Origin of the sequence: Vibrio sp. 1-Bac 57 (assembly GCF_037546855.1) — a bacterium.
In the GTDB taxonomy this organism is placed as follows: domain Bacteria; phylum Pseudomonadota; class Gammaproteobacteria; order Enterobacterales; family Psychromonadaceae; genus Psychromonas.
The window spans coordinates 1-55,865 of record NZ_JALAAC010000028.1 but is presented as its reverse complement, the minus strand read 5'-3'; the positions used below and the strand labels follow the sequence as shown (position 1 = coordinate 55,865).

43 protein-coding genes are annotated in these 55,865 nt (G+C 38.2%); 11 read left to right on the top strand and 32 right to left on the bottom strand.

Translation table 11 applies throughout. The features are described from left to right. Positions 1-704: 704 nt before the first annotated feature. The 11 genes from rpoC to MT391_RS15755 all read right to left on the bottom strand — a co-directional run bounded on the left by rpoC (position 705) and on the right by MT391_RS15755 (position 14,520). Positions 705-4,925, bottom strand: a complete 4,221-nt coding sequence (rpoC, locus tag MT391_RS15805) for a DNA-directed RNA polymerase subunit beta' (RefSeq protein ID WP_499440723.1) — start codon at positions 4,923-4,925, stop codon at positions 705-707. 76 nt (positions 4,926-5,001) lie between these two features. Further along, complete coding sequence (gene rpoB / locus MT391_RS15800; protein WP_166372388.1) at positions 5,002-9,036, bottom strand: DNA-directed RNA polymerase subunit beta; 4,035 nt, start codon at positions 9,034-9,036, stop codon at positions 5,002-5,004. 320 nt (positions 9,037-9,356) lie between these two features. Further along, positions 9,357-9,722 carry a 50S ribosomal protein L7/L12 gene (gene rplL / locus MT391_RS15795; protein ID WP_028869210.1) on the bottom strand — a complete coding sequence of 122 codons (366 nt, stop codon included), beginning with the start codon at positions 9,720-9,722 and terminating at the stop codon, positions 9,357-9,359. Between the two features lie 43 nt (positions 9,723-9,765). Next, a complete protein-coding gene (gene rplJ, locus MT391_RS15790; protein WP_028869211.1) occupies positions 9,766-10,269 on the bottom strand; it encodes a 50S ribosomal protein L10 in 504 nt (167 codons plus the stop codon). A gap of 266 nt (positions 10,270-10,535) precedes the next feature. Beyond that, entirely contained in the window at positions 10,536-11,240 is a 705-nt protein-coding gene (gene rplA, locus MT391_RS15785) for a 50S ribosomal protein L1 (protein ID WP_499498931.1), read from the bottom strand. Between the two features lie 4 nt (positions 11,241-11,244). Beyond that, entirely contained in the window at positions 11,245-11,673 is a 429-nt protein-coding gene (rplK, locus tag MT391_RS15780; RefSeq protein ID WP_028869213.1) for a 50S ribosomal protein L11, read from the bottom strand. Between the two features lie 297 nt (positions 11,674-11,970). Beyond that, positions 11,971-12,519, bottom strand: coding sequence for a transcription termination/antitermination protein NusG (gene nusG / locus MT391_RS15775; protein WP_028869214.1), 549 nt, complete (start codon positions 12,517-12,519; stop codon positions 11,971-11,973). A 9-nt stretch (positions 12,520-12,528) separates the two neighbouring features. Then, positions 12,529-12,909, bottom strand: coding sequence for a preprotein translocase subunit SecE (gene secE, locus MT391_RS15770; RefSeq protein ID WP_028869215.1), 381 nt, complete (start codon positions 12,907-12,909; stop codon positions 12,529-12,531). A 388-nt stretch (positions 12,910-13,297) separates the two neighbouring features. Continuing rightward, a complete protein-coding gene (locus MT391_RS15765; RefSeq protein ID WP_499498929.1) occupies positions 13,298-13,765 on the bottom strand; it encodes a DUF6691 family protein in 468 nt (155 codons plus the stop codon). Then, a complete protein-coding gene (locus MT391_RS15760) occupies positions 13,766-14,188 on the bottom strand; it encodes a YeeE/YedE family protein (RefSeq protein ID WP_499498927.1) in 423 nt (140 codons plus the stop codon). A 38-nt stretch (positions 14,189-14,226) separates the two neighbouring features. Then, entirely contained in the window at positions 14,227-14,520 is a 294-nt protein-coding gene (locus MT391_RS15755) for an ArsR/SmtB family transcription factor (RefSeq protein WP_166372392.1), read from the bottom strand. A gap of 231 nt (positions 14,521-14,751) precedes the next feature. Here MT391_RS15755 and MT391_RS15750 point away from each other — a divergent pair, with 231 nt between their 5' ends. Further along, positions 14,752-16,455, top strand: coding sequence for an FAD-dependent oxidoreductase (locus MT391_RS15750; protein WP_499498925.1), 1,704 nt, complete (start codon positions 14,752-14,754; stop codon positions 16,453-16,455). Between the two features lie 153 nt (positions 16,456-16,608). Here the strand turns inward: MT391_RS15750 and MT391_RS15745 are convergent, their stop codons facing one another. The 12 genes from MT391_RS15745 to rfbB all read right to left on the bottom strand — a co-directional run bounded on the left by MT391_RS15745 (position 16,609) and on the right by rfbB (position 31,382). Further along, positions 16,609-18,510: a polysaccharide biosynthesis protein gene (locus tag MT391_RS15745; RefSeq protein WP_499498932.1), complete on the bottom strand. Its 1,902-nt coding sequence runs from the start codon at positions 18,508-18,510 to the stop codon at positions 16,609-16,611. Between the two features lie 90 nt (positions 18,511-18,600). Continuing rightward, positions 18,601-19,161 (bottom strand): sugar transferase, encoded by a 561-nt coding sequence (locus MT391_RS15740; protein WP_499498924.1) that lies wholly within the window; start codon positions 19,159-19,161, stop codon positions 18,601-18,603. Positions 19,162-19,169: 8 nt separating this feature from the next. Beyond that, positions 19,170-20,120, bottom strand: coding sequence for a UDP-glucose 4-epimerase family protein (locus tag MT391_RS15735; protein WP_499498922.1), 951 nt, complete (start codon positions 20,118-20,120; stop codon positions 19,170-19,172). A gap of 157 nt (positions 20,121-20,277) precedes the next feature. Then, positions 20,278-21,432 (bottom strand): glycosyltransferase family 4 protein, encoded by a 1,155-nt coding sequence (locus tag MT391_RS15730; protein ID WP_499498920.1) that lies wholly within the window; start codon positions 21,430-21,432, stop codon positions 20,278-20,280. Continuing rightward, positions 21,422-22,315, bottom strand: a complete 894-nt coding sequence (locus tag MT391_RS15725; RefSeq protein WP_499498918.1) for a glycosyltransferase family 2 protein — start codon at positions 22,313-22,315, stop codon at positions 21,422-21,424. The genes MT391_RS15730 and MT391_RS15725 overlap by 11 nt, the downstream gene beginning before the upstream one ends. Before the next feature lie 227 nt (positions 22,316-22,542). Continuing rightward, entirely contained in the window at positions 22,543-25,626 is a 3,084-nt protein-coding gene (locus tag MT391_RS15720; protein ID WP_499498916.1) for a glycosyltransferase, read from the bottom strand. A gap of 114 nt (positions 25,627-25,740) precedes the next feature. Beyond that, positions 25,741-27,051 carry an ABC transporter ATP-binding protein gene (locus MT391_RS15715; RefSeq protein ID WP_499498914.1) on the bottom strand — a complete coding sequence of 437 codons (1,311 nt, stop codon included), beginning with the start codon at positions 27,049-27,051 and terminating at the stop codon, positions 25,741-25,743. 10 nt (positions 27,052-27,061) lie between these two features. Next, positions 27,062-27,808: an ABC transporter permease gene (locus tag MT391_RS15710; protein ID WP_499498913.1), complete on the bottom strand. Its 747-nt coding sequence runs from the start codon at positions 27,806-27,808 to the stop codon at positions 27,062-27,064. A 155-nt stretch (positions 27,809-27,963) separates the two neighbouring features. Continuing rightward, the gene (gene rfbC / locus MT391_RS15705; protein ID WP_499498912.1) at positions 27,964-28,515 is read right to left on the bottom strand and encodes a dTDP-4-dehydrorhamnose 3,5-epimerase; all 552 of its coding nucleotides are present in this window, start codon (positions 28,513-28,515) and stop codon (positions 27,964-27,966) included. 18 nt (positions 28,516-28,533) lie between these two features. Further along, the gene (gene rfbD, locus MT391_RS15700; protein ID WP_499498910.1) at positions 28,534-29,409 is read right to left on the bottom strand and encodes a dTDP-4-dehydrorhamnose reductase; all 876 of its coding nucleotides are present in this window, start codon (positions 29,407-29,409) and stop codon (positions 28,534-28,536) included. Positions 29,410-29,421: 12 nt separating this feature from the next. Next, the gene (rfbA, locus tag MT391_RS15695) at positions 29,422-30,291 is read right to left on the bottom strand and encodes a glucose-1-phosphate thymidylyltransferase RfbA (protein WP_499498908.1); all 870 of its coding nucleotides are present in this window, start codon (positions 30,289-30,291) and stop codon (positions 29,422-29,424) included. A gap of 17 nt (positions 30,292-30,308) precedes the next feature. Continuing rightward, positions 30,309-31,382, bottom strand: coding sequence for a dTDP-glucose 4,6-dehydratase (gene rfbB / locus MT391_RS15690; protein WP_499498906.1), 1,074 nt, complete (start codon positions 31,380-31,382; stop codon positions 30,309-30,311). Between the two features lie 372 nt (positions 31,383-31,754). Here rfbB and MT391_RS15685 point away from each other — a divergent pair, with 372 nt between their 5' ends. Then, positions 31,755-32,606 (top strand): class I SAM-dependent methyltransferase, encoded by an 852-nt coding sequence (locus MT391_RS15685; RefSeq protein ID WP_499498904.1) that lies wholly within the window; start codon positions 31,755-31,757, stop codon positions 32,604-32,606. 336 nt (positions 32,607-32,942) lie between these two features. Continuing rightward, positions 32,943-33,209 carry a hypothetical protein gene (locus MT391_RS15680; protein ID WP_499498902.1) on the top strand — a complete coding sequence of 89 codons (267 nt, stop codon included), beginning with the start codon at positions 32,943-32,945 and terminating at the stop codon, positions 33,207-33,209. A 120-nt stretch (positions 33,210-33,329) separates the two neighbouring features. Here MT391_RS15680 and MT391_RS15675 read toward each other — a convergent pair whose 3' ends face one another. The 4 genes from MT391_RS15675 to nirB form a co-directional block, all read right to left on the bottom strand. Next, positions 33,330-35,084: a bifunctional protein-serine/threonine kinase/phosphatase gene (locus MT391_RS15675; RefSeq protein WP_499498901.1), complete on the bottom strand. Its 1,755-nt coding sequence runs from the start codon at positions 35,082-35,084 to the stop codon at positions 33,330-33,332. A gap of 88 nt (positions 35,085-35,172) precedes the next feature. After that, a complete protein-coding gene (locus MT391_RS15670; RefSeq protein ID WP_166372423.1) occupies positions 35,173-36,645 on the bottom strand; it encodes a NarK family nitrate/nitrite MFS transporter in 1,473 nt (490 codons plus the stop codon). 80 nt (positions 36,646-36,725) lie between these two features. Next, the gene (gene nirD, locus MT391_RS15665) at positions 36,726-37,076 is read right to left on the bottom strand and encodes a nitrite reductase small subunit NirD (protein ID WP_166372424.1); all 351 of its coding nucleotides are present in this window, start codon (positions 37,074-37,076) and stop codon (positions 36,726-36,728) included. A 13-nt stretch (positions 37,077-37,089) separates the two neighbouring features. Then, the gene (nirB, locus tag MT391_RS15660; RefSeq protein ID WP_499498899.1) at positions 37,090-39,615 is read right to left on the bottom strand and encodes a nitrite reductase large subunit NirB; all 2,526 of its coding nucleotides are present in this window, start codon (positions 39,613-39,615) and stop codon (positions 37,090-37,092) included. Between the two features lie 440 nt (positions 39,616-40,055). Here nirB and MT391_RS15655 point away from each other — a divergent pair, with 440 nt between their 5' ends. Next, positions 40,056-42,791 (top strand): nitrate reductase, encoded by a 2,736-nt coding sequence (locus MT391_RS15655; RefSeq protein ID WP_499498897.1) that lies wholly within the window; start codon positions 40,056-40,058, stop codon positions 42,789-42,791. 648 nt (positions 42,792-43,439) lie between these two features. Here the strand turns inward: MT391_RS15655 and MT391_RS15650 are convergent. After that, positions 43,440-44,261 carry a 2-keto-4-pentenoate hydratase gene (locus MT391_RS15650; protein ID WP_499498895.1) on the bottom strand — a complete coding sequence of 274 codons (822 nt, stop codon included), beginning with the start codon at positions 44,259-44,261 and terminating at the stop codon, positions 43,440-43,442. 409 nt (positions 44,262-44,670) lie between these two features. On the opposite strand from MT391_RS15650, the gene MT391_RS15645 reads away from it, so the two are divergent. The 3 genes from MT391_RS15645 to MT391_RS15635 are packed head-to-tail and all read left to right on the top strand — an operon-like array spanning position 44,671 to position 47,803. Beyond that, the gene (locus tag MT391_RS15645; protein ID WP_499498894.1) at positions 44,671-45,378 is read left to right on the top strand and encodes an ABC transporter ATP-binding protein; all 708 of its coding nucleotides are present in this window, start codon (positions 44,671-44,673) and stop codon (positions 45,376-45,378) included. Continuing rightward, positions 45,378-47,132 carry an ABC transporter permease gene (locus tag MT391_RS15640; protein WP_499498892.1) on the top strand — a complete coding sequence of 585 codons (1,755 nt, stop codon included), beginning with the start codon at positions 45,378-45,380 and terminating at the stop codon, positions 47,130-47,132. Before MT391_RS15645 ends, MT391_RS15640 begins: the two co-directional genes overlap by 1 nt. Positions 47,133-47,140: 8 nt before the next feature. Next, positions 47,141-47,803 carry a DUF3299 domain-containing protein gene (locus tag MT391_RS15635; protein WP_499498890.1) on the top strand — a complete coding sequence of 221 codons (663 nt, stop codon included), beginning with the start codon at positions 47,141-47,143 and terminating at the stop codon, positions 47,801-47,803. A gap of 139 nt (positions 47,804-47,942) precedes the next feature. Here MT391_RS15635 and MT391_RS15630 read toward each other — a convergent pair whose 3' ends face one another. Next, complete coding sequence (locus MT391_RS15630; protein WP_499498888.1) at positions 47,943-48,380, bottom strand: hypothetical protein; 438 nt, start codon at positions 48,378-48,380, stop codon at positions 47,943-47,945. 477 nt (positions 48,381-48,857) lie between these two features. Here MT391_RS15630 and MT391_RS15625 point away from each other — a divergent pair, with 477 nt between their 5' ends. The 4 genes from MT391_RS15625 to MT391_RS15610 are packed head-to-tail and all read left to right on the top strand — an operon-like array spanning position 48,858 to position 51,139. Beyond that, positions 48,858-49,472 (top strand): flavin reductase family protein, encoded by a 615-nt coding sequence (locus tag MT391_RS15625; RefSeq protein WP_499498887.1) that lies wholly within the window; start codon positions 48,858-48,860, stop codon positions 49,470-49,472. Positions 49,473-49,474: 2 nt separating this feature from the next. Further along, complete coding sequence (locus tag MT391_RS15620) at positions 49,475-49,945, top strand: DUF3429 domain-containing protein (RefSeq protein ID WP_499498885.1); 471 nt, start codon at positions 49,475-49,477, stop codon at positions 49,943-49,945. Between the two features lie 47 nt (positions 49,946-49,992). Next, positions 49,993-50,427: a thiol-disulfide oxidoreductase DCC family protein gene (locus MT391_RS15615; protein ID WP_166372433.1), complete on the top strand. Its 435-nt coding sequence runs from the start codon at positions 49,993-49,995 to the stop codon at positions 50,425-50,427. After that, positions 50,393-51,139 carry an SDR family NAD(P)-dependent oxidoreductase gene (locus tag MT391_RS15610; protein ID WP_499498884.1) on the top strand — a complete coding sequence of 249 codons (747 nt, stop codon included), beginning with the start codon at positions 50,393-50,395 and terminating at the stop codon, positions 51,137-51,139. The genes MT391_RS15615 and MT391_RS15610 overlap by 35 nt, the downstream gene beginning before the upstream one ends. A 134-nt stretch (positions 51,140-51,273) precedes the next feature. Here the strand turns inward: MT391_RS15610 and MT391_RS15605 are convergent, their stop codons facing one another. The 3 genes from MT391_RS15605 to MT391_RS15595 all read right to left on the bottom strand — a co-directional run bounded on the left by MT391_RS15605 (position 51,274) and on the right by MT391_RS15595 (position 54,889). Beyond that, the gene (locus MT391_RS15605) at positions 51,274-51,669 is read right to left on the bottom strand and encodes a DUF2391 family protein (protein ID WP_028868395.1); all 396 of its coding nucleotides are present in this window, start codon (positions 51,667-51,669) and stop codon (positions 51,274-51,276) included. A 175-nt stretch (positions 51,670-51,844) separates the two neighbouring features. Beyond that, positions 51,845-52,990: a DUF3541 domain-containing protein gene (locus MT391_RS15600; protein WP_499498882.1), complete on the bottom strand. Its 1,146-nt coding sequence runs from the start codon at positions 52,988-52,990 to the stop codon at positions 51,845-51,847. A 240-nt stretch (positions 52,991-53,230) separates the two neighbouring features. Next, positions 53,231-54,889, bottom strand: a complete 1,659-nt coding sequence (locus MT391_RS15595) for a putative transporter (protein ID WP_166372437.1) — start codon at positions 54,887-54,889, stop codon at positions 53,231-53,233. Positions 54,890-55,865 lie beyond the last annotated feature (976 nt).

The window sequence follows — 55,865 nt, the reverse complement described above, 5'->3', positions numbered from 1 at the left end:
GCTTAAAGTCCAACCTATGATCTGTCATTAAGTGTTTTTGACTTAACCTTCTTTACCCTTCTTACCTTAGTGGTAAATCGCTTTTGACTTAAAACACCAAAATAACCACGAAGCGCTGCGCTACACGAAGAGTACGAAGGAAAAACGATAAGTTAGTCAAAAAAATCCACATTTATTATCTGTCATTAAGTGTTTTTGACTTAACCTTCTTTACCCTTCTTACCTTAGTGGCAAATCGCTTTTGACTTAAAACACCCAAATAACCACGAAGCGCTGCGCTACATGAAGAGCACGAAGGAAAAACGATAAGTTAGTCAAACAAATCCACACTTCTTATCTGTCATTAAGGGTTTTTGAACTAACCTTCTTTACCCTTCTTACCTTAGTGGTAAATAGCTTTTGAGTTAAAACACCAAAATAATCACGAAGCGCTGCGCTGCATGAAGAGCACGAAGGAAAAACGATAAGTTAGTCAAAAAAATCCACATTTATTATCTGTCATTAAGTGTTTTTGACTTAACCTTCTTTACTCTTCGTGCCTTCGTGGTAAATAGCTTTTGACTTAAAACACCAAAATAATCACGAAGCGCTGTGCTACACGAAGAGCACGAAGAAAAGCTATAATCAGCTCAAATTTTAGATATAAAAAAAGGTGCCGAAGCACCTTTTTTTCTAAAGCAAAATTAATTGCTTATATTTGCTACTTATTCACCAAAATCAACGGCGTTTAGTAAGTCAGCTAAGTTTTGCTCAGCTGCTTCAACATCGATAATTGGCTCAGCACTAACAGGTTCAAGCTCTTTCGCTTTAGCTGCGGCACGAGTACGGTGATGTGCAAAACCAGTACCAGCTGGAATCAAGCGACCTACGATTACATTCTCTTTCAAGCCATGTAATTGGTCACATTTACCTGCAACAGCTGCTTCCGTAAGAACACGCGTTGTTTCTTGGAAAGATGCCGCTGAAATAAATGATTCAGTTGCTAGTGATGCTTTAGTAATACCGAGTAACTGGTACTCAAACTTAGCTAAGTTTTTGCCTTCAGCTTCTAAGCGACGGTTTTCAATGATAACGCGTACAACTTCAGCTTGCTCACCCACTAAGAATGGCGTATCGCCAGCATCAGTGATGATACATTTACGTAGCATTTGGTTAACGATAACTTCGATATGCTTATCATTAATTTTTACACCTTGTAAACGGTATACTTCTTGTACTTCGTTAGTGATGTAGTTAGCCACTGGGCTAATACCACGTAGACGAAGGATGTCATGAGGAGACTCAGGACCGTCAGAAATAACCTCACCTTTTTCAATCTTCTCACCTTCGAAGATGTTTAGGTGACGCCATTTAGGGATCATCTCTTCGTAAACATCACCATTTGCTTGAGTGATCACTAGGCGACGCTTACCTTTGGTTTCTTTACCAAATGCTAACGTACCAGATACTTCAGCAAGAATAGCGGCATCTTTAGGTGTACGAGCTTCAAATAAGTCAGCTACGCGAGGTAGACCACCCGTGATATCACGAGTTTTTGAACTTTCTTGAGGGATACGAGCAACCGCATCACCAACTCGTACTTGAGCACCATCTTCAAGGCTAACGATTGCTTTGGCAGGAAGTGCATATTGCGCAGCAACTTCAGTACCAGGAATGAATAAATCATTACCTTTAGCATCAACTAATTTAGCCATTGGACGCATTTCTTTACCTGCACTTGGACGCTGTGCAGGGTCAATAATAACAATACTTGATAAACCAGTTAGTTCATCAGTTTGTTTATTAATAGTAATGCCTTCAATAAAGTCTAAGAACTCAACCGTACCTTCCACTTCCGTAATAATTGGATGTGTATGCGGGTCCCAGTTAGCAATGATTTCGCCAGCAGTGATTACTGCACCATCTTGCTTCTCAAGAACAGCACCATAAGGTAGACGGTGATTCTCTTTAGTACGGCCTAATTCATCAATAACGGTTAGCTCAGTTGAACGAGACGTTACAACTACTTTGCCATCAGAGTTAATTACAAACTTAGCGTTATGTAATTTAACTTTACCGGTATTTTTAACTTGGATATTGTTTTCTGATGCAGAACGCGATGCTGCACCACCGATGTGGAACGTACGCATCGTTAACTGTGTACCAGGTTCACCGATAGACTGAGCGGCCATAACACCAACTGCTTCGCCTTGACCAACCATGTGTCCACGAGCCAAATCACGACCGTAACATTGTGCACAAGCACCAAAGTCAGTATTACAAGTAATAACAGAGCGAACCCATACTTGGTCAACCGATGCTTCTTCGATTAAGTCACAGTATTTTTCATCAAGTAATACGTTACGTGCGATTAATACTTCGTTATCTGTACCTGGTTTAATGATGTCACGAGCAACAACACGACCTAGTACACGTTCACGAAGTGGTTCAACAACGTCGCCACCTTGAATTAACGGAGTAACTAACAGACCTTCAGTACTACCACAATCTTCTTCAGTAATAACTAAATCTTGAGCAATATCAACAAGACGACGAGTTAGGTAACCCGAGTTTGCTGTTTTAAGTGCGGTATCGGCTAGACCTTTACGTGCACCATGCGTCGAGATAAAGTACTGAAGTACGTTTAGACCTTCACGGAAGTTAGCTACGATAGGTGTTTCGATGATTGAACCATCCGGTTTAGCCATCAGACCACGCATACCCGCTAGCTGACGAATCTGAGCGGCACTACCACGTGCGCCCGAGTCGGCCATCATGTAAACGCTGTTAAACGAATCTTGCTGAACTTCTTCACCTTTCGCTGTTAAGACTGTGTCTTTAGAAAGGTTTTCCATCATCGCTTTAGCCACTTGCTCATTCGCACTTGCCCAAATATCGATAACTTTATTGTAACGCTCACCCGCAGTAACAAGACCAGCTTGGAATTGCTCTTGGATTTCTAGTACTTCAGCTTCAGCTTCTTCAACTAAGCGTTTCTTAGCATCAGGAATAACCATATCGTCGATACCAACAGAAGCACCTGACAATGTTGCGTACTCAAAACCTGTGTACATCAATTGGTCAGCAAAAATAACAGTGTCTTTAATACCTAGTAAACGGTAACAAGCATTTAGCACGTTAGAGATTGCTTTTTTGCCCATGTTCAAATCAACATGCTCGAATGGTAAACCTTCAGGCATGATTAAAGATAAGATGGCACGACCAATCGTCGTTTCAACTAAACCAGTTGTTGATGTACGAGATTTATCTTCTGCAATGTGTACCTGTGTCATACGAACTTTAACAATTGCTTGCAAGTCTACAACACCAGCACGGTATGCTTTTTCAGCTTCTTTTGCATTTTTGAAGTACATGCCTTCGCCACGCGCATTAATGCGAGTACGAGTCATGTAATACAAACCTAATACAACGTCTTGTGAAGGTACGATAATCGGCTCACCATTTGCAGGTGATAAGATATTATTCGTAGACATCATTAACGTACGAGCTTCAAGCTGTGCTTCAATTGTTAACGGTACGTGTACCGCCATTTGGTCACCATCGAAGTCGGCGTTGTATGCCGCACAAACTAATGGGTGTAATTGAATCGCTTTACCTTCGATTAATACAGGTTCAAATGCTTGGATACCTAGTCTGTGAAGTGTTGGTGCACGGTTAAGTAGCACTGGATGTTCACGGATAACACCTTCTAGGATATCCCAAACTTCACCACCTTCACGGTCAACTAATTTCTTAGCTGCTTTGATAGTAGTAGCAAGACCTAATGCTTCTAACTTACCGTAAACGAATGGTTTGAATAGCTCTAATGCCATCTTCTTCGGAAGACCACATTGATGTAAACGTAGAGTTGGACCCACTGTAATTACAGAACGACCAGAGTAATCAACACGTTTACCTAGTAAGTTTTGACGGAAACGACCTTGCTTACCTTTGATCATATCTGCAAGCGATTTTAGAGGACGTTTGTTCGAACCAGTAATAGCTCGGCCACGACGACCATTATCTAATAACGCATCAACAGACTCTTGTAACATACGTTTTTCGTTACGTACGATGATATCTGGCGCAGCTAGTTCTAAAAGACGTTTTAGACGGTTATTACGGTTAATAACACGACGGTATAAGTCATTTAGATCAGACGTTGCAAAACGTCCGCCGTCTAGTGGTACTAGAGGACGTAAATCAGGTGGTAGTACTGGAAGTACTGTTAAGATCATCCACTCTGGTTTGTTTGAAGACTGGTGGAAAGATTCTACCAATTTCAGACGTTTAGTTAATTTCTTACGGCGAGTTTCAGAATTAGTTGTTTCTAACTCTTCACGCATGCCTTTGATCTCGTGTTCTAGATCTAGGTCTTTAAGCAGTGCAAAAACGGCTTCAGCGCCCATCATTGCATCAAACTCATCGCCCCATTGCTCTAGGTTGTCCAAGTACTCTTCTTCAAGAAGAATTTGACCACGTTCAAGATCAGTCATACCTGGTTCAACAACCACGAATGATTCAAAATATAGGATACGTTCGATATCACGTAACGTCATATCAAGCATTAAGCCGATACGAGACGGAAGTGATTTAAGGAACCAAATGTGTGCAACAGGTGATGCTAATTCGATGTGTCCCATACGGTCACGACGAACTTTAGCTTGAGTTACCTCAACACCACATTTTTCACAAATAACACCACGATGTTTTAGGCGCTTGTACTTACCACATAAACATTCGTAATCTTTGATTGGACCAAAGATACGTGCACAGAACAGACCTTCACGTTCAGGTTTGAATGTACGGTAGTTAATGGTTTCAGGTTTTTTAACTTCACCAAAAGACCATGAACGGATCATTTCTGGTGATGCTAAACCGATTTTAATACCATCGAATTCTTTGGTTTTATTTTGTTGCTTTAAAAACTTGAGTAAGTCTTTCACGCTACTCTCCCATAGGAGTTAAAACTAGGCGTCTCAAAAAAAACGAGACGCCACATATTTTCAACTAAAACGAATTTTAGTTAGATTCATCTAGCTCGATATTGATGCTTAATGAACGGATCTCTTTCAACAATACGTTGAATGATTCAGGCATGCCTGGTTCCATTCTATGGTCACCGTCTACGATGTTTTTATACATCTTAGTACGACCGTTAACATCATCAGATTTAACTGTCAGCATCTCTTGTAGAGTGTAAGCAGCACCGTAAGCTTCAAGTGCCCATACTTCCATCTCACCAAAACGCTGGCCACCGAACTGAGCTTTACCACCAAGTGGTTGCTGAGTAACCAAGCTGTAAGAACCTGTTGAACGTGCATGCATTTTGTCATCAACTAAGTGATTCAGTTTTAACATGTACATGTAACCAACGGTTACTGGACGTTCAAATGGGATACCCGTACGGCCATCAGTTAATTGTAACTGACCAGACTCAGGTAAATCAGCCATGCGTAACAATTCACGGATTTCACTTTCGTGTGCGCCATCAAATGCTGGAGTCGCAACTGGTAAACCTTTGTATAGGTTTTTAGCAAGACGTAATACAGCTTCATCATCAAAGTCATTTAAGTCAACATGACACGGTGCATCACCGAATGAGTAAAGTTTTTGTACATATTCACGTACTTTGCTGATTTCAACGTCACGCTGATCTTTGATCATACGCTCTAGTTTCTCACCAACACCTTTACACGCTAGACCTAGATGTGTTTCAAGAATCTGACCGATGTTCATTCGAGATGGTACACCCAATGGGTTAAGTACGATATCAACTGGAACACCAAACTCATCGTGAGGCATATCTTCTACAGGTACGATGTTTGAAATAACACCTTTGTTACCGTGACGGCCGGCCATTTTATCACCTGGTTGTAGGCGACGACGTACCGCTAAGTAAACTTTAACAATTTTTTGTACACCCGGTGCTAAATCATCACCTTGTGTGATTTTACGACGTTTAATATCAAACTCTTTATCGTAGTTTGCTTTAATTTCGTCGTGTTGTGCATTGATTTGATCTAAAAGCGTTTGCTTCTCATCATCAGAAAGCACGATATCAAACCACTGAGCCTTAGGCATTTGTAGTAGACGCGCTTCTTCTTGACCAGCAGAAACTAATAGGTTTAATGCTTTTTCGTAAATAGAGCCTTCTAAAAGTTTAAACTTCTCAGTTAAATCTTTCTTCGCCGCTTTTAACTGCATTTCTTCAATTTCTAGTGCACGTTTGTCTTTCTCAACGCCGTCACGAGTAAAGACTTGTACGTCAATTACTGTTGCGTAAGTTGAGTTAGCTACGCGTAGAGAGCTGTCTTTAACATCAGACGCTTTTTCACCGAAGATTGCTCGTAATAGTTTTTCTTCTGGCGTAAGTTGAGTTTCACCTTTTGGTGTTACTTTACCTACTAAGATATCACCTGGTTTAACTTCAGCACCTACATAAACAATACCAGACTCATCTAGTTTGCTTAGTGCAGATTCACCAACGTTAGGGATATCGGCCGTGATCTCTTCAGTACCCAATTTAGTTTCACGTGCAATACATGAGAACTCTTGGATATGGATCGTAGTAAAACGATCTTCTTGAGATACACGCTCAGAAATAAGGATTGAATCCTCAAAGTTGTAACCATTCCAAGGCATGAAGGCAATCTTCATGTTTTGACCAAGTGCTAAATCACCCATATCAGTCGATGGACCATCGGCTAATACGTCACCGCGAACAATTGGCTCGCCAGGTTTACACGTTGGTTTTTGGTTAATACAAGTATTCTGATTCGAACGCGTGTATTTAGTTAAGTTGTAGATGTCGATACCGGCTTCACCAGCAACTAATTCATCATCAGCAACTTTAACTACGATACGAGATGCATCAACGTAATCAATTGTTCCGCCACGTTTTGCAATAATGGTTACACCAGAATCGATCGCTAGACGACGTTCAATACCTGTACCTACTAATGGCTTATCAGCACGTAGTGTTGGTACAGCTTGACGTTGCATGTTTGCACCCATTAAGGCACGGTTAGCATCATCATGTTCTAAGAACGGGATAAGTGACGCAGCAACAGAAATGATCTGTTGTGGTGACACATCCATGTAATCGATGTCGTTTGGTCCCATGAAGGTAGTTTCACCTTTATGACGACACTGGATCATATCTTCGTTAAGCATGCCATTTTCATCAAGACCGGCAGATGCCTGTGCGATAACAAATGTACCTTCTTCGATAGCTGATAAATATTCAACTTGATCAGAAGGTTTACCATCGATAACTTTACGGTAAGGTGTTTCTAAGAAACCGTAACTGTTAGTACGAGAGAAAGTAGCTAACGAGTTGATAAGACCGATGTTTGGTCCCTCAGGTGTTTCGATAGGACATAAACGACCGTAATGCGTTACGTGTACGTCACGTACTTCAAAGCCAGCACGTTCACGTGTTAAACCACCAGGGCCTAATGCAGAGATACGACGTTTGTGTGTTACTTCTGATAACGGGTTATTTTGATCCATAAACTGAGACAGTTGTGATGAACCAAAGAACTCTTTAACAGCAGCTGAGATAGGTTTTGCATTGATCAGATCTTGCGGCATAGTCGCATCAAGATCGCCTAATGATAGACGTTCTTTAACAGCACGTTCAACACGTACTAAACCAACACGGAATTGGTTTTCAGCCATTTCACCTACACAACGAATACGACGGTTACCAAGGTGATCGATATCATCAACTTCGCCATTACCGTTACGGATATCGATCAGTGTTTTCATTACACTTAAGATATCTTCGTTAGATAGAATGCCTGGACCTACATCGCCTTCAATATTAACGCGACGATTGAACTTCATACGACCTACTTTAGATAAGTCATAACGTTCTTCAGCAAAGAATAAGTTTTGGAATAAACCTTCTGCAGCATCTTTTGTTGGTGGCTCACCAGGACGCATCATACGGTAAACTTCTACTAACGCTTCTAAACGGTTAGTTGAAGAGTCAACGCGTAATGTATCCGAAATAAATGAACCACAATCTAATTCATTAGTGTAAATTGCTTCGAATTTTTTAATACCAGACTGTGCTAGCTCTGCTAATAATTCAAGCGTAAAGATATCATTTGCGTTAACAATGATTTCACCAGTTTCGCTGCTGATGTAATCTTTCGCTGACACTTTACCTTCTAGATGTTCGAATGGCACTTCAATGTGTTGTACGCCGTCTTTTTCAAGTTGACGAATATGACGAGCAGTAATACGTTTGCCCGATTCAACATAAGTTGTACCTTTACTCACGATGTCAAAGTTAAACTGCTCACCACGTAAACGGTCTGCAATTAATGCCATCGTAATAACACCATCTTTAACAACAAACTGAGTTGTATCAAAGAAGATGTCTAGGATTTGTTCTGTCGTGTACTCAAGTGCACGTAACATGATAGTCGCTGGTAATTTACGACGACGGTCAATACGAACAAATAAGTTGTCTTTCGGGTCAAACTCAAAATCTAACCAAGAACCACGGTAAGGGATAACACGTGCGTTATATAACACTTTACCCGAACTGTGTGTTTTGCCTTTATCATGATCAAAGAAAACACCAGGTGAACGATGTAATTGAGAAACAATAACACGCTCAGTACCATTGATTACAAAGGTACCATTTTCTGTCATGAGTGGCATTTCACCCATGTAAACTTCTTGTTCACGGATATCTTTAACCGTGCCTGCTGGCGCGTCACGATCATAAATAACAAGACGTAATTTTACACGTAAAGAGGCAGAGTATGTAACTCCGCGGATTTGGCATTCTTTTACATCGAATACAGGTTCACCTAAGCGGTAGCTTACGTATTGTAGCTCCGAAGTGCCTGAGTAACTCGCGATAGGAAAGATGCTGTTAAAAGCAGCTTGTAAACCTACTTCGCCAGTCGGATCGACTTCAATGTATCGTTTGAATGAATCTAGTTGAATCTCCAACAAGTATGGTTTTTCCATTACTTGTGGGCGTTTCCCGAAATCCTTACGAATACGTTTTTTCTCAGTATAAGAGTAACCCATGTGGTTCCTTTGCTCGCTGATTAAATTGGTCATAGTTGTCTTACTTGGTTTGAATCTTGTTGCATGACAACGGCGGCACATTATTTTGGTGTTAATGATGTTTTAAATGTCTATATTGCTTCTGTTTGAGCCTGTTTTTAAGGCGCAGCTTATATCGCTGACTTTATCGTTCGAAACAATATTGCAATAACATCACCTTAAGCGTCCGATGACCGTAAAAAATAATGATAAATCACGGTATCCTATAGCGCAAAAAGGCCGGTGATTAAATAATCACCAGCCAGTGCCATTTTCATGGCTAATAAGTTAGAAAATCTAACTTATTTAAGTTCAGCAGTTGCACCGATTTCAGCAAGCTCTTTCTGGAAAGCTTCAGCTTCGTCTTTCGAGATGCCTTCTTTCAATACAGCAGGGCAAGATTCAACAGCGTCTTTCGCTTCTTTCAGGCCTAGACCTGTGATAGCACGAACAGCTTTGATTGCTTTAACTTTGTTCTCACCGAAAGCAGTAAGTACAAGGTTGAATTCAGTTTGCTCAGCAGCAGCTTCGCCTGCAGCAGCAGGACCTGCAGCAACAGCAGCAGCAGATACACCGAATTTTTCTTCCATTGCTTCGATTAGTTCAACAACTTCCATTACAGATAGTTCTGCAACAGCATCAATGATTTGGTCTTTAGTAAGAGACATGAGTCAATTCCTATATATAGATTATAAAATGGTATTACAGCAATTACGCTGCAGATTCTTCTTTCTGGTCGCGAATTGCAGCCAGAGTACGTACAAGTTTGCCCGCTGCAGCTTCTTTCATAGTAGCCATCAGTTTCGCAATTGCTTCGTCGTAAGTTGGTAATGTCGCTAAACGGTCGATTTGATCGGCTTCAATAAATTCGCCTTCAAATGCTAGCCCTTTAATTTCAAACTTTTCATTAGCTTTAGCAAAGTCTTTTAAAAGACGTGCTGCTGCACCTGGATGTTCGTTTGAAAAAGCAAGGATAGTAGGACCTGTAAACGTATCTGCCAGACATGCATAGTCAGTACCTTCAACTGCACGACGTGCTAATGTATTACGAATTACTCGTAAAAATACACCGTTTGCACGTGCTTTTGCACGAAGTTCAGTCATTGCACCTACTGTTACGCCACGTGAATCAGCGACAACAGCAGACAGAGCGCCTTTAGCAGCTTCGTTGACTTCAGCAACAATAGCTTGTTTGTCTTCGAGTCTTAATGCCATTTGGTTTTACTCCTGGATTCCACTAGGTTTTACCCTAGATAAACACCCTCACCTAATGGTGAGGCACTATTTTGGTTTCGGATCCAGTAGAATAATCTTTCTGGGGTCCGGTACCGTCTACGCAGGAAATTAAGTCAAATCAGAGATTTAACACCTGCGGTCTAAGAAGAGACCTAAGGCCCTCCAAAGTAAGGTCGCATATTATACAAACAATATGCCACCTTGTATAGTGACTTGATGATTAATCATCAAATCACTACAAAAAATTACGCTACTACTGTTTCTAGAGTTGCTTGGTCAACTTTAAGACCTGCACCCATAGTTGTAGATAGAGAAACTTTCTTAATGAATTGACCTTTAGCACCTGATGGTTTGCCTTTTTTAAGCGCAATAATCAAAGCTTCTAGGTTTTCTTTAATCTGTTCAGCAGTGAACGTTGCTTTACCGATTGTAGAATGGATAATACCATTCTTGTCGTTACGGTAACGAACCTGACCAGCTTTAGCATTTTTAACTGCATCAGCAACGTTAGGTGTAACAGTACCAACTTTCGGGTTAGGCATTAGGCCACGTGGACCTAAGATTTGACCTAATTGACCAACAACACGCATAGCGTCTGGTGATGCAATTACTACGTCAAAATCCATTTCGCCAGCTTTAACTTTAGCAGCAAGATCGTCCATACCAACGATATCCGCACCAGCAGCTAGAGCAGCTTCTGCGTTAGCGCCTTGTGTGAATACAGCAACACGAACTTCACGACCAGTACCGTGTGGTAATACAGTTGCGCCACGTACGTTTTGATCACTACGACGAGGATCAACACCTAGGTTAACTGCAACATCAATGCTTTCGCTGAATTTAGCTGTAGCGAACTTTTGTAAAAGTGCTACTGCTTCATTGATTTCGTATTCTTTAGTTCCGTCAACTTCTGCACGGATAGCTGTCATGCGTTTAGATAATTTAGCCATTGTATTAACCCTCTACTTCCAGACCCATAGAACGAGCAGAACCCGCAATACAACGTACCATCGCTTCAAGATCGGCACCCGTTAAATCAACTTCTTTCGCTTTAGCGATTTCTTCAAGTTGAGCAACTGTTACTTTACCTACTTTATTTTTGTTAGGTACAGCAGAACCAGATTTGATGCCAGCAGCTTTCTTAAGTAAGTAAGATGCAGGTGGAGTCTTAGTTTCGAACGTAAAAGAACGGTCAGCATATACTGTAATTACTACAGGAACTGGCGCGCCTTTTTCTTGAGCTTCTGTTTTTGCATTGAATGCTTTACAGAATTCCATGATGTTAACACCGTGTTGACCAAGTGCTGGACCAACTGGTGGTGACGGGTTTGCCATACCAGCTGAAACTTGCAGCTTGATATATGCGGTTACTTTCTTAGCCATGATATATTACCTTTTTTTGGGTATAACGCTGAAAAAACTCAGCTTCCCGATGAATACATAAGTGACTGCATTATTGCAGCCTACTCGATCCTATTGAATTTGCCGTGTTAACTAAAGTTCTCACCACAAATAAAATGGGCGGCGAATTATAACTGTAAGCTACCTCATTTCACAAGATCTTTTGGTGTTTTTTTAACCTAATAACAATTACAGATGATTAAAAAAACAAAAAGCCAATAAGAATGACCTTATTGGCTTAGATAAGCATTAACAAATAACTGATTTGTTATAAATTAATTAGCTTTTTTCAACTTGAGAAAATTCAAGTTCAACTGGTGTTGCACGACCAAAGATAGAAACCGATACTTTTAAGCGGCTCTTATCGTAGTCAACTTCTTCAACTGTACCTGAGAAGTCAGCAAATGGACCATCACTAACACGAACCACTTCACCTGCTTCAAACAAAGTACGTGGACGAGGAGTATCGTGAGACTCTTGTAAACGGTTAAGAATATTATCCACTTCTTTTTGAGAGATAGGAGCAGGACGTTCTGCTGTACCACCAATAAAGCCCATTACACGGTCAATGCTTTTTACTAAATGCCAGCTGTCGTCGTTCATCGCCATTTCAACTAAAACGTAACCAGGGAAGAACTTACGTTCACTTTTACGTTTTTGTCCAGCACGCATTTCAACAACTTCTTCCGTTGGGACTAAGATTTGTCCAAAGTGCTCTTCCATTTCATTTAAACGGATGTGCTCAACTAATGTTTTTTGTACACGTCCTTCATACCCAGAAAAGGCTTGGACTACATACCATCTCTTTTTTTGAACTTCTTCAGTCATAATAAACCCTTAAATAGAGGTAGTGATAAACGCGATGAGGCGAACGAAAATGCCATCAAGACCCCACAATATCAAACCAACAATGGTTGATACCGCTAAGATGATTAATGTAGTTTGTACTGTTTCTTGGCGCGTTGGCCAAACAACTTTACGCACTTCAAGGCGCGCATCTTTAGCAAAACCAATAAACGTTTTGCCTTTTTCAGTAAATGCAGCAGAAAGAACGGCTAAAGCAGCTAATAATAAAAGTACTGCTACACGTAATACAACATGCGTTTCTTCGCCATATAAATAATTACCAACAATGATTGCTGCTAATAATAAAACGGTGATCGTCCATTTAACCCCATCGAATGAGCTTTTGCTGTTTTCAGAATTTACTGTTGTCATAACGCTTTTTATCCACTGTTAAAATTAATAATACCGACCCTAGCATCAGTTGCTAAGAGGTAAAACAACCACCTATTTAAAGCGATTGTTTAGTAGGTGAAAGACTGCTTTTATATTAAGCATAAGTCGCCACCTAAAAATAAAGCACGTAAGTATAAGGATTTTTCTGTCTTTTGTAACCTGATTATATATAAAAATAACAATTCTTATTGATAAAAGACAATCAAGCTACTTTTCTATTGCACTATCACCTAACCGTTACCTCTATCAAACAAAGAATTGAGGTAGTTTATCTTATCATTTGAATCTACGTTTTATATTAAGAAGCTTATGAAGAAACATGATTAAGAAACATTAACCTCAAACCTTGCACTTAGCATGGCTGTTATTAATGCCCACGCTTAGCAGTAAACAACGAACAGACTCTACCCGCTAAATATTGATTAGCAAGCATCATCCCTATAAGCATAAAAACAATAAACACCAATATAACAGGATTCATTGAACTCAGGCTAGATACTGCAGGCCCAGGACAAAACCCAGCGAGCCCCCAGCCAATGCCAAATAAGCTAGCACCAAGAATTAAAGGCGCATCTACTTTTTTCTTATGGCTTAATTGTAAAGGTTCACCACTGACAGCTGTTTGACGTTTTTTAATGACACCATGATAAATAGGCGTGAACACTAATAGCGCGCCACCCATCACAAATGCCAGGCTAGGATCCCATGCGCCCGTTACATTTAAAAAAGCGGTCACTTTATTAGGGTCAACCATTTCAGAAATCACCATGCCAGCGCCAAATAACAAACCAGCTACTGCTGCAACTGCAATACGAAATAAAGATGAATAATGCATTTATATGGCTCCGAATAATTGACGAAAATAAACAACCACTATTGCACTAAGCATAAACACGACAGTAGCAACAATAGAGCGTATCGAAAAACGTCCCATACCAACAATTCCATGACCACTAGTACAACCATTACCTAGACGAGTGCCAACACCTACGAGTAGACCCGCTAACGCTATCAGCAGGTAACTATCAGTGCTTACAAGCGGTAAATTGATATCGAAGGGAGCGATAAAAACAGCACTCAAAATCATCGTAATAATAAAAGCAGCACGCCAAGCTGTATCCCCTTTTTTAGGTTGTATCAAACCATTTACAATGCCACTAATACCAGCGACTTTACCACTAAATAACATCAGAATGGCGGCAGATAAACCTAACAACATTCCACCCAATAATGCATGCCAAGGTATTGAAAACGTCATATAACTCTCTCAATTAAGTTGATTAAAACCCGCTTTACTTAAACACAAAAAATCCCATGCAAGCTAATGATTAACGCTTTAATACGAGGATCTGATAAGGAATAAAATACCTGCTGCGACTCTTTACGCACTTCAACTAAACCATTTTTGCGTAATACCGATAATTGTTGTGAAAATGCCGACTGACTTAATTCAGAACCAGCTTGTAATTGAGAGACCCCAACCTCCCCTTCTATTAATTGGCACAACACCATGAGGCGCTCTTGGTGAGCCATTGTTTTTAACAACTCAGCGACTTCACCTGCACGTAACTTCATTTCATCGAGTTCCATGAATTTCACCTTCTATAATTTATTTATTATGCAAAGAATACTGACAGCATTGACATTAGTCAATTCTTATTTAGATCTAACTAAATTAGTTAAAGTTAAATTAGACAAAGCTAATTTAATGAATTATAGTTTTTGCAAATTCAAGCACGGCGAGTGCTTAATAATTAAAGATTAACAATCAAAAAAATCCCACTATCAAATTAATAATGAGCAATACGGAGTAAATTGGATATGACAAAAATTGTAATTATCGGTGGCGTTGCCGGAGGCGCATCAGCAGCAGCACGCGCAAGACGTTTAAGTGAAGATGCAGAAATTATTATGCTTGAGCGAGGTCCATTTATTTCCTTTGCGAATTGTGGATTACCGTACCATGTAGGTGGAGATATCGAAGATCGTAATCAATTATTACTACAAACTCCTGAAAGTTTTTTGGCACGCTTTAACGTTGATGTACGACCATTGTCAGAAGTTATTCGCATTAATCGCAACGAAAAAACAATCACTATTAAAAATGTCAATGATGGTAGTAAATATACTGAAAGCTATGACTTTTTAGTATTAAGTCCAGGGGCCGCTCCGATCGTACCTAATATACCGGGGATTGATAATCCATTAACGCACTCTCTGCGTAATATTCCGGATATGGATAACATCATCAATACCATTAAATACAATAAACCTAAGCACGCGACAGTGGTAGGTGGTGGTTTTATTGGATTAGAGATGATGGAAGCTTTTCATCAATTAGGGATTAAAACCACTCTATTGGAATTAGCAGACCAAGTGATGACACCAGTAGATAAAGAGATGGCAGGATTTGCTCATCAAGTGATCCGAGACCATGGTATCGACTTACGTCTAGGGGTTGCATTACAGGGTATTGAATATATTAAAAATGATCATATCGCCAATCAAGACATTGGTGAAAGTATCGACAACCAACATTTACAAGGCGAGTTAAACCTCAGTTTAAGTAATGGCGAACAACTCATCACGGACATATTGATTATGGCCATTGGTGTACGGCCTGAAACCAGTTTAGCTAAAGAGGCTGGATTGGATATCGGTTTATTAGGTGGTATTAAAACCAATTTGCAATTACAAACCAGTGATCCTGTTATTTATGCCGTTGGCGATGCCATTGAAGAACAAGACTTTGTAACCGGTAAACCTACAATCATCCCTTTAGCGGGCCCTGCAAACCGTCAAGGACGCATGGCTGCTGATAATATGTTTGGCCGCAATCAAGATTATCAAGGCACTCAGGGTACAGCCATTTGCAAAATATTTGACTTAGCAATCGCTTCAACTGGTCAAAATGAAAAACAACTTAAACAAAAAGGCATCAACTACGAGAAAGTCTTTGTGCACACAGCAAGCCATGCTAGCTACTATCCAGGTGCGGAAATAGTCTCATTTAAAATGTTATTTGATCCACAAACAGGAAAAATTCTAGGTGCCCAAGCCGCAGGTAAAGATGGCATCGACAAACGAATCGACATTATGGCCGTCGCGCAACGAGCAGGCATGACAGTAGAGCAACTACAACACCTAGAACTCACTTACGCACCACCATTTGGTAGTGCTAAAGATGTTATCAACCAAGCAGCCTTTGTAGCGTATAACCTTATGCTTGGAGATACTAAAGCAATACATTTTGACGAAGTTGATCACTTAACTGACCAACAAGTGTTATTGGATGTGCGTACTGCAGGTGAACTAGAAGTTTTAGGACAAATTGGGGAGGCTATCAATATTCCAGTCGACGAACTACGTCAACGACTACATGAATTACCAAAAGACAAAGAGATCATCATCTATTGTCAGGTTGGCTTACGTGGCAATGTTGCTTATCGTCAGTTAGTGAATAACGGCTTCAAAGCACGCAACTTAATCGGCGGTTACCGCACTTATAAATTTGCCAAAGCTTAGTAAATTTAACTTATTTCGTATTACCACAATATGATGTGGTAATACGATTTATAACTTTTCTACTGTAGCAGAGCCACTTTTAAAATAACCAAAATGGAAAGAAGGTAATATGCGTCATATTTAAGCTCTAACAATGACGACTAGAAAATAGGATTAAGAAGATAACTCTGCAACTTTATTCTGAGCATTCCAGACCAAATCACCAATGCCATCAGTTGGGTTAAAACCAGCCGGAACAGCCAATAAAATATCTCTAATTTTCTGATGATCAAAGTCATGACAAGCACTATCGAGCTCTTCTAAAATAACTTTATACTCACTATAGGGCAAAAAGCTCTCATGAGCACACATAATACGTTCATGCTCAGTTTTACCAACATCATCACCAATTAATAACTCTTCAAACAACTTCTCTCCTGGTCGTAATCCAGTATAACGGATTTCGATATCACCATAAGGGTTTGATTCAGACTTTACTTCTAACCCAGATAATTTGATAAGGTTAGATGCTAAATCAACTATTTTAACTGGCTCCCCCATATCTAAAACAAATACATCACCACCTTTACCTAGCGCCCCTGCTTGAATAACTAACTGAGCAGCCTCTGGAATAGTCATAAAATAACGAATGATATCTGGATGAGTTACAGTGACATAATTCCCCTCAGCAATTTGTCGTTTAAATAATGGAATAACGGAGCCAGATGAACCTAATACATTACCAAACCGGACCATACAAAAACGAGTGTTATTATTTTCAGCGGCTAAAGATTGTAATACCAACTCAGCCATACGCTTAGTTGTCCCCATCACGTTAGTAGGGCGAACCGCTTTATCAGTTGAAATCAAAACAAATGATTCAACCTCTGCTTCAATAGCGGCTAACGCGGTATAATAAGTACCAAAAACATTATTACGAACTCCCTCTACTACATTAAACTCAACCAATGGCACATGCTTATAAGCGGCAGCATGATACAAAGTTTGCACTTGAAAGCTTTTTAGCACCGTTTTCAAACGGTTTAAACGTTGCACCGACCCCAGTAAGGGAATAATTTTTATATTTAAACCTTTCTCTATAACTAGCTCAGATAATTCTTTATCTATTTTGTATAATGCAAATTCGGATAATTCAAATAATATAAGAGAGCTTGGTTTTTGTTGAACGATTTGTCGGCATAGTTCAGAACCAATAGAGCCACCCGCACCAGTCACCATAACAATTTTGTTTTGAATATTTGCTTCGAGCAGTTGAGGTATAGCTGGTACCGGCTCTCTGCCTAGTAAGTCTTCGATCGGGACATCACGTAACTGATCAATAGTTGCGGCTCCAGAGACTAAATCAGAAAATTTTGGAATTGACTTTATCTCGACAGGGAGATCTACAAGCGAGTCAATAATATTTTTACGTTGAGTCCTTGTTGCACTTGGTATCGCTAATAGAATTATAGAGGCCCGTTTTTTAGTAATTAAAGAATGTAAATTGTTACGGTTGGAAACGGTTAAACCATTAACGACAGTCTTAAATAAACGCTTTTCATCATCAATAAAAGCTACAGGGTGATATTCATGACCTTGACGTAACAAATTAACTAGCTGGCGCCCGGAGTCCCCAGCACCATAAACAATGATACGAACTTTTTCTTTGCTCATCGCCTGTGAAACAATAATACGTACACATAACCGAGCACCACCACAAAGTAAAATCAGATAAGTAGCATAAATAATTGGGACTGAACGAGGTATAAAAATATCGAAAAAGTATCCCAATACAATAAGCAATATTGCGGAAGCAAAACAACTAATCACGATGGTTAATAAAGCATGTACACTCAAATAACGCAAAATAGCACGATATAATCCAACTCTTGCAAAAATAAAAAGTGTCCATAAAGCAAGAGAAGCTACAAGTAACCAATGATCAACAAAATCAACGTTACCTAGGCGGGTCAAGAAAGCGCCAAAAAAAGCAACGGTGACAAAAAGTGTATCAATAAAAAGGCTAAAAACACGCTTGTAAAACCGAGAGGTTGATAAGATAGAGTTAATGATGATTTGATACCTCTAAAAAGAAAAGGGAAAAACCTTATGATTGGGCATAAAAGTAGAAAACATAGTTAAATTAATATTAGCGCGATGGGATTGCTATTGAACTCGATCACCAGAGCCACTTCCTGTTACCGTCATTATGATATATTTAAAGTAAGCTTGGATGGTTAATTCCTGAATCATTTTTTGATCTGTTTTCGCAAGTAATTTAGGCGTAGACATATCAATAGCATTAACCTGAGCAAGACCTGTGATACCAGGTAGCACATCATAAACGTGTAGGCGCTCACGCTCTGCGATCAGTTCTTTCTGATTAAATAAATTAGGACGCGGGCCAACAAAACTCATTTCACCTTTTAATACATTAATCAATTGCGGCAACTCATCAATTTTAGTTTTGCGTAAAAGAGATCCTAACTTAGTAATTGATGAATTGCTTGCAAGATGACTCGCAACAGATTCTGTTCCAACAGACATGGTACGAAATTTAATAAGTTTAAACGCTCGCTTATTTTTGCCAACTCTTTCTTGAATGAAAATCGGTGAGCCAGTATCAAAGTAACCAATAATGGCAATAATAATTAAAATTGGAGATGTAATACATAAACCAAAAAAAGCCATTACAAAATCAAAAATACAAATAATAAAATTGTTCATTAAAATAATTACTTACTGTTATTTTCAAGAAAAGTATCTGCTGTTTTTTTCATGCACTCAGCAGCGCTGTAAGGAGGTTGCCAGTTTAACAGTTCTTTCGTTTTAGATATATCAACTTGTAACGATCCACACAAACGTAGTGATATAGCAGGCTTGCCTATAAGCTTTGCTACCAATGCAAAAAATAAACTTGGTACTGGTAATAATCGATTAGAGACTTCCAGTGCTGCAGCCATATTACTTAACAGTTCTGAAGTTGAAATATCCTCATCATCTGAGACTAAAAATATTTGATTTGCCGCATTGGGGTGTTTTATACAAGTTATTATCAAATCAACTAAGTTGTCCACAGAGACAAGACTACGTTTATTACTCTTAATACCGCCCAATGGTAAAGGCAGACCTTTGTTCATCCATTTCATCATAGAAGCAAAATTTGCTTTAACCCCTGGCCCGTAAACCAATGGCGGACGAATAATCACCACTTCCATTCCCGTTTGTTCCGCTATCTTACGTAAGCCAACTTCTGCTTCATATTTACTTAACCCATAAGGATCGGTAGGGATAAAATCATCATCCGGTTTGAATGGAAAACCTAGTGCGGTAGATTCACCATTGACCTTAATACTACTAATAAATATAAAACGTTTTACGCCTGCATTTGCAGCTTGTTGGGCAAGATTTAGCGTGCCATTAGTATTAACAGCACGAAATGCATCTAAAGGATTACTATCAGTATCATTCATTACATGCACTCGTGCAGCACAATGGATAACAACGTCAACACCATTAAGTTCATTTTCGATATTAAAATCAACGGAAAAATCGATATTGAGTAAATTACTGTCAGCATTGAACCGTGCCGTTTGCAATAGAAAAAATGACTTGGTTTCTTGGAGACATTTATATAACGCGGATCCAACGAAACCATTTGCCCCTGTAATAATAATTTTTTTCACTATAAGCCTGCATATTCAAACATGATCACACTATGATTACATATAGAGATATTGTTACACATTATCAACTACATCTAATTTTTATATATGTTACTTTAAATAGGAGTCACTGTTCAGGTTAAATTTAGATTGAAAGAAATTTAGCTGTTTGCATAATCTATTTAGCTTTTGATTTGTTTACTAATAATTCATTATAAATTTCCAAAGTCCGTTGAATTACTATTTTTTGGCAAAATTTTTCTTCAACTAATTGACGACCCTGTAGACCAAATCCAATTCTAGTTTGTTTATCCAACAATAGCATCTCTAGCGCTGCAGCCAGCGCCTTTACGTCGCGAGGAGGAACAAGAATCCCAGACTTGTTATTTAAAACAATCTCTCGGCAACCATTAACATCGGTTGTCACAATAGCTCGGCCAATAGCAGCAGCCTCAATTAATACTCTCGGCACTCCTTCCCCATAGGTTGTCGGCAAACAAACAATATTAGCGAGACCAATAAGCTTTGGCATATCCTTTACTTCCCCAAGCCAATTAATATCCCCCTGACTATTCCATTTCTCAATCTGTAACTCGGAAATAGCCGCGCTACTCTGGTTATCTAATATTCCAGCGACCTGAAGCTCGAACTTCACACCTTTGTTACGCAAAATTGCGGCTGCAGCAACTAAATCCGCCAATCCTTTATCCCATAACATTCTGGCAGCGAAAAGGATTATTGGATAAACGTTTTCTTCCTCTTCCTGATAAGAATATTCTGTTAAATCAACTCCCGCTCCAGCAATAACCGTGAGTCTAGATTTTTCGGCAATACGCATACAAGAAAAAAGCTCTCTATCATCTTCATTCTCAAATAAAATATGCGAATTTGAATTTACAGCCACCTTTCTATAAAGGCGGCTAATAATTTTTTTGGCTGCTTTAGCTTTCATTTTTTTACTTGAAAACGTCAAACCTAACCCAGTGACACTCATCACTTGGCAGATTTTTCGTTTACAACAAATTAGTCCGGAGTATACATTCGGTTTAACTGTAATAGAGTGCACTATATCAGGCTGTATTTTATCTATTAGTTTAGCAATATGCTGCTTAGTCTTAAAATTATTTACCGGATTAATACTTTTTCGATCAAGAAAAATCGGCTTCAAAGAAAAACCTAACGTTCTTAGCTCTGTACGGATAGCAGGATTACTAAAGTGAGCCGCGACAATAACATCAAATCCAGATTCTTTTGCTGCAATAGCACGAGGAAGCCAATGCAATTTAAAATACCAATCGACATTGATTATAAAAAGTAATTTTTTATTCTTCATACTTTCCCATTTTACCTATTAAGCCGTGACAAACTCCTTTAAATATCATTTTAACTTGGGCAACAGGTTCACGACTAAACAGACTAAAAATAAATGCCTGCATGGATGACTTGAATAAAACATGTATTTTCCACGTTGTAGGCACATAGTTACGACGCAAAAGAAAGTAAAAATTACGGTAAAAATAATAATGTCGCAAGGGTGAATGATAGGTTAATTCACGGCCAAAGACCTTAAGTGGAATATCCCCGAGTTCATGATTTAATTTAGCTTGAAATGAACCTATGCATGAGAACCCTTTTGACGTTGCCCGAAACCCCCACTCCAGATCGACGCAGTCAATAAACAAATCTTCCTCTTTATAGCCAATTGACTTAAGCGCTTCAGCTGAAATTAGGCAGCCAGAAGCGATAAGGAAGCAAGTTTCACAATAGGTTTTAGATGAATTATAAATAAGCTCAATTTTATGCCCATTTAGACAAACGAACGGTGTTAATAAATCATTTCGATGAAGATCAACTTGTTGTGGACCAACGGCTCCGACCCTTATTCCTTCAATCTCGGCACTTGATCTTGTTGCGAGTAACTTCTCAACCATATCTGGTAAAGGAGTACTATCTTGATCAAGTAGTAGAAAATCAGTGAACCCTTCATTTAAAGCTTCTTTAATACCAAAATTTTGCGCATATGCTATCCCCATATTCTCTTGTAAATGAAAGCAATTTACATTTAGCTCCGTATAGTCATTTAAAAAAGACAATTGATTAGGAGTATTATCAACGACAAAAATTTTATGTACTTGCCCTTTAATTGCTTCACATAAATTAAGTAAATCACTTTCATCTGGGTAATAGGATACAACTATTGCAACAATCTTAGGCATTATAAATGAAACTCCGAATGTAACAGCTCAACACCTCTCAGAATTAAGGTATTATTATTAAAGTAATGCTGTAAAGCTCATGTTTAAGCCACCCAAAGGGTATAAAAATTCATTCCAGAAATTTTATAGGCATTTTTCAACTTAGAAAGATGCTTAAGTGGTAACGACCTGAGTAATTACAAAAAACAACGACATTATACTTATTTTACAATAAAAACATCGACTCCTTAATTACTTTTGCCTACGATTTTAAACCTGGAAGGCCAAGCTAAACTAAAGTTTTCATGATAGATAGTTAAATTCGGATTATAAGCAAAATCAGATATTTTATCTGTTTTCCAATGGGCTAACATGTACTGAATTTCTTTATTGAATCGTGCTATTTTTTCCGGATTATCTTCTGTGCCACGGCTAATGGATTCATGGTGATATAGCTCTGCATAAGGCGTCCAAAGATTACGATATCCTGCAGCTTGCACTTTCAAACAAAAATCAACATCATTAAAAGCTATTGTTAAAGCTAATTCATTTAATCCGTTAACTTCGTTAAAAATATCTTTTCTTACTAATAAACAAGCAGCAGTCACCGCTGAATAGTTTTGAACAGATTGTAAGCGTCGAAAGTACCCAGGGTGGTTACGCTTAAAGCCTTTATGTGAATGACAAGCAACCCCTCCAAGTCCAATAATAACACCGGCATGTTGAATGGTCTCATTTGGATAATAAAGCATTGCTCCAACACAGCCAATATCTTCTCGTTGTGCGTGAGACACCATTTCTGATAGCCACTCTGAATTGATGACTTCTATATCATTATTGATTAACCCTAGAATTTCACCTTTAGCATGCTTAACAGCAAAATTATTTATCGCAGAATAGTTAAATGGATAAGGGTAACGTAATAAGGTAACCTTTTCATGTTGATTTATTTTTTCAAAATATTCTAAAGAGGTAGGGTCATTCGAATTATTATCAACTAATAGAATTTCAAAGTTACGGTAAGTAGTTTTACTTAAAATAGATTCGATTGCTTGCTTGGTGATCTCATAGCCATTATAAGTAGGGATTATCAACGACACTAAAGGTTCATTACCCTCTGCATTAACAAAGGGCCAATTAACTTTGTATATATTATCTGCCATTCCACGTTCGACGGTAACATTTTTATCTAAGGCAGCAAAATGATCCTTCAACGCCTTGATTCCGGCTTCTGTTGTATAAGATTTTTCGTCAGAATCTAATGCAGTTGATCCCTCCACCATACGCCAGTGATAAAGCACTTTAGGAATATGAATAATATTGGTATGATCTATTTCCCGTGAATAGCGTAACAGCAAATCATAATCTTGACTGCCTTCATACCCGACTCTAAATCCGCCTATTTTTTTTACTATATTTGTTTTATAAACGCCTAAATGAGAAACGTAGTTTTGACTATAGAGTAAATCTAAATTCCAATCAGATTTAAAATGAGCGGAAAGTCGATTACCTTGATCATCGATTTTATCTTCATCACTGTAGATCAATTCAACATTTGGGCTGTCATTAATAGCTTTAACCACATAAGCCAAAGCATGTAGAGGTAACTCATCATCGTGATCAAGTAAAGCAAGCCATTCCCCAGACACAAGATCTAATGCACTATTGGTCGAAGCTGATATATGGCCATTCTTTTTGCGACAGACCACTTTTATACGTTTATCTTTCGTTTGATATTCTTCTAACACTTTGATCACTTGAAGATCTGATGACGCATCATCCGCAATACACAACTCCCAATTCGAATAAGACTGATCTAATACTGATTCGATACATAAACGTAAGAATTTTTCATCTGTGTTATAGGTCGGCATCACGATTGATATCAATGGTTGACGCATACTCGGTAGTAACTCAAGCAACTTCGCTGCATCTGACTCTTCTTGGTTGTCGTGATGAGCTAACCAACTTTGATAATCAGAAGGGCTTTCCGAAGAGACTTCCACTCTACTGTTGAGTGTTTTTACCTTATTAAAAACGGCTTTTGGACCTTCTTGAATTAATAGGGATATCGCGCGACGTAATCTCGCTATAATCCCTCCTGCAGCGGGGTTAAACGCATGGGCTAATAATGGAGTATAGTGATGGATACTCAATTTAATTGCAGGCCAATCCCCACGAAATAATCGTGACACTGTTCTCAACGGCATTGTTATTTTCCAGCTAGTAGATTGATATAAAAGATTAAGCTGAGTATGTGCTGCATGTAAATCATTAGCTATATTAGCAAGCTGTTCTTCCATATTTTTAATATTAACAAGTAAATTTTGATTATGACTTTCTAGATCATTAACCTTTACAAGGAAACTATGATTATCACTTTCTAGCCCACTACAAGATATGCCCAGTAAGTTTTTTTCATGCTGTAGCGTCAAATATTTTTCATGTAGATTAAAATGCTTTTTATATAAAGTCACCAATAGCTTTGATAAATAATCATTTTGACAGTCCTCAAACTCCTTAATAAACTCAGGAAAATTATTTTTAAAGCTTAACTCATTAACTCCCTTTATATCTAAACTCGCCGCCAATAAAGCCTTGTATGCAGTTACCAATAAGTCACTGGAATCTTTACTTACAAGAAGATCAGAGATATCGCTACTGTTATGACATAAAGAAGAGTCTAGGTAACTTTCACTAAATTTAGATAAAAGATTATCATTAACGTTAAGTTTCAATCTTTCCGCAATATACCTAATGCTTTGCTCTGGCATTTCCAAAAGTGAAGAAAAATCCACTATCGCATAATCAAATTCAACTAAAAATTCTAGATTAGGAAGTATATGTAGCAACCATAAATAATAAGAATGTAAAAAATCAAATTCATTACGTTTTTTTAGAGACAATGCTACGTCTAAAGGATTTCTTATAGCTAAAATAAATTTTGGTTTTATGTCTGCACGTTTAAATACGCCCAACCAGAAGGGCAATAGTCGGGAAGATCTGGGATCTTTGAATCCCCATAAGGTATGTTTTGATATCTTTTTTTTAAGTAAAGAAGCTGCTTCATCCGCTAAGGCTTGACAAAAAGGCTCATCAAGCTTATCAATAGGAAATGGAATAGGGGAATACCATTCTAATCCGGCGTAATGGAGCAATTTTTCATTAATGGATAAAACATCCAAGTCCTCCCAATGCCCTTTATTATTTGACTCGTTTTCTAACAATAAATTTTCACTTAATGAGACACTCAGAGTTTCCAATCCTTTGGTGATTGCACTTGTACCACTTCGGTGCATCCCAAGAATCATTATTAATGTTTTTTCTGCCATTCAGATTGCCTATTCTATTAATTAATATTTATGTAATTCAATTACATAACCAAAAAACTCAAAATATCTTTCTTATTTTGCCCGAGTGATAGATATTACTGAGAAAAAAGATCGTCAATGTTTATCGTGTTGAAGCAACGAAAATTGTGGTGAAAAATCTACAACTCCCGTACTTAGCTTATTTTCTTCCATTACAGAGAACATTAAAACATCAACGCCTCGGTGCAAGAACTCCAAGTTACCCTGTACCATCCCAACACAGCCACAATTCATGAAATACGTACCATTTCTAACATTGCAATTGAATTTTATAGTAACTGCAAAACTAGCCCCTTTTTCTGCAAACTCAACCACAACATCACTATCCATATGTGACGTTGCACCTCCAATTTCATAACCTGAAAGCGTCTTAATCAGCATGCCAAATCCCAATCTAAATGCAGTTTCACTAATCTCGACATCGAAACAGAATGAGTATTGCCGACCAGATTGGAGCAAATTAACTCTGTTACCTTCAGTATTTAATAATCTCGGATTGGTTATTTTTGCTCCTCTTTGCTCATACCAGATGGTCGTAGTCGGCTCTAAATCAGGTGTGTAAAGTGAGGTATCAACAAACACAACTTTTTTTTCGTCAATTTCATTATCTTGTTCAATGGCACCTCCCTTGATTTTTTCTCTGAATACAAGCTTTTTACTCGGTTCCATATGTATAAGTTTATGGTAACAATTGATAATATCTTTTGGCTCACCTTCGGCAAGCAGCTCACCATGGTCAAGTAAAATAGCCCGATCGCAAAGTTCTACAACACTCCCAGCACTGTGCGAAACTAACAATATAGTTACACCATTTTCTTGGAGTTGTTTAATTCTCGAAAAGCACTTTCTTTGGAAGGCATCATCACCAACAGCAAGGGCTTCATCAACAATTAATATATCAGGTTCGATATTGATGACCACCGCAAATGCCAGGCGCAGCATCATACCTGAAGAGTAAGTTTTGGCCGGACGATCAATGAATTCACCAATATCCGCAAAATCGACAATTTGCTGAAAGCGATCTGCTATTTCTTCTTTACTAAGACCAAGAATCGAAGCGTTGAAGCAAACATTTTCCCGACCTGTAAACTCAGGGTTAAATCCAGAGCCTAACTCTAACAAGGCCCCAACGCGTCCATTAACTTCAACGCAGCCCGAAGTCGATTGCAATACACCCGTGATAATCTGTAATAACGTTGATTTTCCCGAACCATTATGCCCAACAATCCCTAGCGTTTCGCCTTTTTTGGCCGTAAAAGAGATCCCTTTTAAGGCCGCGAATTCTTTTTTTGCCCTGTTGGGAAATAAATATGTTTTTAAAAGATCAAATGGCGAATCATATAATAAGTAGTTTTTTTTAAGATCATTAACCGTAATAGCAGTCATTATATCTCTCTTACAGTACGTCAGGAAAAAGCGGTCTTAGCTTTTTAAACATATAATAGCTAAAACATGCAAATACAAAGCTTAGGAAAGTGAATACAAAAAGATCACTTACAGCAGACAAGCCATCAAACAAAACAAAATCCCGGAATGCTTCAACCGGAATAGTTAATGGGTTAATTTTTATAAAAGGTCGAATGATTTCTGGTACATTTTGTAATGAAAAGAAAATGGTACTGGTAAAAAGCAGAATCGTCACAAAAGACTGAATAAATTGCTCCAAATCTTTAATAAACAAACCTAATGCAGCAAAGAAGTAAGCACAACCAATTAACATGATAGAAAAAGGGAAAATAGCTAGTGGAAACAATAATATTTGTGGTCCTATCTCCGCACCTTCAAATAACATAAAAGCAAACAGAACAATAAGAGCCGCTAAAAATTGAATGCAAGATGCAATCAAAACCACCCAAGGAAGCACCTCAAGTGGAAAAACCACTTTTTTTACAAAGTTAGCGTTAGATGAAATTAAAGAGACAGCTCTCGTCAGTACCTCCGCAAACCACATATGTAAAACTAGACCTGAAAAAAGTATAACTGCATAACCAATAGGATTAGCAACTTCAACACCCCATTTAGCTTTAAACACGTGTTGAAAAACAAAAGTATAAATACCAAGCATCAGTAATGGGTTAACAAAACTCCATAGCATTCCCATCACTGAACCCTTATATCTAAGTGCTAAATCACGTTTAGCCATTGTCCAGATCAATCCTTTATGCTTGACAAGAGGAGAGAAAAAATTAATTTTAGATAACATGATTTGACCCTAGGACTACAAATACCATAGTCCTTATTTTAGAACTCTAATTCATCACTCACTTTAATACCGTAGTGACTTCTTTATTCTTATTTTTAAAAGTATGGTACATCTTTAAATGACAAACCTTCTGCATCTTTTACTGAAAGATCAGGACTTCCATTAATAGACAGAGGCCACTCGACACCAATTTCAGGATCGTCCCACTTAATTGAAACTTCACCTTTCGGATTGTAATAATCAGTGCATTTATAAACAAACTCAGCCTCATCACTGGTTACATAAAAGCCATGTGCAAAACCTTCTGGAACCCATAACTGACGTTTGTTTTCTGCAGAGAGATAAATTCCAACCCACTGCCCGAAGGTTGCTGAACTTTCTCTTAAATCAACAGCGACATCAAAAACTTCGCCTGATACGACTCGCACTAATTTACCTTGTGTATTATCCGTTTGGTAATGCAGACCACGCAAAATTCCTTTCTTAGATTTTGAGTGATTATCTTGTACAAATGAAGTTGGTTTACCTGTTACCTTTTCTTCAAATACTTTGTGGTTCCATGTTTCCATAAAAAAACCGCGCTCATCACCATAAACTGCAGGTTCAATAATCTTTACATCCGGAATATTTGTTTCAATAATGTTCATAATCGACTCAATCTATTATTAGTTTGTATATGCTTTAATATTATTTAGGGCTTTCTTCCAATCACTTGCCTGAAGTCCAAATTTATCGTTAATTAACGTTGTATCTAATTTTGAATTAGCAGGTCGTTTTGCTGGTGTGGGGTAATCTACGGTTGTAATTGAATTAACAACAGGGGATTGAGCAATCACCTTTTGTTGTACCGCTTCGTCAAATATGCATTGAGCAAACTGACTCCAACTGACGTGCGGCAAACCCGAGAAATGATAAATGCCATATTTACTATTGTTACCCACACAAATTGATTTAGCCATAGTTATTAATGCCGATGCGATATCACCCGCATAAGTCGGTCCGCCAAACTGATCTCCCACCACACCCAAGGTGTCGCGTGTTTTAGCTAAACGTAGCATGGTTTTTACAAAATTATTACCATACACGCCAAAAACCCATGCTGTTCGCAAAATAATATGCCGCGAGCATGCAGCAATAACAGCTTGTTCACCTGCTAATTTACTTGCACCGTATACACCTTGTGGCGCCGTTGGGTTTTCCTCGCAATAAGAACCCTCTTTATCACCAGAAAACACATAATCTGTTGATATATGCATAATTAGCACATTATTTCGCTCTGCTGCTTCCGCTAGAAATTTTGGCCCGTCGCGATTAATTGCATAAGATAAATCAATTTCATCTTCCGCTTTATCTACTGCGGTGTATGCAGCAGCATTCATGATTACATCAGGCTTAAATGCATCAACAAGCTTATCAACAGCACTTTTATTGGTAATATCTAGTTGCGAGCGATCAACCGCGAGTAAATCTGCTGATAAATTAAATTGCTCCACTAAACAACGACCAACCTGCCCATTACATCCTGTGATAAGAACTTTCATAAACACCTATTTTTAGTTATTTTTAACAAGAGCAGCCAAGTATTTGCCATATTCATTTTTTAGCATTGGTGTCGCTATTGTAACCAGTTGTTCATTGGTTAACCACCCATTACGCCACGCAATCTCCTCCAAACACGCCACTTTCAAACCTTGGACATGTTCAATAGTTTGCACAAATGACGACGCTTCATGGAGGCTTTCATGGGTACCCGTATCTAACCACGCAAATCCTCGGCCCAATAATTCAACATTTAAAGAACCCGCTTTTAAGTACATCTCATTCAGCGTTGTAATTTCTAACTCGCCACGATGAGATGGTTTCACTTGTTTGGCTAATTCAACCACTTGATTATCGTAAAAATATAATCCAGTAACAGCATAATTTGATTTTGGTTTATCTGGTTTCTCTTCTATCGATATCGCTTTCATATTTTCATCAAACTCAACGACACCAAAACGTTCAGGGTCTTTAACTTGATAACCAAAAACGGTAGCTCCCGCTGATCTACTCGCCGCATTTTTTAATGTTTTACTAAAAGACTGCCCATAATAAATATTATCACCTAACACTAAGCAAACATTATCATCGCCAATGAACTCTTCTCCAATTAAAAAAGCCTGAGCTAATCCATCTGGAGAAGGTTGTACTGCATAAGTTAAATTAATGCCGTAATCTGAACCATTACCTAATAAACGCTTAAAACTTTCATTATCTTCAGGTGTTGTAATAATCAAAACTTCACGAATCCCTGCTAGCATAAGTGTAGATAAGGGATAATAGATCATCGGCTTATCATAAACCGGTAATAATTGTTTTGAAACACCACGCGTCAATGGGTATAGTCGAGTACCAGACCCACCCGCTAAAATAATTCCTTTCATAGCATATCGCCTTTTAATTATACGTTGATTTCACCAAGACGCTCTCGCTGATAAGAGCCATCTTGTACATTCAAGCACCATTGCTGGTTATCTAAATACCATTGAATGGTTTTACGTAGGCCTGTCTCAAATGTTTCTACTGGTGTCCAATCAAGTTCTGCGCTCATTTTTGATGAGTCAATTGCATAACGTCTATCATGACCAGGGCGATCTGCGACATAAGTAATTTGCTCTGCATATTTTGTGTCTTTGGGCACTAATGTATCTAAAATATGACAGATTGTTTGCACCACTTCGACATTTTGCTTCTCATTATGGCCACCGATATTGTAAGTCTCACCCACTAGCCCTTCTGTAACGACTTTATAAAGCGCTCGAGCATGATCTTCCACATATAGCCAATCACGAATTTGATCGCCTTTACCGTAGATTGGTAAATCTTTTCCATCTAAAGCGTTTAGTATTACTAATGGAATTAACTTTTCAGGGAAATGATAAGGCCCGTAATTATTCGAGCAATTAGTGACAATAGTAGGGAAACCATAAGTACGTAACCAAGCTCGTACTAAATGATCACTAGAAGCTTTTGATGCAGAATAAGGGCTACTTGGTGCATAAGAGGTTTCTTCAGTGAATAAAGGTAATTCACCTTCTTGTTCATCTGGGTGGGGCAAGTCACCATAAACTTCATCGGTTGAAATATGATGAAACCTGAATGCTTTTTTTGCGTCATCTTTTAAGGAACTCCAATACTGACGAGCGGCTTCTAACAGATTATAAGTACCGACTATATTAGTTTGGATGAACTCTGCTGGACCTGTAATTGAACGGTCCACGTGACTTTCAGCAGCCAAGTGCATCACGACATCGGGTTGGTGAGTAGTAAATACTCTATCAAGCTCAGCCCTATCGCAAATATCAACTTGCTCAAAGCAATAACGCTCGCTTTGATAAATTTCAAGCAAAGACTCTAAATTCCCCGCATATGTTAACTTATCAACATTAATAACACTATCCGTGGTGTTGTTGATGACGTTACGAATAACTGCTGACCCAATAAAACCAGCACCACCTGTTATTAAAATTTTCATTGTATAAACCTTAAATATTAATAGTAACTCTAAGCATTATATATTGACTAAAACGAATTATTAACTAATGAGATTAAACACTCACCGCAAATGCTTAAAGCATTTATATTCTGTCTTACAGAGTTTTATAAAAAGCGCAGAAATTATTAATAAACTATTAATTCGTCGACAAAAATAACCATGATAAAAATCAAACCATTCTTTGATGCGCGAGATTACCTTTTTTGAGGCAGTAATACAATAAGTGGACAATAGCACTTATATAAAATGTGCATTTTTATGGTTTCATTTGTATAATTTAGCGTCTTTCTGTTTCATCGTCTTTACTTGTCACAGTCTATCCATTCACTTTATATAAAAGCTAACAATCCTATGATGAAACGTACCTTTACTGCACCATGGCATGACTACGAATTAATTGATGCAGGTAATAATCAAAAACTCGAACGTTGGGGAAATGTTGTCACTATTCGCCCTGAAATGAACGCTTATTTTGAACCTGTTTTATCTAAAAAGGAGTGGCTAGCGAAAGCACATTTCGAATTTATTGAAAGCAGCAGCAGCGCAGGAGAGTGGAAAGCATTACAGGGTGATTTAGCACATGATTGGCAAATAACCTTTAATAATATCACTATAAACTTACACCTAACTAAATTTAAGCATGTAGGATTATTTCCAGAGCAACGTGCTAACTGGGATTTTATTGCTAACAACTTAAAGGCCGGTGATCGCTTTTTGAATTTGTTTGCTTATACCGGCGTTGCCTCATTAGTCGCAAGAGAGCAAGACGCTGAAGTATTACACTGTGATTCAGTAAAGCAGATCATCAAGTGGGGGAAAGAGAACATGGAGTCCTCAGGCTTAACTGACATTCATTGGGTGTTAGAGGATGCACTTAAATTTGCACAACGTGAAATTAAACGAGGTAAACAATACCAAGGTTTAATCATGGATCCACCAGCTTTTGGGATTGGTGCAAAAAAAGAGCGTTGGAAAATAGAAAATAAGTTTCCAGAATTAATACAAGCTGCATTAGCATTACGCGCTAAAGGTGGGTTTGTCATTGCCAATACCTATTCACCACGCTTAGATGCACAACGCATTCGAGAAATAACCGATGAGTTATGTAATGGTGAAAAAGTAGAAGTGACCACATTAAGTGTAAAAAGCCAAACGGGCAAAATACTAGACTATGGCTTAAGAACTGTCATTACCGGTAATTAATAAACCCAGACCTTAAAGATTAAAGATTAAAGATTAAAGATTAAAGATTAAAGATTAAACATGCCATCTTAAATTACTAGCCATCTATAGCGCTTATCAGCCATAAGCGCTTTTTAACTGATTTTATGCCTGTTGCAGCATCAGATTATCGAATACCTCCATCCATTAATTATTCTTCATTTTTGATTAACTGATAACACACTACTCATTAGCCTAATTCACTTCAGCGATAAGCAATAAAATCATTGATACTTTAAAAAACAATAATAATGATATTCATTTCTATTCGCATTAGTGCTACATTATTAATAAGTACGATAAATAATGAGGTGACGAATGGATAATAAAAAAGCATTCAAAGCACTAACCAATAAAATCAAAGAGCTTCAACGCAATCAAGATAGGCAACTACAAGAGCCGAAGCAATATCAGCAACATGAATATAAACAGCTGAAGCCAAGCCTATCTTTTACGAATGATTTTAATGCCGCGGATTTATCTTCTGCTTATACTCCGTACAAATCGGTGGCATGTAAAAAATGTCCCGCATTATCTAACGGACTTTGTAAGTGTGCTTTAAAGCAGATGCATAGAGTGGCGTGATATCAAAAGTAGCTGTTGAGGTTATTTACTGCTCGAAAGCTCTTCCTAAACCAATAGGCAGTGAGTCGCTATCTGATTAATATTGCAGTCCCTTACCCCAGAACTTCTTTTATTAAACTACTACCCTTTCAACAATAACAGTAACTCTAATGCGCTCACACCAATAAAAATAAAAGCTAACCATTGCCAAAACTTAACAGGATCACGCTCTAATAATGTTTTCTTGGGTTCTGTTAATTGCTTCTTTTTTTGAACATGACTCAATTCAGCGACAAACTCACTCATACTGCTATAACGTTTTAGAGGATCCGGATCCAATGCTTTTTGCAATACATTATCTAATCGGTTTGATAACTCTGGCCGATAGGTTTTAATCGGTTGATAAATCCAACTGTACTGCCTTGCTCTATCTAATGATTGCCCTTGATTGCCGGGGTAAGGCAAGTGACCTGCTAATAATTCATAGGCAATAACCGCAATTGAAAATAGATCCGATAGTGATGAACTTTGCCCCTCATTTAAATATTCTGGTGCAATATAATCGACCGCCCCCAGCGGCTCTTCTTGCTGTTCTTTTTCTATCTCTTCAAAGCCGTTTACTTTAACCGTACCAAAATCAATGAGCTTCACTTCTCCCTGATCTGAAATCATAATATTTTCAGGCTTTAAATCACGATGCACCATCCCTGCCCGCTGTAATACTCGCACCGCATTTACAACTTTAGTCACAATATCATAAGCTTGTTGCTGCTCTATGATTGGATTTCTTTGCATCCAATCCCTTAAGGAGATCCCTTCTACTAGCTCGCAAATATGATACAAAAACACAGAATTTTTAATATTAGCTGCTATTGACATGATTGCGGGATGTGTAATTGATTGCCCTATCCACTGCTCTTTATAAAACCCTAATAGATAATTTAAGTCTTCTTCAAAGTTAAGAGAAGGCATTTTTAGCACCACTGACTTATTGCTACTTTTATCTGTGGCGAGGTAAACATGGCTGCGTACACCTTGATGTAGTATTTCATCAATACGAAAACAATCAATCTCATTCCCTACTTGTAGCGCAGGAGGAATAATCAAACTATTTAAATGAGCAAATAATTCACTTAAATCAGCTTTAGGAAGCGTGCTGATTTTAATTAATAAACAACTGATATTGTCACTGCTACCTTGCGCTAAGGCATCATCACAAATTGTTTGCGCAAGCTCCTCAAAGGCCTTGGTATTAGCATCTTGACTTAAGGTGCTTAAGTAGCCGCTGAGGGTATTGTTATCTAAATAATCATGCACACCATCGCTACACAGCATAAACAAGTCTTCAACTTGTAAAGGAATTGCTTGGTAGTCGATGTCAATGTGGCAATCCATACCTAGTGCACGCGTTAATACCGGGTTCTGTTTATAAACCGCTCTACTGTGATCATGAGATAACTGTTTTAATTTTTGAGCCCGAAAGCGATAAATACGACTATCGCCAATATGTAACAAGTGGGCAGTATTTGATTTGATAATCAAGCTACTAAAAGTAGTGATCAAGCCATTATGGCGAAGGTCATCTTGGTTATGTTGGTATAACCAACTATTGAGTGAATTGAGAACTTTACTCGCTGATTCTTTAACATCCCAGTTTTTATTAGTACTGTAATAATCGCTGATAAATTGTGTCACACTGGTATGACTGGCTTGTTGGCCTTTATTACTGCAGCTCACACCATCAGCAACACAGGCAACAATACCTTTAGTACTTTTTTCTAAAGGTGAATAAGGGTCTTTCACTGCAAAAGCATCTTGATTGACCGAACGCTTACCCGCTGTCGAATAACCACCGATGCACACTTTCAACTTTGGCGTTGATTGACTCTTATTCATGCAGATTGTGACCTTACTTGTTATTCCTACTTATGAAGCACTTATGAATCTGTGCTGGCAGTCATTAAAAATAACTGCCATATACTGATTAGTGACTTCCAACATCAATGAGTGTGACACTACCATCTTCATTCACTTCTGCAATCTTGCCTTTAGGTTCAGTCATAAACAATAGTGTAACCAAACCGATAAATGCAGTTACCGCAATCACGTAGAAAAATGTTTGGTAATCAACAAAAGAAAGGATAGTTAAGTACACAACTGCACCGACGTTACCATAAGCACCAGTCATACCTGCAATTTGTCCCGTCATACGACGCTTAATTAATGGTACTGTAGCAAATACAGCCCCTTCACCAGCTTGTACAAAGAAAGAACATAACATTGCGGCTGCAACAGCAACCCACAACGTCCAACCACCATCGATTTGCGCCATCAATAAATAACCTAAGGCTAAACCTGCAGTCAAAATAATCAGCGTAGATTTACGACCAAATCTGTCTGAAAGCCATCCACCACCAGGGCGAGAAGCTAAGTTCATGAAGGCATAAGCAGAAGCCACCATACCCGCAACAACTGGCGTTAATTCAAATGTTTCTAAAAAGAATAGTGGCAACATTGAAACAACGGCTAATTCAGAACCAAATGTAGCAAAATAAAGGATATTTAATACCGCTACTTGCTTAAACTTGTATTGATGAATTTCCGGTACTGGCGTGGTAAAAATAGATTTATTTACTTTCCATACCTGTGACCATTCATACAGGTATAAAGCTAATAACAAACCGTAAATACTGTAACAAACTGTATCGGTGATCATACCAACATTAGCAGGTGAAAGTTTCCAAGCTAATAATGCTAATGCTGCGTACATAGGTATTTTCATCAACAACAATAGAAAGAAATCACCTTTAGAAGTAACTTCCATAGCCGTTAAATTAGCCGGTTTAAAGTAAGTCGCTCCTTTTGGTGTATCAGTTACATTGGCATAAAAGATAAAACCAAATACTAAACTAAGTAAACCAGTAACGGCCATTGCATAGCGCCAACCGTCTTCGCCACCAAATAATAGAGCGATTGTAGGCAGTGAGAAAGCAGCAGCTGCACTACCAAAGTTACCCCAACCACCGTAAATACCTTCAGCAGTACCAAGCTCATTGTGCGGGAACCATTCAGAAACCAAACGAATACCAACAACAAAACCTGCACCAATAAAACCGAGTGCAAAACGCGATATTGCAGCCTGCATAAAGTTATCTGAAAAAGCAAAAGTAAAACAAGGAATTGAACATAGGATCAATAAAGCGGAGTAAACAATTCGAGGGCCATACTTATCTGTTAGTGAACCAATAATAACACGTGCAGGAATAGTGATTGCTACGTTGAGGATCAGCAGCGTTTTAATCTCTTCAGTGCTTAATCCAAGGGTTTCTTTTACTGCATGCAATAAAGGAGCGAAGTTAAACCAAACGGCAAAAGTGATGAAAAAAGCCATCCAACTTAAATGTAAGGTTTTCATTTTTCCCTGAAAAGAAAAAATATTAAAATTACTTTTACTCATATATATCCTGTGTGTCTTATACAAAAGCTTAATGAAACATTAAGCTTTTTAGTGATAGTTTGTTAACTATAAAGGTTTGTTTAACTTGCTTCTTTAAGCTGAACTTGCTCATTTTCAATGCGAACATTAAAGGTTTTAAGTTGGTGTTCGTCTGAGTCTAAACATTCCCCAGTTACTAAATTAAAACGCTGTTTGTATAAAGGAGAGGCAACATAAGTAATATCTTGTGTCGAACCAATGATGCCACGAGATAACACATTCGCTCCCCCAAACGGGTCGAAATTAGCAACAGCATAAACACTGTTATTTTGTTGGCATAAAAAAATCGCCACTTGCTGTTCATTAAACAGAGCGCAAATACCTGCATCAGGTGTTAAATCGTTTGCAGCACAAATATTTGTCCAGCTTGTATTAGTTGATGTAATGTCCATTTTATTATCTCCTTTACACTAATTCAGTGATTTCAATTTCTTTTGCTAAAGGGAAGCGTTGCCCCCTTATCACTTTAAAGGCAAGACCAGTATCTTCTTCCTTGCTATTAATAAAGTGTTTAAAACGTTTAAGTTTTTCAGGGCTCTCGATGGTTGTTTTCCATTCACATTGATAGTTCTCAATGTTATTTTCCATTTCTGCTTCTAGTTCAGCATTAATGTTTAATGAGTCATTAATAATCACATCACGTAAGTATTCAATGCCACCTTCCAAGTTCTCTAACCATACCGAAGTACGTTGTAAACGATCAGCCGTGCGAATATAAAACATGTAGATGCGGTCGACATAAGTACGTAACTGCTGATCTGTTAAATCAGAGGCAAATAAGTCACCGTGACGTGGACGCATTCCACCATTACCACCAAAGTAGAGATTCCAACCGCCATCTGTTGCAATTAATCCAAAGTCTTTACCTTGCGCTTCTGCACATTCACGGGTACAACCGGACACACCAAATTTCACTTTATGTGGCGAGCGTAAACCTTTGTAACGGTTCTCAAGATCAATCGCAAAACCAATGCTATTTTTAACCCCGTAACGACACCAAGTGTTACCGACACAAGCTTTAACAGTACGTAAGGATTTACCGTAAGCATGTCCCGTTTCAAAACCTGCATCGACTAATTTTTTCCATATAGCAGGTAGTTCATGTAACTGAGCGCCAAATAGATCAACACGGGCGCCGCCGGTTATTTTGGTATAAAGGTTAAATTCTTTAGCGACTTGCCCAATCACAATCAAACCATCGGGAGTCACTTCGCCGCCTGGGATACGTGGTACCACCGAGTAAGTGCCATCTTTTTGCATATTACCTAGGTAGTTATCATTGGTATCTTGCAAGCCAACATGTGCATCTTCTAATACATAGGCATTCCAGTAAGACGCTAATATGCTTCCCACAGCAGGTTTACAAATTTCACAACCTAGCCCACTTCCACATTCGCTCAATAATGCTGAAAAGGTTTTAATTTTCTTAACGCGGATAATGTCTGTTAATTCTTGGCGAGAGTAAGCGAAGTGCTCACAAATATCTTTTTTCACTTCAAAACCAAGGCTTGCTAATTCGCTATCAAGTACTTGTTTCGCGAGTGCAGAACAGCCTCCACAACCAGTTGCTGCTTTAGTTGATGCCTTGAGTTCCCCCATGCTACAACAACCCGCGGCAACGGCATTCTTAATGTCACCTTTGGAAACATCAAAACAAGAACAAATTGCCGCCGTATCTGGTAATGCATCAACGCCCATTCCAGCAGCCTCTTCACCACCTGAAGACGGTAAAATAAGCACACTTGGGTTGGCAGGTAATTTCATGTCATTTAGTTTTAATTGCAATAATGTACCGTAAGCATCGACATCGCCCACTAATACAGCGCCAACCATTTTGGTTCCATCGGCTGATACAATTAAACGTTTATAAACTTGTTCTATTTCATCGTGATAAGTATAAGACTGAGCACCAGGTGTTTGGCCATGAACTTCACCAATACTGGCAACATCAACTCCAAGTAACTTCAACTTGGTACTCATATCTGCACCTGTAAAAGTAGTTTCTGCATCACCATGAATGTGTGCAGCAGCCACTTTTGCCATTTGATAACCCGGTGCAACCAAGCCAAAGATAAAGTTATCCCATAGCGCACACTCACCAATGGCGTAAACGTCATCAACACCTGTTTGACAATGGTTATTGATGACAATGCCACCACGTTCACCAATTGGAATGCCGGACAAACGAGCCAATTCATCTTGAGGGCGAATACCCGCAGAAAAGATAATCATATCCGTTTCTAAAAAAGTGCCATCCGCAAAGTTCATACGGTAGCGAGAGGTTTCACCTGCAACGATTTCAGTGGTCGCTTTTTCAGTATGCACTTGCACACCTAGCTCTTCTATTTTACGTTTTAATAAAGCACCACCACCATCATCTAACTGCACAGCCATTAAGCGTGGAGCAAATTCAACAATGTGTGTTTCAACACCTAAATTAACCAGTGCATTGCCGGCCTCTAGCCCTAACAATCCACCACCAATAACCACGCCGGTTTTACTGCTCTCACCTGATTTAGTAATGTCTTCTAAATCATCAATAGTACGGTATACATGACAATGCTCTTGGTCGTTACCTGGAATCGGCGGAACAAAAGGAAAAGAGCCCGTCGCTAGGACTAATTTATCGTAACTTTCAATGCGTCCGCTGGCCGTGATTACATTTTTGTTTTCAAAATCTAATTCAACGACTTTATCGTTAAGAACAAATTTAATGCCGTTCTCTTGGTAATAGGCCGCATCCGTTAACGCGAGATCGTCAGCAGTTTTACCTGAAAAGAAATAACTTAATTGCACACGGTCATAAGCTAAGCGGGACTCTTCAGAGAAGGTGATCACCTCAAATTCTGATTGTTCATTACCGATAATCGTATCGATAAATTTATGTCCTACCATGCCGTTACCAACCACAATAATGCGTTGTTTACTCATAATCGCTATTCCCTTTTAACTGCTGTTTTGTTGCGTTTAGTTATCTATATAGGTGTAGATACAAACATCTGATGTAAACAGTGCAAAGGGGAGGCCAATTTAAAAGCCAATAAAAATAAAAACAACTAAATAAATAAATTCAATTAGTTATGGCACAAAAAGATAAATAGTAAGGTTTTTTATTGATATTTCCGAAGGTAAATTGTTAAAGAAATGTGAATAAACAGTGCGTAATGCGCTAATTTGGTGCGATTTCATCGCAAGAATGGATAAGCTGATTTTGATCTACTCTATACATTTACTGCAAAAAAAACATTAGTTATTGATTTTAAAGTCAAAATATATTTATCAACTATCATTTTTAAATAATTTCATAGTTGGTGTGCTCTTTGCTCCCTATATAAGTATAGAAACGGATATTAAATAGTAGAGAGAGCCACATGACCCAAGAAAAAAGCTTATGGACTAAATCAACCTGCGCATATTGTGGTGTAGGCTGTGGCATTGAAGCGAGTATCGGTGCTAAAGGTGAATTAAGCATTCGCGGTGACAAATCACATCCAGCTAATTATGGAAACCTCTGTTCTAAAGGATTAGCACTGGGTGAAACCGTTAGTCATGAAGGTCGATTGCTACACCCTTCAATTGATGGTGTAGAAACAGACTGGCCACAAGCATTACAACATGTTGCTTCAAAATTTTCACAAGCCATCGAAGAACACGGTCCAGACTCAGTTGCTTTTTATGTATCAGGACAACTCCTTACTGAAGATTATTACGTTGCCAATAAGTTAATGAAAGGCTTTATTGGTAGCGCGAACATCGATACCAACTCTCGATTATGCATGTCTTCAAGTGTTGTTGGCCATAAACGTGCTTTTGGTAGTGATACGGTTCCAGGCTGTTATGAAGATCTTGATACTGCTGAATTGGTGGTGATCACTGGTTCTAACTTAGCATGGTGCCACCCTGTTTTATTCCAACGTTTAAAAGCTGAAAAAGCAAAACGAGATAATTTATTTATTGTCGTTATCGACCCACGAGAAACAGATACCTGCTCTATTGCTGATTTACACTTAGCTATTCAACCAGAAACCGACGTCGCATTATTTAATGGTTTACTCACCTATCTTGTAGAACATAAAAAAATTGATAACGACTATATTCAACAACATAGTGAAGGTTTTGAAGCCGCATTAAAAAGTGCACAGAAAGATGCCCCCAGTATCGCTCAACTAGCTACTGATTTAGCGTTGAGTGAGCAAGACTTAACATTGTTTTTTGCTCATTTTGCTAACACCGAAAAAACACTGACCATTTACTCCCAAGGTGTTAACCAATCAACTCAGGGAAGTAATAAAGTAAACAGTATTATTAACTGTCATATTGCTACAGGTCGAATCGGACAACCTGGAATGGGACCTTTTTCAATAACAGGCCAGCCTAATGCAATGGGAGGCCGTGAAGTTGGAGGACTTGCCAATACGTTAGCCGCGCACATGGAATTTGGAGATCAAAAAGCGAATCAACTGATCAGCGAATTCTGGGAAACAGAGCAACTAGCCACCAGCCCAGGATTAAAGGCAGTAGATTTATTTGAAGCAATGAATAAAGGTAAAATAAAAGCGGTTTGGATCATTGCTACTAACCCTGTGGTCAGCTTACCCAACAGTAATAAAATTATTGCGGCATTAAAAAAATGTCCAACTGTGATTGTCTCAGACTGTATGGCCGACACTGCAACAACCCAATACGCGGATGTACTGTTACCCGCACAAGGCTGGAGTGAAAAATCAGGTACAGTGACAAACTCTGAAAGACGCATTTCAAGGCAGCGTCGTTTATTACCTAGCCCAGGTGTAGCCAAAGCAGATTGGTGGATCATCAGTGAAGTCGCTAAGCACATGGGGTTTAAAAAGGCGTTTAATTACCTGCATGAAGGTGAAATTTTCTCTGAATTTACAAAAATGACTACGTTAGATAATGAAGATGGATTAACACGTGATCTTAATTTAATTGGATTAACCACTCTTGATGCAAAAGGATACAGTCAGTTAACCCCGCAACAATGGCCAGTGACTCACTTGCAAACAAAAAATGTGCACCAACGTTTATTTGCCGATAAGCAATTTTTTACGGCTTCTAAGAAAGCACAGTTCATTGCAGTCTCACAATTAGCAACGAGCCTTAATGTGAAAAGCGAACTACCTAAACAATCCCAATATCCTTTAATATTAAATAGTGGACGTATTCGAGACCATTGGCATACGATGACACGCACAGGCTTATCAAGTCGTTTAGGTGCACATATAACTGAACCTTTTGTCGCAATACACCCAAATGATGCAGAAAAATCACAGATAAAAGATAACAATTTGGTAGCGATCAATAGCCCTCAAGGTGCAATGCTAGTGAGAGCATTACTCACTAAACAACAAAATCAAGGACAACTTTTTACGCCAATTCACTGGAATAGCCAAACCGCTAAAAGTGCTAACATTTGTAATTTAGTCAGTGATGATAATGACCCTATTTCTGGGCAACCCGGTTTTAAATCAACTCAGGTAAGCTTAAAAAAATGGCATTATCATAGTGAAGCGATGTTATTAACACGCCAACCGTTAGCACTAGGCGAGTTTGATTATTGGGTAAAACAAAAAGTTGAAAAAGGTTATTTGTACCGGATTGCTGATAACCGCACTGCTTCCGAATTAGCGCAAGCGATACAAAGTTTATTGCAAAACACACAAGGTAAAACGTTACAATTTTCAAGTACAGATCAATCTCAGCAGGCGATACATCGTTATGCCTTTGTACAAAATGGACAACTTAATAATGCTTATATTACCTCTGAGCAATTAACCACACAGTCATTAGATTGGCTACAAAGTGTGTTAGATCTTCCACTTGATAGTAGTATTGAGCTCACTCTCATTTCAGGAATTGTTGAAGGCAAGCTAGCACAGGGTAAGATCATCTGTGCTTGTAAACAGGTGGGGATCAATACCATTACTGAAGCAATTCAGAAGCAAGGCTGCCACTCACTCGATAGCATTAAACAATGTACTAGTGCAGGTACAGGTTGTGGTAGTTGTTTACCTGAAGTGGAAAATATTTTGGCCGAAAATTTGGTTGTGGCAACACAGCACATTGAAGTTGAAGAGTTTGTTGCTTAATTATTTTTATTTGCAGAATAATAGAATAGACCAAATAAATTAAGGCTAATAACGTATTTTAGTATTTATTGAGCCTTATTTTTCTTCGTGCCCTCTGTATAGCGAAGCAGTTTTGTGGTTATTTTTATTTAAAATCAAAAGAGATTAACCACGAAGACACGAAGCTCACGAAATAAATAAAAACATCAAAAAAATCAAGGCCAATAACGAATTTTGATGTTTATTGAACCCTATTTTCCTTCGTCTCCTCTGTGTGGCGAAGCGGCTTCGTGGGTAATTTTTTCTTTAAAATCAAAAGCGATTAACCACGAAGGTACAAAGCCCCCAAATAAATCAAGCCCAGCAACGAGTTTTAATATTTATTGAGCCTTATTTTCCTTCGAGTCCTCTGTAAGCGAAGCAGTTTTGTGGTTATTTTTATTTAAAATCAAAAGCGATTAACCACTAAGACACGAAGCTCACGAAATAAATAAAAACACCAAAAAATCAAGTCCAACTAGGCATTTTAGTGTTTATTGAGCCTTATTTTCCTTCGTGTCCTCAGTGTAGATAAGCGGCTTAGTGGTGAATAGCTTTTTTGTGACTTTACAATAGCGACAAAAAAAGCGACCAATGATCGCTTTTGAAGTTTGACTGAATTGGTAAAAATTATTTATTAATATCAACCAAGGTAAAGTCCATTGTACAAACGTTACCAAACTTAACCGTAGACTTAGCACCGACTAATACTTCATGCACACCAGTGATTGCACCAGAGCAACATAAAGAACCAGCAGGTAAGGTAATACCGCGCTCAGCACAACAGTCAATCATGAAAGCTAATGCTGCCATTGGACCATTTAAAATACCATCTGTAGGAGCAGTATTAATTAGCTGGTCATTAATAGTGACACTCGTTTGCATATTAGCAATGCTGTTCTTCCAATCACTAATAGCGCTGCCCACTACCACACCGTATTGGTTACCAATATCTGCAATGATTGCCGTTGGACCATAACTATTTAGGTCAACAACAGGGCTACTCGCAATTTCGATACCTGCATAAACATCCTTAACAAGATGCTCGACACCGTCAGCAGTATTAATGCTACCAGGAGCGATATCTTGATTAATCTCTATCACTAATTCTGCTTCAATAGCAATAAAGCCACCAGCAAATACAGGTAACTCAAACTTTTCACCCGATGATTGTTGCTCATTTAGAGGCACATGAACATTGTTAAAAATAGGCCCAATAACACGCTCAGCCCCCAATTCTTCACGCAACTCAGGAGGAATCATCCCCACTTTCCAACCAACAATCGCTTGGTCAGAAGCATCAATTGAACCATCTTGAACAACATATGCCTCTTTTAATGAAGTAGGAATAGGACCTGGAAAACTATCTAAAATACGAACATCTTTACGAGCACTAGAAAGTGCATGTGCTAGCTCGCTAATTTGCTCACTAGTTAAAGGGGTAGCTGACATAAAATACTCTCACAATGGATTTCATAAGTTGATGGTGAAGATGGCAACAAGTAAGTGCAAACTTGAGCCCTGAAAAATTAGTATAAACGTCCTATAACAGCAAACAAAGTGATAATTAACTGTTTAATCAGGATTTTGATAGATATCAATTGTATAAAAGAGAACAATATACAAACAAAAAGCAAACAAAAAGCAAACAAAAAAAAGCAGCTTCGATAATTGTTATTGAATAATCGTTAATACTTCTTAAGATTTAAATCGTTCAGAAAAACCTGAGAATAAAAGCGACCTAAAAAATACAATAGCATCTCGTATTGCTCGGTTTAATTTGTTACATTATAACAAATTAACGTTGTATTATAACAATTCAGTAATCATATACTGACCCATAATAAACAGCGGATGAATCATGATTAAATTAACTAATTTAACTTTTGCCTGGCACCAACAAGCAATTATTGAAATTGAAGCCTTACACATTGAAAAAGGTCAGCACCTTTTTATTGAAGGTCCTAGTGGAAGTGGGAAAAGTACACTATTAAACTTATTAGGCGGTGTGTTAACACCTCAACAGGGTTCGATTTCAATACTTGGGCAATCACTACAACAGTTGTCATCAAGCCAAAAAGACAGTTTTAGATCCAACCATATTGGCTTTATATTCCAACAATTTAATTTAATCCCTTATCTCAGCGTCTTAGATAACATCACCCTACCCTGTACTTTTTCAGCGTTACGAAAAGCAAAAGTGCTAAAACGCAGTGAATGTTTGAATACTGAAGCAATACGATTATTAGCCGCTCTAGGGTTAACTGATCCAGCTTTATTACAACGTAATGTGAACCAATTAAGTGTAGGGCAACAGCAAAGAGTTGCGGTAGCACGAGCAATGTTAGGTAGCCCAGAAATAATTATCGCCGACGAACCTACTTCAGCATTAGATGCAAATCATCGCCAAGCTTTCATTGAGATATTATTTGAAGAATGTAAAAAAGAAGACATTACACTGATTTTTGTCAGCCATGATACCAGTTTAAAAAATCACTTTGATTATCACATTAGCCTACCTGAAATTAATAAAGCGAATGCTAACCTAGTAACCCAGGAGGCAATATAATGGCCATTTTATCTCTCGCATTCAAAAGCTTACTTAACCGTAAACTGACATTTTTTATTACTCTTTTTTCTATTGCGATCAGCGTGACTCTGTTATTAGGCGTGCAAACCCTAAAGACAGAAACAAATTCAAGTTTTATGAAAAGCATTTCAGGCACAGACTTAATTATCGGCTCACGTGGCGCTTCTTCACAGTTATTATTAAGCTCAGTATTTCATATCGGCCAATCAACAAACACCATTCAATACGCAACTTATCAGGAGATACAAAAATCACCAGCAGTTGAATGGGCAGTCCCTATTTCTTTAGGTGATTCTCACCAGGGTTATACTGTGATGGCGACTGATTTAAGTTTCTTTGACCATTTTAGCTATGCAAATAAACAGCATCTTAAGGTGCATTCAGGAAAGATAGACGGAGATATGTTTGCTGTTGTAATTGGCGCAGAAGTAGCAAATAAATTAAACTATGCAATTGGTGACGAAGTCATTGTGACGCATGGAGGTGGTGAAATAGAAGGCCATCACCACGACAATATTCCTTTTTATATCAGCGCTATTTTAGCCCCCTCTTTTACTGCTATAGATCAAACTTTAATTATTTCCTTAGAAGCAATGGCCGCGATGCATACCGATAATCATGGTCATTTTGGCGTACTCCCAGGTGAAGAAACCTTAGCGACTCATCAAGGCCATGAACATCACGACGAAGAAAAGCATGAAGGACATGAACATCAAGACGAAGCGACTCATCAAGAGCATGAACATCACGACGAAGTAGCACATGAAGAACATGAACATCACGACGAAGCAACGCATGAAGAGCATGAGCATCATGATGAAGCAACGCATGAAGGACATGAGCATCATGATGAAGCAACGCATGAAGGACATGAACATCAAGACGAAGCAACGCATGAAGAGCATGAGCATCACGACGAAGCAACGCATGAAGAGCATGAGCATCACGACGAAGCAACGCATGAAGAGTATAAGCATCACGACGAAGCGACTCATCAAGAGCATGAACATCGCGACGAAGCAACGCATGATGGACATGAACATCACAACGAAGTAGCACATCAAGAGCATGAGCATCATGATGAAGCAACGCATGAAGGACATGAGCACGACGATCAAATTCATAGCGAACACCGAGAAACGCAAGATCAACGCGTGGCACGTTTATTAAAAATAAAGCCTGAAAAAATTAATGCTATTTTTGTGGGTTTAACTTCACCACAAGCCATATTAGGTATGCAGAGTTATATTAATAACTATCCTAAAGAGCCATTATCAGCGATTATTCCAGCTGTGGCACTGCAAGAGCTATGGCAGTTCTTTAGTCTTGCTGAAATTGCATTGAACATAGTCACAGTATTTGTTGTCTTAGTCGGGCTATTAGGTATGTTAAGTATTATCCTGATGAGTTTAAATGAACGTCGCAGAGAGATGGCGATATTACGCTCAGTGGGCGCTAGGCCTGCACATATCTTTGGTTTAATCATTGGTGAAGCTGGGTTTGTTTGTTTTGCAGGTATAGTAATCGGTGTGGCACTGCTTTATTTATTACTTGCTGTGTTACAAGCTCCGCTTGCCTCTTATTATGGGTTTTATATTGACATCAATATGTTAACGTCTAATGATCTACTTATTTTAGCCGTTATCCAATGCAGTGCTTTATTGATTGCACTTATCCCTGGCTGGCTGATCTACAAATATTCATTATCAGATGGAATGAGCATTAAATTTTAGGAATAAGCATGAAAAAATATTTATTAATACCATTTTTAATCATCTTAACCTCTATGGTTCAGGCTCAACCGATGCAGATCGGTTGGCAAGACTTGCAGGGAAAAGTTGAACCTTATCAAGACCCTTTTGCTGCTTTAACAGATGATCAACTTTTTAATCTATCTGTTTATGGCCGTATTACAGAGATGAAAACCTTATATCCTTCATATGAGATAACTGATGCCATGCTCAAAGAAGCTGAACAAGCTAAAGCCCAGTTAATAAAAGAAAATATTAATATTGAGTATATGTTTGAGCAGCGCGATATTATTATGAAAAAGCGCCAAAAAGCAGTCCTAATTACTAATGACTTGTTAGCCAATAGAGAAATACAGATGTCTGGCTATATGTTGGCGCTTGAGTTTAATAATGGGACCGTATCGGAGTTTTTACTAGTTCCTACCATTGGGGCTTGCTCACACAAACCAGTGCCTCCGGCAAACCAATTAATATTCGTAAAAGCAGCAACACCTGTTCATGCTGGCTCTCCTTATATGCCAATAAAAATAACGGGCACTTTACGAGTCACACCGGAAGTTAAAGACCTTTATTTAGTTGATGGTAAAAAACAAGTGCGCATGGCTTATAGTTTAGAAGATGCCATCGTAGAACCGTTTATTGCAACGCATTAAAATTGCTAACAAGTTAATAGGCTCAAAACCGTAGTAGAGTAATTACGACGGTTTTGAGCCTATTAACATTCTGACTAGCGGCTAATAACAAATCTAATAACCCGTCTAATAACCAATCCAATAATTAATTTAGCCTGAACTAATCTCTTCTGGTTATACTAAATCGCTCACCTTTTTCAAGCGTTAAGTCCACTTCTACAGATTGACCGCCAACGCCATGCACATTACATTTTGCGCTCACCACGACCTTCATTAATCCTTTAGGTAACTTGATATTGCACAAACTGCGTGTAAAAGGCTGCTCGTTATCATGGGGATGTGCCAGTTCTCGAATAGCCAATACATTACCTTTTAAGTCCGCTATTTGCCAAGCATCTGCATAATGCTGCCAATCTTGGTCGTTGTGTCTAACTTGGGTATCAAAGCACCAGCTACCATCTTGACTCTGTGTTGCCCTTACATTACTAACTTGTGCAAAATCCAGTGAAGTAAAAGGTGTCTCTGTATCGGTTGCAGCAGCCAATAGCGAAGAAGTAAAAAGTGCGAATACACAGACTGTTTTCATTATTTTTTTCATTGAGTAATCCTATTTAACTCTTAATAAACCCATATAGGTAGGATAGTGAATTGTATTGATTCACCCAATAGTTAACCAACTTAACAACGCTACTTAAGAATGCCTTTCAGCTATCCCTTTCAATAAGGTCTTTCAACAATCCTCATAAAGAATGCTTTGTAACAATTCTTAGTAACAATGACACCACCAAAGCTACCGCCAACCCAATTGAAAATTAAATTAGCATAAATCAAATTATTTTTAAGCAAAGCAGATCTTAGTAAGCGACATTAACGTATCTATACATAAGCAATTCATAACACTAAATATCACATACAAACACGTGTATTTAATCTTATTACGTGTATTCATTGAATAAGTACCCGTTTAATAAGTACTCATTAAATATTCAGGTGAGGCAAAAATTTAACTTTGTTTTACCTTTGTAAGGAGAGATTTATCACTTTTAAATATTTTGACAGCAGTGATTTTAAAGCTATGCCAGATAGGGATAGAGCACGGTTTATTAATAGCTTATCAGGCTTTAAAAGTGCCAACCTAATAGCGACGCAGGATAAACAAGGCAAGACTAATGTCGCTATGTTTAGCTCAGTCGTTCATCTCGGAGCTTCGCCTGCTTTAGTAGGGTTTGTGATGCGTCCAGATAATAACGATAGGCACACATTAGATAATATTATCAATACTTCTGAGTATACAATCAACCAAGTATCTGCTGATTTCTATCAACAAGCACATCAAACCTCTGCTCGTTATCCTAAACATCAAAGTGAGTTTGAGGCTACAGGCTTATCGACACATTTTATCGCCCCTATAAAAGCACCTTTTGTAAAACAGAGTGTTTTAAAATATGCCGTTGAGTTGAAGCAAATAATCCCCATTCCACTCAACAATACACAGTTTATTATTGGTGAGATAAAGCTAGTTGTCTGTGCTCATGATGCGATTCAAGAAGATGGTTATATTGATATTGAACAACTACATAGCACGTCAATATCTGGACTGGATAGCTATCATACTAGTCAGCGCCTGTCTCGTTTAAGCTACGCTAAACCAAATAAAAACAGTAGCAAATTAAGTGTTAACGGTGATTAGCTATGAGCGATATAAACAAAGCAGATAAGGCTGTTGAAAAAATATCTACTTACTTAGGTTATTTAGGATTATTACCTTTTTATATTTGTTTGTTGCTTAGCCAAATAGTAAATAACGAGCAACTAGAACCTCACTCTCTTATTGTTTCGATACAACAGGCTTTTGTTTTTTATAGTGCCATTATATTAAGTTTTATGTCCGGCACGTTATGGCAAAAAGAAGCATCGAAAAAACAGGTTAAATTGCAATTGCTCAGTAATGTACTTTGTTTAATTGTCTTTGCTTGTTTATTAATGCCTGTTTTTTATGCGTTAATTATTTTGCCTATTACTTATGCAGGGCTGCTGTTCACAGAATACCTACTACGTTTCCAACAACAAATAACATTAACAGCAAGCTATATAAAAATGAGATTAATATTGACACTTTTAGTTGTTCTTTCACATGTTACTGCACTTCTATTATGGTATTAACAACAGGCGATGACAGAAGCTTAGATTCAAATAATAAGGATAAGAAGATGAGTTCAAAAGAGTTAACGATTTTTTACGATGGCAGATGTCCATTGTGTAGTTTAGAAATGCAAAGATTAAAACAACAAGATCTCACTGATAAAATCAGTTTAGAAGACCTACATCAGGATAATTTTGAAGCCCGTTTTCCTCATATTAATGTAACTAAAGCACTCGCTATTTTACATGGGGAATATCAGGGAAAGTTATTACTAGGTTTAGAAGTGACACACCGAGCTTGGACATTGGTAGGCAAAGGTGGACTCGTTGCTCCCTTGCAATGGCCGGTTATAAAGCAAGTCGCTAATGCATCTTACTTAATACTCGCTAAATATCGTTATCCTATTTCTAGCTTTATACATCGTCGCTTTGGAATAGGTATCAACACATGTGAACAAGGAACCTGCTATGAAAGACCAAACAACACTAATCATCGGCGCTAACAGTGGTATTGCAAAAGCGCTTGCAGTTGAAGTAATAAAAGCCAACCAGTCCAATTTAATGGTTATCACCCGTGATAGTCATTTTTATCAGCAGGATATGTTTAACAATAGTGATATTTTTTCAGTGGCCGATTATCAGGAATCGACGATACAAAAAACAATAACAGACTTAAATAAAAAACTTACGGCACCATTATCACAGGTATTTATTTGTCATGGTTTATTACATAGTGAACAAGTTAAACCGGAGAAACGTTTACAAGGATTAACAGAAAATGCATTTAATGAAGTGATGACAGCCAATGCACTTACTCCTATGTTATGGATAAAAAACTTAATCCCAACCTTTAAACACAAGTTGAATCAAAAACAAGCCTGCAAAATCATTGTGTTTAGTGCGCGAGTTGGCAGTATTAGTGACAATCATATAGGCGGTTGGTATAGCTATCGTGCATCAAAAGCAGCGCTAAACATGTTAATTAAATCCGCAGCGGTGGAGTTCTCAAGAACAGTTAAAAACATTAAATTAATCTCTTTTCATCCTGGTACCACCGACACACCGCTATCTAAACCTTTCCAAAAAAATGTGCCTGAAGATAAATTATTTAGCAGTGAATTTGTTGCATTACAGCTTATAGAAATAGTGAAAAATACTAACATCGATGGCGAAGCAAGTTTTGTCGATTGGCAAGGCAAAGCGATACCATGGTAACAACGATGAGAGTTCAATAACCACTTGTCATTGTGTTCGCTACTGAAATTGTCTTTAAATAAGAAGGAATTAAGAAAGTATCTATATTTTACGGATATTTATATTTAAGAGTATCTATATCTAAGGGGTATCTGCTACTCCTTATCAAAACTATCCACCACAATTGCCCCCATTGAAGCAGGCATCGTAATGACAATAATGCGTTTAATAGCGATCAATGGGTCATCGAAGAAGGGCAACTTATTTAAACAAAAGAGTACTAATGCAACCACTAAAGCCGTCATAATATAAGCAATAATAATACGTGAGACAAAAACTAACTTTCTAGATTGTATATCTTTTTGGAAAACACTTTCATAGGTATAAAGTGTTAAAAATATAACAGATAAGGTTAATAACATTAGCAGATTAGTATGAGGTAAAGTTTCACCTAAGCGCCACGCTTCTTCAGAAAAAGAGATCGGTACAGCCAGCGCAAAAGCACCTACAAATATTTGACTCGCATCTTCAAAATTAAAGCTAAATTTCATATCGACCCTAAGCTTATTGCCTATTAAAACAGATAAAGAAATATCAAGTTATAACATACTTGAACAAAAGTCATCGCTTTACTTATCGATACCTATAAACATGATACTTTAGGCACAAGGTTAGCAAGGAGAACTACCGATAAGATAATAGGCATAGCCTTCGAAAGATTTAATATTAGTCCTTTGCTACTAGACCATAAGGCTTGGAACGAAATAGTTCGGGTTGTTGGCTGATTGTTGGTGCTGCATGCACTCCTTTCCAGTCAAGCAACATAATAGCTAATACATTACGATGTTCCCCTTTTTTCAAATCAACTCCCCCGGTTACAGAAGGTACTAAACCTTGATCGCGATTTAATGATTGCTGAATAACCTTTCTAGTTTTTAATACCACCGGATCATTATCTAAACCGGCCAATAAGAAGTTAATACCAACCTCCGCAACTACATCTTCTTTTGCTCGAGCAATAATAGTATCAATATTATCGCGATAGTAATCAAACAACCATTGGTGATCTTGTTCCCTAACAGAATGCTGATAATAAGCAGATGCCGCGAAGATAATATGTGTTAACCCGTAAATTTTATTGCCAAATTGCTGTTCTGATAAACTATTATCCATCGCATCAGGATAAACCTTTCTAAAGGTAGTAATAAACTCCTCTACAACATCCTGCTCGCCCAGTTGTCGTAACCAGTACACTTGATTGGCTAATTGTGCAGCCCAAGCTTTGATCATAGCCTCATTGGTTGCATATTTAGTAAAATCATAACGGCGAATAATTTGTTTTAATCTATTATTTTCAAGGTGCTGTAATCCATACTCATTGGCACGCGCCATTGACCCCAGTAAATCAACACCTAAATAAAGGTACTCAGGCATCTCCTTGGTAATTTGATAACGTAACTGACTACGCTCGCTTTCCTCGCCCAAATAACCTTCAACGCGCTGTTCTGCATACTTTCTGATCTGCTCCGGTGTATGCACTTCGTTAGCAAAAAAATTTAAACGACTGGCAACTCGCGCCATGTCCGACCATATTGCAGCTGCATATTTATTATCAAGCGTTTGTCGGTACATTCTCAAGCCATAATGACCAGACTTAAAAGCAGGCAAAGTATATAAACGTGCTTCATAGGTACTACGAATTAAATCTGCATCCTGTTCAAAGCTAGGATTAAGGTTAGTGGTTCGTGTGGTTAATTGATTTTGAATATCAACAACGGGCGCATTGATAGAAAGCAGTGGCTCTGAACTATATACATTTAAAGTAACTAGCAAAGAGATAATAATAGAACTGGTAATATGTAAAAATCTCATACAACTTCCTTTTTGTCTTAGCTAACCATCATTTAAATAACTGATTAACCCAACTAATTAAGTGAGCAATTAATCGAGTTAACTAATCAAGCTAATTAAAATATACGATGGCTGCGCAATCTCTATAAAAAAACAAAGACCATTAAATAATTAATGGTCTTTGAATACAGGATAACTTATCTGTCAGCGATATTATTTATACAACAAACATATAACTTAACGATTAAACATCATTGTTTTTTAACCAGCCCAAAGCAATAATGCCATAATTTGCGGTGATAAAATCCGCAAGAACATAACTAAAGGATAGACTGTTGCGTAAGCAAGTGCTGAAGCGCCGCTTGTTGGGTGAAGGCCATTAGCAAAAGCCAATGCTGGAGGATCAGTCATTGAACCAGCGAGCATTCCACATAAGCTAAGATAATTTATTTTAGTAAATATCCGAGCAATAAAACCTACAGTAAGAAGGGGAATAAAAGTAATTGCGATGCCATAACACATCCAAATAAGTCCATCTCCTTCAGTAAGTGTTTCTAAAAATTGTCCGCCTGATTTTAACCCAACAACTGCTAGAAAAAGAACTATCCCAATTTCACGTAATGCAAGATTAGCACTTGGCGGCATAAACCAATAAAGCTTACCGATACTGCCAATTCTAGCTAAAATCAGTGCAACAATTAAAGGGCCTCCTGCTAAGCCTAATTTTAAGGCAACCGGAAAACCTGGAATAGTAATAGGAATTGAACCAACTAACATACCTAAACCGATTCCAATAAACACAGGTAGCATCTGTACCTGTTGCAGTTTTTGCTCTGCATTACCAACAACAGCCCCTACTGCATCAATTGCATCTTGGCGCCCCACTAAATTTAAAATATCCCCAAATTGTAACGACATTGAACTACTGGGTACTAGCTCAATACCACTGCGATGAAGCCTTGAAATTACCACATCATAAGTTTCAATTAAGTTTAGTTCTCCAATCTTTTTATTTAAGACTTCATCGGCAGTAACCACTACGCGCACTGAACGCAAATTTGTCCCCTTTGTCGAGAGAGAGGCGTCAACCACTTCACCGATAATTAAACGCGCTTCATCTAATGACTTTTGATCGCCGACCAAATTTAATAAATCGCCCATTTTAACAATGGTACCCGCAGTCGGTATTAACAACTCGTCAGCATGCTTTAAGCGAGAGCAAACAACACGACCACTATTAATGATAGGAATATTCTTAATCATTAAACCATCTAAATTAATATTATGAAGTTCAACATTAATTGAATTCAGATTAGAATTTTTTTTCCCAGTCTGATTATCAAAAGAATCAGCTTCCTCATTAATATTTACTCGGAAAAACCAACGTATGATCCACATTGTAAATAAAATACCTAAGATACCAAAAGGGTATGCTATTGCATAACCCATACCTGTTTGCCCAAGTAATTCGGATGTAGCACCAAGCTCTCCCATAATCTGCTGGCCCGCCCCTAATGAAGGCGTATTAGTAACAGCCCCGGAAAAAATACCTAGAATAATAGGTAATGGAACATCAAATAATTTATACAACACAGCGGTGACAATACAGCTAAGCAAGACCAATAAAGCGGCAAAGCCATTTAATCGCATTCCAGAATTACGTAACGAAGCAAAAAAGCCAGGGCCAACCTGAATACCAATAGTATAAACAAATAAGATTAGACCAAACTCTTGAATGAAATGTAGAGTATGCATATCAAGTTCAATTCCGTATTGTGTACTAAAGTGGCCCACAAAAATGCCACCAAAAAGTACCCCTCCAATACCAAGCCCGACGCCATAAACTTTCCAACTTCCTATCCATAAGCCGATCACTGCAACCAGTGATAACATGCTAATAGATAGTGCGATCTCACCCATAAAAACTCCTTTAATAAATAATAGCCAAACCGATAAAAATAGATTTATTTATGCGATTTGGAATCAGTGAACAGAGTGAAAAGAGTGTAAAGCTAATTGATAAAAGTTATCGTTAAAAAGTAAGCAATGGCAATCAAATCAAACTAATAGGTAGGTATAATAGGTCTATTATTAATCATAATTAGCTATCTAAATCACACTTACTTAGTGATATTTACAAAGGGAATAAATAGATATCAAAAACAAAGGTCAGATCTCATAATTGATTTTTATTGAATCGATAGCAGACAAGATGTGTATCGATCAAATATTGAATGAAGAACTTCAACCATCCAGAGCTAAGGTCGTTCATTTAAAAGTGTAGAAGTATCAATCCAGCCCTACCTATCACTCTAAAAGATGGCAACTCAGTGGTGCTTTATTTATCCCCTGTGAAAGCAGGACATCACCACTAAAAGCCCTAAACGAAAAAAACCTTGTAGACAGAGTCTACAGGTTTTTTCCTGAATACTATGCAAGCTTGACGGTGGAATGGTCTTCGCAGAGCTCCTCCGCTCGTAAACCTTGCCTGTCGGCAAACTCACCCTACTTTCTACGTAGGTCATCAATCAATAGACATAAAAAAAACCTGTCGAAATTACTCAACAGGGTTCGTTTAATTAGGCGCTTGGCAATGGGTGGAGATTGCTCATTAACCATCGCTGTCGCGATATTCGCCCTACGTTCGCACTAAAGGATGGCCACTGCGTGGCGTTTTTTATCCTACGCTCAAGTCGTTCATCACCACAGCCCTAAACGAAAAAATCCCTACTGACGTCAGTCAACAGGGATTTTTCTGAATATGATGCAAGCTCGTCGATGGGTGAACATTGTTCGTTATCCTTGCCTATCGGCAAACTCACCCTACTTTCTACGTAGCTCATAAATCATCAGAATTAAAAAAGCCCCACCGGAACTAACCAGTGGGGCTATTTTA

Coding starts and splice junctions, on each gene's coding strand:
- rpoB (WP_166372388.1), bottom strand. CDS start 9,036: ATGGGTTACTCTTATACTGAGAAAAAACGTATTCGTAAGGATTTCGGG.
- rplL (WP_028869210.1), bottom strand. CDS start 9,722: ATGTCTCTTACTAAAGACCAAATCATTGATGCTGTTGCAGAACTATCT.
- rplJ (WP_028869211.1), bottom strand. CDS start 10,269: ATGGCATTAAGACTCGAAGACAAACAAGCTATTGTTGCTGAAGTCAAC.
- rplA (WP_499498931.1), bottom strand. CDS start 11,240: ATGGCTAAATTATCTAAACGCATGACAGCTATCCGTGCAGAAGTTGAC.
- rplK (WP_028869213.1), bottom strand. CDS start 11,673: ATGGCTAAGAAAGTAACCGCATATATCAAGCTGCAAGTTTCAGCTGGT.
- nusG (WP_028869214.1), bottom strand. CDS start 12,519: ATGACTGAAGAAGTTCAAAAAAAGAGATGGTATGTAGTCCAAGCCTTT.
- secE (WP_028869215.1), bottom strand. CDS start 12,909: ATGACAACAGTAAATTCTGAAAACAGCAAAAGCTCATTCGATGGGGTT.
- MT391_RS15765 (WP_499498929.1), bottom strand. CDS start 13,765: ATGCATTATTCATCTTTATTTCGTATTGCAGTTGCAGCAGTAGCTGGT.
- MT391_RS15760 (WP_499498927.1), bottom strand. CDS start 14,188: ATGACGTTTTCAATACCTTGGCATGCATTATTGGGTGGAATGTTGTTA.
- MT391_RS15755 (WP_166372392.1), bottom strand. CDS start 14,520: ATGGAACTCGATGAAATGAAGTTACGTGCAGGTGAAGTCGCTGAGTTG.
- MT391_RS15750 (WP_499498925.1), top strand. CDS start 14,752: ATGACAAAAATTGTAATTATCGGTGGCGTTGCCGGAGGCGCATCAGCA.
- MT391_RS15740 (WP_499498924.1), bottom strand. CDS start 19,161: ATGAACAATTTTATTATTTGTATTTTTGATTTTGTAATGGCTTTTTTT.
- MT391_RS15730 (WP_499498920.1), bottom strand. CDS start 21,432: ATGAAGAATAAAAAATTACTTTTTATAATCAATGTCGATTGGTATTTT.
- MT391_RS15725 (WP_499498918.1), bottom strand. CDS start 22,315: ATGCCTAAGATTGTTGCAATAGTTGTATCCTATTACCCAGATGAAAGT.
- MT391_RS15720 (WP_499498916.1), bottom strand. CDS start 25,626: ATGGCAGAAAAAACATTAATAATGATTCTTGGGATGCACCGAAGTGGT.
- MT391_RS15715 (WP_499498914.1), bottom strand. CDS start 27,051: ATGACTGCTATTACGGTTAATGATCTTAAAAAAAACTACTTATTATAT.
- MT391_RS15710 (WP_499498913.1), bottom strand. CDS start 27,808: ATGGCTAAACGTGATTTAGCACTTAGATATAAGGGTTCAGTGATGGGA.
- rfbC (WP_499498912.1), bottom strand. CDS start 28,515: ATGAACATTATTGAAACAAATATTCCGGATGTAAAGATTATTGAACCT.
- rfbD (WP_499498910.1), bottom strand. CDS start 29,409: ATGAAAGTTCTTATCACAGGATGTAATGGGCAGGTTGGTCGTTGTTTA.
- rfbA (WP_499498908.1), bottom strand. CDS start 30,291: ATGAAAGGAATTATTTTAGCGGGTGGGTCTGGTACTCGACTATACCCA.
- rfbB (WP_499498906.1), bottom strand. CDS start 31,382: ATGAAAATTTTAATAACAGGTGGTGCTGGTTTTATTGGGTCAGCAGTT.
- MT391_RS15685 (WP_499498904.1), top strand. CDS start 31,755: ATGATGAAACGTACCTTTACTGCACCATGGCATGACTACGAATTAATT.
- MT391_RS15680 (WP_499498902.1), top strand. CDS start 32,943: ATGGATAATAAAAAAGCATTCAAAGCACTAACCAATAAAATCAAAGAG.
- MT391_RS15675 (WP_499498901.1), bottom strand. CDS start 35,084: ATGAATAAGAGTCAATCAACGCCAAAGTTGAAAGTGTGCATCGGTGGT.
- MT391_RS15670 (WP_166372423.1), bottom strand. CDS start 36,645: ATGAGTAAAAGTAATTTTAATATTTTTTCTTTTCAGGGAAAAATGAAA.
- nirD (WP_166372424.1), bottom strand. CDS start 37,076: ATGGACATTACATCAACTAATACAAGCTGGACAAATATTTGTGCTGCA.
- nirB (WP_499498899.1), bottom strand. CDS start 39,615: ATGAGTAAACAACGCATTATTGTGGTTGGTAACGGCATGGTAGGACAT.
- MT391_RS15655 (WP_499498897.1), top strand. CDS start 40,056: ATGACCCAAGAAAAAAGCTTATGGACTAAATCAACCTGCGCATATTGT.
- MT391_RS15650 (WP_499498895.1), bottom strand. CDS start 44,261: ATGTCAGCTACCCCTTTAACTAGTGAGCAAATTAGCGAGCTAGCACAT.
- MT391_RS15645 (WP_499498894.1), top strand. CDS start 44,671: ATGATTAAATTAACTAATTTAACTTTTGCCTGGCACCAACAAGCAATT.
- MT391_RS15640 (WP_499498892.1), top strand. CDS start 45,378: ATGGCCATTTTATCTCTCGCATTCAAAAGCTTACTTAACCGTAAACTG.
- MT391_RS15635 (WP_499498890.1), top strand. CDS start 47,141: ATGAAAAAATATTTATTAATACCATTTTTAATCATCTTAACCTCTATG.
- MT391_RS15630 (WP_499498888.1), bottom strand. CDS start 48,380: ATGAAAAAAATAATGAAAACAGTCTGTGTATTCGCACTTTTTACTTCT.
- MT391_RS15625 (WP_499498887.1), top strand. CDS start 48,858: ATGCCAGATAGGGATAGAGCACGGTTTATTAATAGCTTATCAGGCTTT.
- MT391_RS15620 (WP_499498885.1), top strand. CDS start 49,475: ATGAGCGATATAAACAAAGCAGATAAGGCTGTTGAAAAAATATCTACT.
- MT391_RS15615 (WP_166372433.1), top strand. CDS start 49,993: ATGAGTTCAAAAGAGTTAACGATTTTTTACGATGGCAGATGTCCATTG.
- MT391_RS15610 (WP_499498884.1), top strand. CDS start 50,393: ATGAAAGACCAAACAACACTAATCATCGGCGCTAACAGTGGTATTGCA.
- MT391_RS15605 (WP_028868395.1), bottom strand. CDS start 51,669: ATGAAATTTAGCTTTAATTTTGAAGATGCGAGTCAAATATTTGTAGGT.
- MT391_RS15600 (WP_499498882.1), bottom strand. CDS start 52,990: ATGAGATTTTTACATATTACCAGTTCTATTATTATCTCTTTGCTAGTT.
- MT391_RS15595 (WP_166372437.1), bottom strand. CDS start 54,889: ATGGGTGAGATCGCACTATCTATTAGCATGTTATCACTGGTTGCAGTG.